The organism is Stenotrophomonas sp. 10L48 (genome assembly GCF_056395105.1).
This window is the reverse complement of sequence record NZ_JBFTIX010000007.1, coordinates 1-56820: the sequence shown is the minus strand read 5'-3', so window position 1 is coordinate 56820 and position 56820 is coordinate 1. Positions and strand designations below refer to the sequence as shown.

Here is a 56820-nt window from a genome sequence, read left to right as displayed (position 1 = left end):
TACATGGAGCGCAAGCAGCCGCTGATCATCATCGCCGGTGCCGACTACGGGCAGGGTTCTTCGCGCGACTGGGCCGCCAAGGGCGTGCGCCTGGCCGGCGTGGAGGCGATCGTTGCCGAAGGCTTCGAGCGCATCCACCGCACCAACCTGATCGGCATGGGCGTGCTGCCGCTGGAGTTCAAGCCGGGCACCACCCGTCTGACCCTGGGCATCGATGGCACCGAAACCTTCGACGTCATCGGTGAACGCACGCCGCGCGCCGAGTTGCGCGTGGTCATCCACCGCCGCGACGGCCAGGACGTGATCGTGCCGGTCACCTGCCGCCTGGACAGTGACGAGGAAGTGGCGATCTACGAGGCCGGCGGCGTCCTGCAGCGCTTCGCGCAGGACTTCCTGGAAGGCGCCAAGGTGGCGTGATGCCGGGCTGAATGCCTGCCCCCGGAGGTGGGGGCAGGCTTGTCCGACATCAGGGCAGGGCGCACACTGACTTGGCAAAAACTGCCAATGGAGAGTCTCATGGCCACCATGAACATTTCGCTGACCGATCCGCTCAAGCAGTTCGTGGACGAGGAAGTGCGCGAAGGCGGTTACTCCAGTACGTCGGATTACGTGCGCGACCTGATCCGGCAACGCCAGCGGAGCAAGGCCGAGGAGTTGCTCAAGAAGCTGATCGCCGAGGGGCTGGCATCCGGCCCTTCGGCGCCTCTCCCGCCCGATCACTTCGACAAGCTGCGTGAGCGTGCACGGAACCGCAAGTGAAACCCTCGCACTGGTCCCCTGCAGCGGTTCGAGATCTTGACCAGGCTGCAAGCTGGTATGGAGATCAAGGCGGAGAAGCATTGGAGATCGGCTTCGTCGATGCGGTGGAATCGGTGGTGAGACTGATCGAAACACACCCCGGTGCCGGCTCCACACTGCATGCGGATCTGCTGCCGACCCTTTCAGCGCCGTTGCGCTTTCATCCGGTTCGTCGCTTCGACGGCTATCTGGTCTATTACGTGGAGCTACCTGCGCACGTTTTCATCGTGCGTATCTGGAATGCCTCGCGGGGCATGGAGGCACTGTTCGAAGACGAGGAGCTCAACCCCGATATTGGTTCGTCGCATCCAGGATACTGATCCATGACCTTTCTCCCGCAACTCCGTATTCCCGCTACCTACATGCGCGGTGGTACCAGCAAGGGCGTGTTCTTCCGCCTGCAGGACCTGCCCGAGGCCGCACAGGTGCCGGGTGCCGCACGCGATGCGCTGCTGATGCGCGTGATCGGCTCGCCCGACCCGTATGGCAAGCAGACCGACGGCATGGGTGGGGCCACCTCCAGCACCAGCAAGTGCGTGATCATCTCCACCGCCTCGGTGCCGGATCACGACGTGGATTACCTGTATGGCCAGGTATCGATCGATACCGCATTCGTGGACTGGAGCGGCAACTGCGGCAACCTCAGCACCGCCGTTGGTCCGTTCGCGATCGCCAACGGCCTGATCGATCCGGCCCGCGTGCCGCGCGATGGCCTGTGCACCGTGCGCATCTGGCAGGCCAACATCGGCAAGACCATCATTGCCCATGTGCCGATGCGCGATGGGCAGGTGCAGGAGATCGGCGATTTCGAGCTGGATGGCGTGACCTTCCCGGCTGCCGAGATCCAGCTGGAATTCCTCGATCCGTCCGACGATGGTGACGCCGGTGCGATGTTCCCCACCGGCAACCTGGTCGATACGCTGGACRTGCCGGGCGTGGGTAGTTTCGAGGTGACGATGATCACCGCCGGCATCCCGACCATCTTCCTCAACGCCGCCGACCTCGGTTACACCGGCACCGAACTGCAGCCGGCGATCAATGAAGACAAAGCGGCGCTGGAGCGTTTCGAGAAGATCCGTGCCTACGGCGCACTGCGCATGGGCCTGATCCAGAAACTGGAAGACGCGGCGACCCGCCAGCACACGCCGAAAGTGGCCTTCGTCGCCCCTGCGCAGGACTACGTTTCGTCCAGCGGCAAGGCGATCCCGGCCGCGGACATCGATCTGCATGCCCGCGCGCTGTCGATGGGCAAGCTGCACCACGCGATGATGGGCACCGCTGCAGTAGCGATCGGTACCGCCGCGGCGATCCCCGGCACGCTGGTCAATCGTGCTGCTGGCGGCGGCGAGCGCGAGGCTGTGACCTTCGGGCATCCGTCGGGCACGTTGCGCGTGGGTGCGCAGGCCGCACTCGTTGACGGCCAGTGGACGGTGTCCAAGGCCATCATGAGCCGCAGCGCCCGCGTGCTGATGGAAGGCAAGGTGCGCGTGCCGGCCGGGTGATGGCCTGGTAGTCGCCAACCTTGGTTGGCATGGCGCCGGCTATGCGCGGGTGGCGCTGCACCTGCTCTGGTAGGTGCCAACCTTGGTCGGCATGGAAGCGGCATCGCGCGGGTAAGGCCCAGCGCCAACCAAGGTTGGCGACTACCGGGTTTGTCGCAGCGTGCAACCCCACGAGGAGACCGAACAATGTCCGACAGCCACACCCCATCCAACGCCCGTGCAGCCTGGGATGCGCTGCTGGTGGACATCGTCGACTACGTGCGTGACACGCGCATTGACTCGCCGCTGGCGTTCCAGACCGCGCATCACTGCCTGCTCGACACGTTGGGCTGCGGGTTGGAGGCGCTGTCCTTCCCCGCCTGCAGCAAGCTGCTGGGCCCGCTGGTGCCGGGTATCAGCGTGGCCAACGGCGCGCGCGTCCCCGGCACCAACTTCGTGCTCGATCCGGTGCAGGCGGCTTTCAACATCGGCGCGATGGTGCGCTGGCTGGATTTCAACGACACCTGGCTGGCCGCAGAGTGGGGCCACCCCTCGGACAACCTCGGTGGCATCCTCGCCGTGGCCGACTGGCTTGGCCGCAACGCGGCGGCGTTGCGACGCCCGCCGCCGACCGTGCACGACGTGCTGCTGGCGATGATCAAGGCGCACGAGATCCAGGGCGTGCTGGCGTTACGCAACTCTTTCAACCGGGTCGGCCTGGATCACGTGCTGCTGGTCAAGGTGGCCACCACCGCCGTCGTCGCACAGATGCTGGGTCTGGACCGCGAGCGCATGCTCAATGCGGTGTCGCTGGCCTGGGTGGATGGACAGGCGCTGCGCACCTACCGGCATGCGCCCAACACCGGTTCGCGCAAAAGCTGGGCGGCCGGTGATGCGACCAGCCGTGGCGTACGCCTGGCGCTGATGGCCGCCACCGGCGAGATGGGCTACCCCAGCGTGCTCAGTGCACCGACCTGGGGCTTCGAAGCGGTATCGATGCATGGCCAGGCGCTGACCCTCGGCCGCCCCTTCGGCAGCTACGTGATGGAGAACGTGCTGTTCAAGATCAGTTTCCCGGCCGAATTCCACGGGCAGACGGCGGTGGAGGCGGCGATCATCCTGCACCAGCAGCTGCGCGCGCAGGGGCGAACGGCCGAGGACATCGAACACATCGCGATCCGTACCCAGGAAGCCTGCATCCGCATCATCGACAAGCAGGGGCCGCTGCACAACCCGGCCGACCGCGATCACTGCGTGCAGTACATGGTGGCCATCGCGCTGCTGCATGGGCGGCTGGTGGCCGAGGATTACGAGGACGACATGGCGGCCGATCCGCGCATCGACACGCTGCGCGCGAAGATGACCTGCCATGAAGACCCGCAGCTCAGCGCCGACTACCTGGACCCGGACAAGCGCAGCATCGCCAACGGGCTGACGGTGCGCTTCAACGACGGCAGCGCGCTGCCGGAGGTGCTGGTGGAGTACCCGCTGGGCCACGCACGCCGGCGCGCAGAGGGTATCCCGCTGCTGATGGACAAGTTCCGTCGGCACCTGGCGCACCGCTTCCCCACCGCCCAGCAGCAGCGCATCCTGGCCGCCTCGCTGGACCCGGTGGCGCTGGCGGCGATGCCGGTGACCGACTACGTGGACCTGTACCTGCCGGGGTAGGGGGCACTTTGGTAGGTGCCAACCTTGGTTGGCACGGACCCAACGCCAACCGGGGGTAGCGGCTACCGCGCCGGGCATGGCCCGGCGCTACCGTTCCGATGCATTCCTGCCGAATCCGCGTCAACGCCTTGACGCGACGCGCCTATAATGGCCACCTCGATCAAGGAGTGACGACATGAGCGGTCCGGCACGGCGGATGCGGTGGGGATGGACGGCAGCATTGCTGGCAGGAGGGCTGTTGCTGGGTCTGGCCGGTTGCCGCAACGACAGCGGGCAGCTGCCAAAGGCCAGCGGCGAAGCCATCGCCACCAAGGCCGAGCAGGTGAAGGAGTTCACCCTGCTGCGTGCCTACCCGGACCAGAAGAGTGAAGGCCTGTCGCTGGCGCTGGAGTTCTCGCGCCCGCTGGTCGGCACCCAGGACTTCGACAAGCTGGTGCGCTTCGAAGAGAAGGTCGGCAACGATGACAGCAGCTGGACCCTGTCCGATGACGGCCTGACCCTGCGCTATCCCTTCGTCGAAGCCGGCAAGGAATTCAGCCTGGTGGTCTCGCCGGACCTGCTGGCCGCCGATGGCAGCCGCCTGGGCAAGGAACTGAAGCAGAAGGTCTTCAGCGGCGAGCTGAAGCCGGTGGCCGGTTTCGCCTCGCAGGGCAGCGTGCTGCCGGCCAAGGACAGCCGCGGCCTGCCGGTGGTGTCGGTGAACGTGCCGGAGGTCGATGTCGAGTTCCTGCGCGTGCGCGAAAAGGATCTGCCGACCTTCTTCAGCCAGTACCAGCGCGGTGGTCGCCGCGGCAGCTGGGAACTGAGCAGCGACTACGAGCGCAGCCCGATCAACAAGCTGGCCGAACCGGTCTACGTCAACCGCTTCATCCTGGGCGGCAAGCAGAACGAGCGGGTGCTGACCTACCTGCCGACCCAGGACATCAAGGAACTGCAGGAGCCGGGGCTGTATTTCGCCCTGCTCAAGCGCACCGGTGACTACGAGGGCGAGTTCGATACCGCGTTCTTCTCGGTCAGCGACATCGGCCTGCACACCCGCGCGTACAAGGACAAGCTGTTCGTCCATACCGCCGCGCTGAAGGACGGTGCATCGCTGAAGGGCATCGACCTGCGCGTGCTCGATGCCAAGGGCGAAGTGGTGCTGAAGGGCAGTACCGACAGCAACGGCAATGCGCTGTTGAACTACACCCTGGATGCCACCCACGTGCTGGTGGCCAGCAGCGGCAAGGACACCAGTTTCCTGCCCTTCAACCAGCCGGCGCTGGACCTGAGCGAGTTCGCCGTGGCCGGCCGTGACAACGCCTGGTTCGATGTCTATGCCTGGTCGGGCCGCGACCTGTACCGCCCGGGTGAGACGGTGCGCCTGTCGGCGCTGCTGCGCGACAACGACGGCAAGCCGATCAAGAGCCAGCCGGTGTTCCTGCGCCTGAAGCAGCCCGATGGCAAGACCTTCCGCGAAACCCGCGTGCAGCCGGGCGAACAGGGCTACATCAACTTCGAGCAGACCATTCCCGCCGAGGCGCCGACCGGGCGCTGGCAGGTGGAGTTCCGCACCGACCCGGCCAGCAAGGAAGCGATCCAGGGCATGACCCTGCGCATCGAAGAGTTCCTGCCCGAGCGCATGAAGCTGGACCTGGACAGCGCGCAGAAGACGCTGAAGCCGGGGGAAGACCTGCGCCTGCAGGCCAACGGCGCCTATCTGTACGGTGCCCCGGCCGACGGCAACCGCTTCACCGCGCGCATGGCGGTGGCCGCCGAGCAGAAGCCGGTGGAGGGCCTGCCGGGCTACTTCTTCGGCGACCCGACCCTGCAGCTGCCGCGCGAAGCCAAGGATGTCATCGACACCACGCTGCCGGCCAATGGCCAGCTGCGCGAAGACGTGTCGTTGCCGGAAGAGGCGACCAAGGCGAAGGCGCCGATCGCGGTGGTGCTGTCCGGCAGCCTGTATGAAACCGGTGGCCGCACGGTCACCCGCACCCTGAAGCGGGTGGTATGGCCGGCCGCCGCACTGGTCGGCGTGCGCCCGTTGTTCAATCCGGACGACGGCGCTGATTCCAACGGCAACGCGCGGTTTGAACTGATGCGCGTGGATGCGGCCGGCAAGCCGCAGCCGGCCAAGGGCCTGAAGATCACCCTGGTGCGCGAGCTGCGCGACTACCACTGGACCTTCAACGACAACCGCTGGGACTACGATTTCACCCGCCGCTTCGAAAACAAGGAAACCCGTACCGTCGATGCCGGCGGCAGCGCGGTGGCCTTCGACTTCCCGGTGGAGTGGGGCGAGTACCGGGTGGACGTGTTCGATCCGTCCACCGGCCTGACCAGCCGTTATCCGTTCCGCGCCGGCTGGAGCTGGGGCGATGACAACCGTGGCCTCGATGCCCGCCCGGACAAGGTCAAGCTGGGCCTGGACAAGACCGGCTACAAGGCCGGCGATACCCTGGAAGTGACGGTGACCCCCCCGCACGCCGGCAAGGGCGTGCTGATGGTCGAGACCGACCGCATGCTGTACGTGCAGGATATCGACGCCAAGCCCGGTGCCACCTACAAGATCCCGGTCACCGCAGACTGGGAGCGCCACGACGTCTACATCACCGCGCTGGTGTTCCGCGGTGGCAGTGCGCCGAGCAAGATCACCCCGGCCCGCGCGGTGGGCGTGGTGCACGTGCCGATGGACCGCAAGGGCCGCACCGTGGCCGTCGGCCTGGCCGCGCCCAAGCAGATGCGACCGGAGCAGGACCTGCCAGTGACGGTCAGCGCACCGCAGCTGGCCGGCAAGGTCGCGCACGTCACTGTGTCGGCCGTGGACGTGGGCATTCTCAACATCACCCGCTTCCCGGTGCCCGATGCCGGCGCGCACTTCTTCGCCCAGCGCCGCCTCGGCATCGATGCCTATGACATCTACAGCCGGGTGATCGAGAGCTTCGACGGCGGCAGCGGCAAGCTGAAGTTCGGCGGCGACATGGCGCTGCAGGCGTTGCCGCAGGCCAAGCGGCCGACCGCGCGCGTGCAGACCGTGGACCTGTTCTCCGGCCCGGTGCAGCTCGATGCCAAGGGCATTGCCCGCATCCGCCTGAAAGTGCCGGATTTCAATGGCACCCTGCGGGTGTCGGCGCTGGTCTACAGCGATGACCAGTACGGCAAGCGCGATGTGGAAACCGTGGTGCGCGCACCGATCCTGGCCGAGGCCAGCATGCCGCGCGTGCTCGCCCCGGGCGACCGCAGCACGGTGACGCTGGACGTGCAGAACTTCACCGGCAAGCCCGGTCAGTTCAACGTGCGCGTGGACAGCGAAGGCCCGCTCAGCCTGGGCGAAGGCACGCGCAGCGTGCAGCTCAATGCCGATGCCAAGACCACGTTGAGCTTCCCGTTGTCGGCGCGCGAGGGCCACAGCGTGGCCAAGGTGCGCGTGCGTGTGGATGGCAACGGCTTCAAGGCCGACCGCCGCTACGATCTGCCGGTACGCGCGGCGTGGCCGCAGGTACTGCGCTCGCAGGTGCGGACGCTCGATCCGCTGGCGGCGGTGAGCCTGGATGGCAGCCTGATGGACGGGCTGATGTCCGAATCGGTCAATGCCCGCCTGCTGGTCAGCCCGCTGCCGCCGATCCCGTTCGCCAGCGCGCTGCAGGGCGCGCTGAACTACCCGTACGGCTGTGCCGAACAGACCACCAGCAAGGGCTACGCCGCGCTGATCCTGGACCAGGCCACGTCGTCCATGCTCGGCGCTGACGGGCTGGACGCGAAGACCCGTCGCGAGCGCATGGAAGGTGCGTTCGGTCGCCTGGCGTCGATGCAGGTGGCCAACGGCAACTTCTCGATGTGGGGTGACGACGGCTACGTGAACCCGTGGCTGACCCCGTACATCGCCGAGTTCCTGCTCGATGCCAAGGACGGTGGCTTCGCGGTGCCGGACAACGTGCTGCAGAAGGCGCTGAACCGCCTGAGCGAAGACCTGCTGTCCGGTGGCAACCAGTTCTACGGCCAGGAAAAACGCGAAAGCCTGAAGTTCGCCAACCAGGCGTACTCGGGTTACGTGCTGGCCCGCGTCAACCGCGCGCCGCTGGGTACCCTGCGCACGCTGTACGACAACGAACGCAGCAAGGCCGTGGGTGGTCTGTCGCTGGTGCACCTGGGCGTGGCGCTGTCGCTGCAGGGCGATACCAAGCGCGGCCAGGCGGCCCTTGCGGCGGGCTTTGCCAAGTCCAGCAGCGAGCGCCCGTCGTACTTCGGCGACTACGGCAGCGCCGTTCGTGATGATGCGCTGATGATCGCGCTGACCCACGAAAACAAGCTGGCCAAGCCGGCATGGGATGCACGCGCGGTTGATCTTGGCCGTGGCCTGGATGCGCGCCGCAACAGTGGCTGGATGTGGCTGAGCACGCAGGAACAGGTGGCCATCGCCCGTCTCGGCAAGGCGCTGGCCGCCAACCAGAAGGCGCTGGTGGCCGGTGAGCTGGTGATCGGTGGCAACAGCGAGGCCATCGGCGAGCGCAAGCTGTTTGGCCGCAACTTCGATGCAGCGCAGCTGGCCGCGGGCGTGCGCTTCACCCCGCAGGGACAGCCGCCGATGTTCGCCAGCATCGATGTGGCCGGCATTCCGCGCAGTGCGCCGGCGCCGGACAACAGCGTGATCGGCGTGGAGCGAAGCTACTTCGGCACCGATGGCAAGCCGTGGTCGCCGCGTCCGCTGAAGGAAGGTGAAGCGCTGATCGTGCGGGTCACCATCACCGCCGACAGCGAGATGCCCGATGCGCTGCTGACCGACCTGCTGCCGGCAGGCCTGGAGATCGAGAACCTCAACCTGGGCGATGCCAAGCAGTGGGCCGATGTGGTGGTCGATGGCATCACCATCAGCGACCGCAGCGAAGCGGCCGATACCAAGCACGAAGAGTTCCGCGATGACCGCTACGTGGCGGCGCTGAAGCTCTCGCGTGGCAGCAAGGCCAACGTGTTCTACCTGGTGCGTGCGGTCACTCCGGGTACCTACACGGTGCCGCCGTCGCTGGTGGAGGACATGTACCGGCCGCAGCTGCGTGGCGTCGGCCGCAGCAACCCGACCACGTTGACGGTGGTACAGCCGTGACCGTGCGGACGGGCCGCGACGGCGCGGCCCGTCCCACTGGATGCCGTGGATGAAGGTGGGATTGCTGAAATCGCGGCTGCCGCGCCTGCGGCAGCGGCTGCAACCGCTGTGGCCGTGGCTGCGCTGGGGCACGGCGGCGTTGCTGGCGCTGCTGCTGATACTGGATTTCGCCTTCCCGCCGCCGTTGCCCCGGCAACGCGACACCAGCACGCTGGTGGTCGCCGCTGACGGCAGCCCGATGCGGGCGTTCGCCGATGCCGAGGGCGTGTGGCGCTATCCGGCGTCGGTCGACAGCGTGTCGCCGCTGTACCTGCAGGCACTGCTGACCTACGAGGATCGCTGGTTCTGGCGGCACCCGGGCATCAATCCGCTGGCGATCCTGCGTGCCGGTGGGCAGCTGCTGCGGGGTGGCCGAATCGTCTCCGGAGGCTCGACCCTGACCATGCAGGTGGCGCGCATTCTCGATCCGCATACGCGCACGCCCTGGGGCAAGCTGAAGCAGATGCTGCGTGCGGTGCAGCTTGAGGTGCACCTGTCCAAGCGCGAGATCCTCGCGTTGTATCTGGAGCGCGCGCCCTACGGTGGCACCATCGAAGGCGTGGAGGCGGCCAGCTGGGCCTACCTGGGTAAGCCGGCCGCGCAACTTTCGCATGCCGAGGCCGCGTTGCTGGCGGTGCTGCCACAGGCACCCAGCCGTTTGCGCCCGGATCGTCATCCCGAAGCCGCGCAGAAGGCTCGCGACAAGGTGCTGGCGCGCATGGCCGAGCTCGGCGCATGGACGCCGGAGGAAGTGGAAGATGCGCGCATCGAGAACGTGGTCGCACGCTCGCTGCGTCCACCGCTGCATGCGGCACTGCTGGCCCAGCGCCTGCACTCGGCGCATCCGGGGCAGGCGCGGATCCAGAGCAGCATCGACATCGGCCTGCAGCGCACCCTTGAAGAGCGCGTGGCCAGCTATTTCTCCACGCTGCCCGAGCGCACGTCAGCCGCACTGCTGGTGGTCGACAACCAGACCCTGCAGGCGCGTGCGTATGTCGGCACGCTGTCTTTCGGTGATCGGCAACGGCTGGGCCACGTGGACATGGTGCAGGCCTGGCGCTCGCCGGGCTCCACGCTGAAGCCGTTCCTGTATGCGATGGCACTCGATGATGGCCTGATCCATTCCGAGAGCCTGCTGGTGGATGCGCCGCAGAGCTTCGGCAGCTATCGGCCGGGCAACTTCGACATGGCCTTCAACGGCCCGGTCAGTGCTGCCAGTGCGCTGCGCCTGTCGCTGAACGTGCCGTCGGTCGATCTGCTGCAACGGGTAGGTGCGGCACGCTTCGCCGCGCGCCTGTCGCACGCCGGCATCCAGTTGCGCTTCCCGCCGGGCAGTTCGCCCAATCTGTCGCTGATCCTCGGCGGCACCGGCGCGCGGCTGGAAGACCTGGTCGGTGCGTTCGCTGCGCTCAACCGCAACGGCATTGCCGGCCGCGTGCGCTACACCGATGACGAACCGATGATCGAGCGGCGGCTGGCTTCGCCCGGTGCCAGCTGGATCGTGCGCGAGATGCTGGAATCGAATCCGCGCCCGGGATACGGCGTTGGCACGTTCGACGTTGGCGGGCGGCCGCGCGTGGCCTGGAAGACCGGAACCAGCTATGGCTACCGCGATGCGTGGGCGATCGGCAGTACCCGCCACTACACCGTGGGCGTGTGGGTGGGGCGCCCCGATGGCACGCCGTTGCCGGGGCAGTACGGCGCGGTCACCGCCTTGCCGTTGATGTTCGAGGTGGTCGACAGCCTGCCGCGCCAACGCGGCGATGCGGCGGCCGCGCCGATGCCGGCCAGCGTGACCCAGGCAGACATCTGCTGGCCAACCGGGGAACTGGCCGAAGGGTTGCCAGCGGCACTCTGCCAGCGACGCCTGTCGGCCTATCTGCTGGACGGTGCGGCACCGCCGACGTTCCCCGAACGCGAGGCACGGCGATGGCAGCCTGGCCGCCAACGCTACCTGGCTGACGCGCGCACCGGACTGCGCGTATCGGCTGATTGCAGCGCGCCGCATGAGGAAGTCGCGCGGGAAATCGCGCGATGGCCGGCGCTGTTGTCACCCTGGCTGCCCAAGGCCACCCGCGATGCCTCACAGCTTCCCGCGCTGTCGCCGGACTGTCGCGATGATGGCCGCGAGGCCAGTGTGGCCCTGCATATCGATGGCCTCAACGAAGGCGCGACGCTGGCGCGTGCACCCAATGCCGAACACGGCGTACGCCTGCAGATGCGCGCATTGGGTAGCGAACAGGCCGTGGACTGGCTGCTGGATGGTCGATGGATCGCGCAGACGCGCGGTGCGCAGCTGATGCAGCGCGAGTTCGCCGATCCGGGGGCGCATACGTTGACCGCGCTGGCTGCTGACGGCGCTTGGACGCAGGTACGGTTCAACGTGCTGCGGTAGCGCCGGGCCATGCCGGGCGGATGTCACGTGATCGGGCACCAACCCGCCGGGCATGGCCCGGCGCTACCGGTCCGCCAAGACCCGGTAGGTGCCAACCTTGGTTGGCACACGCAGACGCTGCCCACCAAGGTGGGCGACTACCAGGGCGTTCGCCGGGCATGGCCCGGCGCTACCGGTCCACCATGACCCGGTAGTCCACCAGGACCCGGTAGGTGCCAACCTTGGTTGGCACGCGCAGACGCCGCCCACCAAGGTGGGCAACTACCAGGGCGTTCGCTGGCATGGCCCGGCGCTACCGATCCATCATGACCCGGTAGGTGCCAACCTTGGTTGGCACGCGCGGAATCCGCCCACCAAGGTGGGCGACTACCAAGGCGTTCGCCCGGGCATGGCCTGGCGCTACTCCCCGATCCAGCCATCCAGCAGGTCGGCGAACTCATCGGCGTGCTCCTCCTCCTGCGCCAGGATCTCCTCCAGGATGCGCTTGGTGGTGGTATCGCTGTCGCCGATGAAGTTGATCATCTCGCGGTAGCTGTCGATGGCGATGCGCTCGGCCACCAGATTCTCGCGGACCATGTCGCGCAGGTCGCTGCCTTCCTTGTATTCGGCGTGCGAGCGTGCGGTCAGCGTGTCCGGATTGAGGTCAGGCGCGCCGCCGAGCTGGACGATGCGCTCGGCCAGCTTGCCGGCGTGCGCCTGCTCCTGTTGTGCGTGCTCGAGGAACTCGCCCTTGACCGCATCGGCCAGCATGCCCTTGGCCATGAAGTAGTGCCGGTAGTAGCGCAGCACGCATACATATTCGGTGGCCAGCGCGTCGTTGAGCAGCTTGATCACCACCTTGCGGTCGGCGCTGTAGCTGTCGGTGATCGCTCCGTCCTCGATGTTCTTCCGTGCCCGCTCGCGCAGGGTCTGGCGATCGCTGATGCCAGCGACCTTGGCGGAAGGGGAGGTGTTGCTGGCTTTGGCTGGCTTGTTGGACATGGCTGGCCGGTTTCCTCTGCAGTCAGGGTTTCAGGTGGGCAGGTGATCCAGTACGTAGTCGGCTGACGACACCTCGAACTGGCCGGGCTCCTCGATCCAAGCCGCGCGCACCGTGCCGTCCACCACGTACAGGGCAAAGCGACGCGAACGCGTGCCCATGCCGGATGAACTTGCATCCAGCTCCAGGCCAAGTGCACGGGTCAGTTCGGCATTGCCGTCGGACAACATCAGCAGACCGTCGGGTACGTGCTGGTCGGTGGCCCAGGCTTTCATCACGAACGGGTCGTTGACCGCCACGCAGTAGACATCGATGCCGCGATGGCGGAACGCCTCGAACTTTTCCACGTACCCGGGCAGGTGGCGGGCCGAGCAGGTGGGGGTGAACGCACCGGGCACGGCGAACAGCACCACCTTGCGCCCGTCGAACAGGGCGTGGGTATCGAGGGTCTCGATGCCTTCGCGGATGCGCTTGAGAGTGACTTCCGGAATACGGTCGCCGACATGGATGGTCATGGGAACTCCTTGCTGGGTGAGGGTAGGGGCCAGGAGGGGACGGACGCGTCAAGACATTGGAAAACCCATGTATACACCCCATCTCCGTCGTCCGCGGCGGGCTGTCAGCCACAGCATGGGGCCGGGCGATGGCAGGCGCATTGCGCTGGATCAGTCGGCCTCACCGTTGCCGCACGACCGGCGGCGTAGCATCGCCGGCGCGTAGAATGAACCCGGGGCGGCGCCCACCGGCGCGGCCGAAGCGAATCGAGGTAGCTGGATGGAATTCAAGGATTATTACGCCACCCTGGGGGTGGAACCGAGCGCGGGCGAGGCGGAAATCAAGACCGCCTATCGCCGGCTGGCACGCAAGTACCACCCGGACGTCAGCAAGGAGGCCGGGGCCGAGGACAAGTTCAAGGCCATCAACGAGGCCTACGAGGCGTTGCGCGATCCCGAGAAGCGCAACGCCTATGACCAGTTGCGTGCGCAGGGCTATCGTCCGGGCGAGGAATTCAACGTGCCGCCGAACTACGGCGGTGGCGGTTTCAATTTCGAGGAAGTGTTCGGCGGCGGTGGCCCCAACGGTGGTTTCAGCGACTTCTTCGAGAGCCTGTTCGCGCGCCAGCGCGGCGGCCAGGGTGCAGGCCCGGGCCCGGGCCCGGGCCCGGGCTTCAGCAGCCATGGCCATGCGCCCAACCGCGATACCCGGGCCAAGCTGTCGGTACCGCTGGAGGCGGCCTACAGCGGCGACAGCCTGCGCATCACCGTCAACGGCAAGCAGCTGGACGTGCGCGTGCCCAAGGGCATCCGTCCCGGGCAGGTGATCCGCCTGGCCGGGCAGGGCAATCACGGCGGCAACCTGCTGCTGGAAGTGGAGTACGCCGCGCATCCGCAGTTCGAGGTCGACGGCCGCAACATCCTGTACACGCTGCCGGTCACCCCGTGGCAGGCCGCGTTGGGCACCAGCATCAGCGTGCCGACCCTGGGCGGCGCGGTGGAACTGAAGATTCCGGCCGATTCCGACGCCGGTCGCAAGCTGCGGCTGCGTGGGCGCGGCCTGCCGGGCAGCCCGGAGGGCGACCAGATCGTCGAGCTGGAGATTGTCGCCCCGGCGGCGACGGACGACGCGCAGAAGAAGGCCTATCGGAATCTGGCCAAGGCGTTTGGCGAAACGATCTGAAATTCGCTTCGGTGGGTGCGGACCTCGGTCCGCACGCCTTGCGGTAGTGCCGGCCGCTGGCCGGCAGAGGCGTGCCAACCAAGGTTGGCATCTACCAGAGCAGAGGCGTGCCAACCAAGGTTGGCATCTACCGGAGCGGTGGGTCAGCCTTGACCGGCGAACACCCGCTCCAGCACTTCGGACAGTTCGTCTTCCGAGAACGGCTTGGTGATGTAGGCCTTGGCGCCCTGGCGCATGCCCCACATGCGGTCGGTGTCCTGGTCCTTGGTGGTCACCAGGATCACCGGAATATGCCGGGTCGCCTCATCGCGGGCGAGCGTGCGGGTCGCCTGGAAGCCATTGAGGTTGGGCATCACCACGTCCATCAGCACCAGGTCGGGCAGCTCGGCCTTGGCGGTCTCCACTCCGGCCGCACCATCGGTGGCGGTCAGGATCTGGTGCCCGAGCTTCTCGACGATGCGCTGTATCCCCAACAGCTGCGACGGTGAGTCGTCGACGATCAGAATGCGTGCCATGTTGTTCCCCATGTGATGCCGGAAGTGTAGTGCCGGCATCCTGTTGGCGGGAGGGCGACAGCTGCCGTCCGTCGCCTGCCTGCGACGTTCAGTCGATCCGCACCACCGTGCGGCCAAGCGAGCCGCCCGCCAGCATGCGATCGAACACCGCAGGCAGACCGTCCAGACCGACTTCGGCGGTGCAGATGCGGTCCAGGTGCTGCGGTTTCCACGCGTCACCCAAGCGTGCCCACACTTCTTCGCGCAGCGCGCGCGGGGCATTGGCCGACGAAACGCCGAGCAGCGAGACACCGCGCAGGATGAAGGGCATTACGGTCATGTCCAGCGTCGGGCTGGCGGCCAGTCCCGCACTGACCACGCTGCCGTAAGGCACGGTCTGGGCCAGCAGACTGGCCAGCATCGGCCCGCCGGCGTTGTCCAGGCCACCGCCGAAACGTGCCGACTGCAGCGGACCGGTGTCGGCAAGGGCATCACGCGGCAGCACCTCGGCAGCACCGATACCGCGCAGGAAGTCGCTCTGTTCCGGTTTGCCGCTGATCGCGTGCACGGCATAGCCGGCGCGGCTGAAGATGTCCACGGCCAGAGCACCGACCCCACCGCTGGCGCCGGTAACCGCCAGTGGCCCAAGCTCGGGCGTCTGCCGGTTGTCCTGCAGGCGCAGCAGCGCCAGCGCGGCGGTGAAGCCGGCGGTGCCCAGCACCATCGCCTCGCGTGGGCTCAAGCCCGCCGGCTGGGCGATGACCGCGCTCGATTCCAGTCGCACATACTGGCTGTAGCCGCCATCACGGGTTTCGCTGAGGCCACAGCCGGTGGCCAGTACCGCATCGCCCTCGCGCCAGGCCGGATCGGTGGAGGCGACCACCGTGCCGGCCACGTCGATCCCGCCCACCAGCGGGAAGCGGCGCAGGATGCGGCCTTTGCCGGTGCCGGCCAGGGCATCCTTGTAGTTGACCGAGGACCAGTGGGCGCGGATCAGCACCTGGCCGGGGTTGAGGTCGTCCAGACGCAGCGGGACCAGGCCGCTGCGGTAGCCGGCGTCGTCTTTTTCGATGCGGAAGGCGGTGAACGGGGTGGTGGGGGCCATCGGCGTTGCCTGACTTCGAGGAAAACGCCACCTTACCCGCTCCGGCCCCTTTCAATCCTGCCGGTCCGCCCCATCTTGTATGATCGGTAGTGGTTAACGGCTGGCGTTGCGGGAAGGGCCCGCGTCGCAGCCCACATCTTGATGGAGCGTGCATGGCCTGGAATACACCCGGCGGCAACAAGGGCGGACAAGGCCCCGAGGACAATCGACGCGGGCCGTTCGGGTCGCGCGGCGGTGGCAATGGTGGCGGCTGGGGCGGATTGCCCGGACCGCTGAAGGATCTGTTCGACGGCGGCATCCTGCGTTGGGTGGTGGCGGCAGTGGTCCTGCTGGTGCTGTTCTCCAGCTTCCAGCTGATCGGCGAACAGCAGCGTGGCGTGGTGCTGCGCTTCGGCCAGTTCTCGCGCGTCCTGACCCCTGGCCCGAACTTCAAGTTGCCCTGGCCGATCGAATCGGTCACCAAGGTCAACGCCACCGAGATCAAGACCTTCTCGATCCAGGTGCCGGTGCTGACCCGCGATGAGAACATCGTCAATGTCTCGTTGAACGTCCAGTACCGCATCGATGACCCGCAGCAGTACCTGTTCGGCACCGTTGATGCCAACCAGGTGCTGGAACAGTCGGCGCAGAGCGCGGTGCGCGAGGAAGTCGGTCGCGCCGACCTCAACGCCGTATTGAACAACCGTGGCCCGCTGGCCGTGGCCGCCGAAGAGCGCCTGCAGACATTGCTGCGTGCTTTCAAGACCGGTCTGACCGTGACCGGCCTGACCCTGCAGGACGCCCGTCCGCCGGAGGAGGTCAAGCCGGCCTTCGACGAGGTCAACGGTGCCCAGCAGGTCAAGGAGCGCCTGATCAACGAAGCCCAGGCCTATGCGGCCAAGGTCGTGCCTGAAGCGCGCGGCCAGGCCTCGCGTGCCCGTACCACCGCCGAGGGCTACAAGCAGGCCGTGGTGTCCAAGGCCGAGGGTGATGGTCAGCGCTTCAGCCTGCTGCAGGCCCAGTACAAGGACGCACCGGAAGTCACCCGCAAGCGCCTGTGGCTGGAAACGGTGCAGCAGGTGCTGAGCGAGAACCGCAAGGTCATTGGTGGCGATGGCCGCCAGCTGATCTACGTGCCGATGACCGGTGATACCCGTGCCAGCACCTCGGCACCGGCGCCGGTTCCGAACCCCGATGTGGTGATGCCGTCGCTGCCGGGTACCACCGCAGTGGAAGCTTCCCGTGATCCGGGCCGGCCGGTGGGCCGCCCGACCGGGCGTTCGAGCGGCCGTGAGGAGGGCAGCCGATGAGAAATTCAATCTGGATCGCCGTTGTCGTAGCGGTGCTGCTGGGCCTGCTCGGCTCGGTGTACGTGGTCCGTGAGGACCAGACCGCCATGGTCCTGAACCTGGGCAAGGTGGTGCGTTCGGACATCAAGCCGGGCCTGCACTTCAAGCTGCCGGTGGTGGAAACGGTGCGGGTGTTCGACCGCCGCTTCCAGGTGCTGGACACCGCGCCGGCCCGTTACTTCACGGCCGAGCAGAAGGACGTCAGCGTCGACTTCTTCGCCATCGGTTACATCTCCAACGTGGGCGATTACTTCCGTGCCACCGGTGGCGATCCGCGTATCGCCAACGCCCGCCTGGCACCGATCATCACCGACTCGCTGCGTAACCAGATCAACTCGCGCACCCTGCAGCAGCTGGTGTCCGGCGACCGCAGCGAGCTGATCGCCGAGCAGCTGAAGGGCATCAACGAAGCCGTTGCCGGGCTGGGCATGCAGATGATCGACCTGCGCATCAAGCAGGTGGACCTGCCCACCGACAGCCAGGTGATCAATGACGTGTACGAGCGCATGCGCGCCCAGCGCAAGCAGGAAGCCGCCAAGCTGCGCGCCGAGGGCGAGGAGCAGTCGCTGACCATCCGCGCCCAGGCCGACCGTGACAGCACCGTGCTGATCGCAGAAGCCGAACGCGATGCCCAGCGCCTGCGTGGTGAAGGCGATGCCGAGGCCGCACGCATCTACGGCAAGGCCGGTTCGGCTGACCCGTCGTTCTACGCGTTCTACCGCAGCCTCGAGGCCTACCGTGGCTCGATGACCGACGGCAACGGCGTGATCGTGCTGGACAAGAACGACCCGTTCCTGCAGTACCTCAAGAACGATCGCTGAGTCCGCACGGCAGTACCTCACGGGGCCCGGCCATACGCCGGGCCTCGTGCTTTTCCGGAGTTCCCCCATGAAAGATCTGTTCGCCGCCGTCTGTCTGGTCGCGGTGCTGGAAGGCCTGTTGCTGTTCGTGGCCCCCGTGGCCTGGAAGCGCATGGCCGAACGCCTGCTGGACCTGCCCAGCCCGGCCCTGCGCAGCTTCGGTGGCCTGGTCCTGCTGGCCGGGTTGAGCCTGCTGTGGTGGGTACGGCATTAGAAGGGTAGTGCCGGACGCTGGCCGGCAACCTGGGACTGCCGGCCAGCGGCCGGCACTACCGGGGCGGGGTGGCTGACCGGCTGGTGAAGCCGTCCGTCGGAAAGGTGGCACCGGACCCCGGAAACCCGGATAATGCACAAAAGCCGGACGGGCCTCCCCGTTCGGCTTTTTCCGTGTCTGGGCCTTCCATCGCCGGCCGCTCCCCGTTTGGAGCCGCCACCCAAGCGCTGGCCAGCCCCGCTGCGGTTTACCCGTCCGCGGCCCCGATGGCCGCAACAAATAGAGGAACCCGTCATGGGTCAGTCTGTCGTAGTGCTTGGTGCCCAGTGGGGCGATGAAGGCAAGGGCAAGATCGTCGATCTGCTCACTGAGGAAATCGGCGCCGTCGTGCGCTTCCAGGGCGGCCACAATGCCGGCCACACCCTGGTCATCAACGGCAAGAAGACCGTCCTGCACCTGATCCCGTCGGGCATCCTGCGTGACGATGCGCTGTGCCTGATCGGCAACGGCGTGGTGATCTCGCCGGCCGCGCTGCAGAAGGAAATCGCCGAGCTGGAAACCTCCGGAGTGGAAGTGCGTTCGCGCCTGAAGATCTCCCCGGCCGCGCCGCTGATCATGCCGTACCACATCGCCCTGGACCAGGCGCGCGAACGCGCTGCCGGCGGCAAGGCGATCGGCACCACCGGTCGTGGCATCGGCCCGGCCTACGAAGACAAGGTGGCGCGTCGCGGCATCCGCATCGCCGACCTGCATTATCCGAAGCAGCTGGAAGAACTCCTGCGCACCGCGCTGGATTACCACAACTTCGTGCTGACCAAGTACCTGAACACCGACGCGGTCGATTTCCAGAAGACCTTCGACGAGGCGCTGGCCTTCGGCGAGTACGTGCAGCCGATGAAGTCGGACGTTGCCGGCATCCTGCATGACCTGCGCAAGCAGGGTAAGCGCGTGCTGTTCGAAGGTGCGCAGGGCGCGCTGCTGGACATCGACCACGGTACCTACCCGTACGTCACCAGCTCCAACACCACCGTCGGTGGTGCGCTGGCCGGTGCCGGCGTCGGCGCCGATGCGATCGACTACGTGCTGGGCATTGCCAAGGCCTACGCGACCCGCGTTGGCGGCGGCCCGTTCCCGACCGAGCTGGACGATGAAATCGGTCAGGGCATCCGCGACCGCGGCGCCGAATACGGTGCCTCGACCGGCCGCCCGCGTCGCTGTGGCTGGATGGACATCGTCGCGCTGAAGCGCGCCGTGGCCATCAACGGCATCAGCGGCCTGTGCATCACCAAGCTGGACGTGCTGGACGGCATGGAAAAGCTGAAGGTCTGCATCGCCTATGAATACAACGGCAAGCGTACCGAGTACGCGCCGCTGGACGCGCAGGGCTGGGAAGAGTGCACCCCGGTGTACCTGGAGTTCCCGGGCTGGACCGAAAACACCCACGGCATCACCAACTGGGACGACCTGCCGCCGGCCGCACGCGCCTACCTGCGTTCGCTGGAAGAGCTGGCCGGCTGCCCGATCAGCATCGTCTCCACCGGCCCGGACCGCGACCACACCATGGTCCTGCAGGATCCGTTCGCCTGAGCGATGCGGCGATGCCAGACGCTGCCTGGCAACGCTGCCGCACCGGTAGCGCCGGGCCATGCCCGGCGTCGCTGAAAGAAGAAGCCCCGCGAAAGCGGGGCTTTTTCGTTAGTGTGTACGCAATGCAAGCAGGGAAGCGGATCGATGACCGGCGATGTCAGCGCGAAAGGGACGCGGGTGCTGCGGATCACCCTGTGGGTGTTCTGGGGCCTGTGGGCAGTCGCCTGTGTGGTGTTGGCGGTGGGTGCCGTGGCCAACCACCTGGCGTCACGCACGCAGACCCTGCCGCTGGTGCTGAGCCCCGGTGCGAGCGCGGAGATCACGGTCTACCGCTTCATTGATGATCGCCTGCGGTTGCGGCTGCGTTACCCGCCCAACGCCGCCGACCCGGCCCTCGACTCCGACGTGCTGATGCGTGTCGACACCCCCAACGAGCATGCGGACTTCCGTGCGGGCGTGCGTTCTGGCCCAGCCGGGACGGATGTTGTGCGCAGGCTGGAAACCGTTGAAACGGCTGTTTTTACCGCCGCGTACTTCGGCTATGGCCGCGGTGATGCATTGCCCCGTGGCCGCTCCTGGCTGCGGGTGACCGTGCTGGAAGTGGAGCCGGCGCTGGCCGGCAGGCCAGCAACGATCGAAGTGCAGCCGCCGTTGGATCTTCTGAAACTGACCGACCTGGACTACCTCTGGTTGTGGCCGTTCTTCTTCTGGAAACTGGCAGCGCTGTTGCTGCTGGTTCCAGGCATCGCACTGGTGATCTTCACCATCGCGCTGCGCAGGCAGCGTCCACGCGCTGCCTAGCCGCCACGACCAGACCGTGCGGGTTGCGACTTAATCCCCTCCGTCCCCTTTTTTCAGCAATGGATAGGGATTGATCGACTCGCCCTTCCACCATTGCTTCTCCGGGCCCAGCACGTGCACTTCGAAATGCAGGTGCGGGGCTTCGGGGTTGGCGTTGCCGGTGCTGCCGACGTAGCCGATCACGTCGCCGCGCTTGATGGTCTGCTTTTCGGCCAGGCCGTCGGCGTAGCGCTGCAGGTGCGCGTAGTAGTAGCACCAGCGGCCGCTGGGTTCGAACTGATAGATGGTCAGGCCGCCACGCTCGCTGTCGAACAGCTTCTCGACATGGCCATCGGCCACCGCCAGTACCGGTGTGCCGGCAGCAGCCATGATGTCGATCGCATCGTGCACGCGGCCTTCGCTGCGTGCGTCGGTGAAGGTGTCCTGCAGTTGCGAGGGCGTGATGCCCTGTACCGGCAGCAGCAGGCCGGAGGGTGTGTCGCCCGTTGCTGCTGGGGCGGGCGCAGCGATTGCCGTTGTCGCCTGCTCCACGGGTACGGCACGGGCGCTGTCGGCTGCAGCGGAGGTCTGCGCCACTTCAAGGGGGCGGGCACCCGTGTCATCGGACGGCTCGCCATCACGCTGCAACCACCATCCGGCTGCCACGCCCATCACCAGCCCCAGTACGATCAGTTGCGCTAGTCGCATCGGCTCACTCCTGCATGACGACCGGTACCGACGTATCCACGGCTGCAGCCACGCGCAGCACATCCCAGTTGGTCATGCGCACGCAGCCGTGCGATTCGGTCTTGCCGACATGGCCGGGCACCGGCGTACCGTGCAGGCCGTAATGGGGTTTGGACAGGTCGATCCAGACCCGGCCGACCGGATTGTTCGGGCCGGGCGGAATCGTGGCCTTGCGATCGCCCTTCCTGGCATCCCAGAACAGCTTCGGGTTGTAGTGGAATGGCGGGTCCGGGTAGACGCCGAGGATCTTCCACTCACCGATCGGCAGCGGGTCGTGCTCGCTGCCCGACGATACCGGTACCTGCGCGATCACCTTGCCCTGCGCGTCCAGCAGTTGCAGGGTGGAGTCGGATTTGTCGACCACCAGTTTGGCGGCCTTGGGCAATGCAGCGGGCGCAATGTTGGGCACCTGGATCCGGCTGCCGGCCTTGCTCAGATCCACACCGGGATTGAGCGCCTTCAGCAGCTCCGGTGCGGCATGGAAGCGCTCGCCCAGCGATTCCTCCACGCTGCTGAAGCCCAGTGCCTTCAGCTTGGCCTGGTCGGCGGGCTTTTTGGGAACCGCAACGAACGGACCGGCCACGTCCTCTGCGGTCAGCGTGTAGCTGGCAAGGGGGCCGACCGAGTCGGCCTGCAGGGCCCTCCAGGTGGCGTCGTCCAGTTCGCCGCTGACCGTCAGTCCGTGCGCTGCCTGGAAGCCGGACACCGCGCGGCGTTGATTGCTGCCCACTTCGCCATCGATTTCGCCCGGAGAGAAATTGGCGCGGTCCAGAAGTACCTGAGCGTGCAGGGGCGAGTGCGCCGCCGTGTCAGGGCCGGCCTTTTCGGCGATGGGTGCTGGCAGGCCGGCGGGCGGGGGCGTCTGCGCAAAGGCGGGCGACATCAGCAGCGACAGGGCGAGCAGGGCGGGGCGGCATACGGGCATGGGCATCTCCAGGCAGATCACGCCTCCACCCTGCCCGTAGACGCTGCGCAGCCGCCGTGAAAGAAAACTGATGCCAGCATGAGCAGTGGGGCCGCGCCGCCGGGCCATCCTCCCGCGGCAGAAGCGGGAGGCCGGGTCTCACCAAGGTGAACGGCTTCCGACGCAGTAGAGCGGGAGGCGATCAAGATTCCCGGCTGGCGGGCCGATATGGGCGCATCCCCCCCGTTTTGGATTCACCCCATGAACTACTTGAGGAACGTCAGGGTCGCCTGGCGTCTTGGGCTTGGCTTTGGCCTGTTGTTGCTGCTGGTTGCCGCCGTGGTCGCTACCGGTGCCACCGCCACCATGGTGCAGAAGCGCGCGATGGAGCAGGTGGTCGAGGTCGGCGTAGCCAAGGTGCGGCTGCTGTCGGAGATGCTTGATGCCAACAACCAGATGATGGTCGTGCGACGCGAGATGCTGATCCGCCAGGGCGAAGACCGTGCCAACGACGAGCAGCGCATCGCCGCTCTGGTCAAGCGCTACGAGGCCAGTTGGACGGCCTACCAGGCCCTGCCCGGCGATGCCGAAGGCAAGGTGATCGGCGAGACCATCGCCGCCAAGCGCGCGCTCGCCCGTCCGCTCAACAAGCAGACCAGCGAACTGATGGAACAGGGCGATTTCCCCGGCGCCGTGGCGCTGACCCTGGGCCCGGTGCAGGAAGCGGCCAATGGCTGGAACAAGGCGCTGGCCGATGGCGTGGCCTATGAAGAAAAGGAAAGCCGCGAGGCCGCTGCCGAGGCGATCCGCCTGGGCGAGCGCAGCCTGCTGCAGCTGCTGGTGCTGGGTGGCGTGGCGCTGCTGGCAGGCATCGCCGCATCGGTACTGATCGGTCGCAGCATGACCGGCCCGCTGGCGCGTGCAGTGCAGCTGGCCGAGCGCCTGTCCAAGGGTGAACTGGACCAGGAATTCCGCCTGGGTGGCCGTGACGAGCTGACCCAGCTCGGCGAGGCCATGGCCAGCGTGCGCCAGAGCGTTCAGGCCGCCATCGGCGCGCAGCTGCAGATGGCCGAGCAGCATGAAGCCGGCGCGATCCGTTACCGGATGGACGCCAGTGCGTTCCCCGGCGACTTCGGCCGCATGGTGCAGGCCACCAACCACCTGGTCGAATCACACGTGCAGGTGCAGCTGCTGATGGCCGAGGTGATGCAGCGCTATGCCATCGGCGACCTCAGCCGCGATCTGCCCGAGTACCCGGGTGAGAAGGGCACGCTGACCCGTACCCTGGCGGCGGTGAAGCAGAGCCTGATGGCGATCAACGCGCAGATCGATGAACTGGCCCGTGCCGCGCGCGCTGGCGATTTCAGCGTGCGTGGCGACGCCGCGGCATTCCAGTACCAGTTCCAGGCGATGGTGAACCACCTCAACGGCATGATGGCCAGTTCGCAGGCCAGCATCGCCGATGTCTCCGACGTGCTGCGCGCCATCTCGCATGGCAACCTCACCGCGCGCATGGAGGGCGAGTACGAGGGCGTGTTCGCGCGCATGCGTGACGATGCCAATGCCACCACCACGCAGCTGACCGGAATCGTGCGTGGCATCCAGGTGGCCGCCGACAGCATCAACAACGCGGCACAGGAACTGGCGGCCGGCAACAACGATCTGTCGCGCCGTACCGAGCAACAGGCCGCGAATCTGGAAGAGGCTGCCGCCTCGATGGAAGAGCTGACCTCGACCGTGCGCCAGAACGCCGAACTGGCACGCCAGGCTGACAGCGAAGCGCATGCGGCCGGCGTTGCCGTGCGCGAGACCGAGCAGGCCATGGCGCAGATGGCCACGGTGATGGGCGAGATCGACCAGTCTTCGGCGCGCATTTCGGAAATCTCCACGGTGATCGATGGCATCGCCTTCCAGACCAACATCCTGGCGCTGAACGCTGCAGTGGAAGCGGCGCGTGCCGGCGAACAGGGACGCGGCTTTGCGGTGGTGGCCAGCGAAGTGCGTACGCTGGCACAGCGTGCCGGTGTCGCTGCCAAGGAGATCAAGGAGTTGATCGAGGACGCCGCTGCCAAGGTGCAGAGTGGTCTGGCCGTGACCGTGGAATCGGAAGCCGCCATTGCCCGCGTGGCCCAGGCGAGCTCGCGTACCACCCAGCTGATGAGCGACATCGCCGCCGCCAGCAAGGAACAGGCGGCCGGCATCGAGCAGGTCAACCAGGTGGTGGTGCAGATGGACCAGGTGACCCAGCAGAACGCTGCGCTGGTGGAAGAGGCGACCGCTGCCAGCCGCGCGCTGGAAGAGCAGGCGCATGCGCTGACCACGTCGGTGTCGGTGTTCCAGCTGGAGCAGGGGGCACGCATGCCCAGCCTGCCTGCACGCGCGGCGTAAGCCAGCGACAGCGCGATGTTGGGTGGCGCCCTGCATGCGATGACCCGCATGCAGGGCGTCGATGCACGCAACGGTTGAGTTCCGCTAGCGCCCGCGTGCCGAGCGTTCGATCAACCAACCGGCCGCGTACAGCAACAGCAGGGTTGGCGGAACCAGCACCGCATACGCGGTCGACCAGGGCTTGCCGTACAACAGGCTGCCTGCGCCGATGGCATCAAGCGCGGCAGACTGCAGGGTGATGGGGAGTGCCATCAGGATGTAGGTACCCTTCGGGTCGGCGTCTGTCTGCGCGCCGTGGACCAGCCACGCGGTCAACAGCAGGTAGACCACGCACAGCGCAAGGCCTGTCCAGCTCAGAAGTCGTCGCATCTTCATCTGCAGGCCTCCTGTCAACGGACGTCGAAGCGGGCCTGCAGGGGCAGGCTTACATTCCGCAACAGATCCCTGACCACCACCTGCGCGGTCCACGTGCCCTTCGGGTCACCTGCCTCGGCGACGAACTTCAGCTGCACACTGGTCATGTACAGCAGGGTTGGCGGGCCGGGCAGGGCGGCAGTGAAGCAGGGAACATCGCGTTCGTCGACACTGGTACTGCCGTCCGGGCGAAGCATGCGCAGATCGCAGTGCACCTTGGGTACGCGGTTCTCATCCAGTTGCGGGTTGGACAGGAATGTCAGCAGGAACAATTCTCCGCCCAGGTGGACTTCGCTGGCCTCGGTAAAGCTGGGAGTGCTCTCCGGTGGAGTTTCCCACTTGCCCCGCCAGTCGGCGTCGGAGGTGACCAGCAGGGATGCCGCAAAGCCATCGCTGGATTTCATGGCATCGGTCTGCGGCACCGCCTTGCCGTCGCCATTTATCCAGCCATCGCTGGCAAAGGTGGTCAGTGGCAGCATCAGGGCCATCATGGCCAGTGCGTAGGTCCCTCGCATCAACGCTCTCCTTGGTAGCCGCATCCTGCGGCGGAGCCGGCAGTATCGCGCAACCTTGGCCGGCACAGCAGAGGGAGAGCCAGGAAGAGGTTCCTTCGCCTGCCGATCCGGGCGATGCTTGCCAGCAAAGGAGCTGGCATGGGAACGGGACGTGAGGAAAAAACAGGGCTGTGATGCCGCGTCGGCCGCGCCGCTGCACGTACTGATGCTGCCGGGCTTGGATGGCACCGGCAGCATGTCGACCCCGTTGCTGTCCGCACTGCAGGCTCATGGGCTGACGACGCAGGCGATCGCGCTGCCTGCGCAGGGCGGGCAGGATTACGCCACGCTTGCCAGATGGCTGTGGCCGCAGCTGCCCCGCCACCCCTTCATCCTGCTTGCCGAGTCCTTCTCGGGGCCGTTGGCAGTCGAGCTGGCCGCGCGCCAGCCCGCAGCGCTGCGCGGACTGGTGCTGGCCGCGACCTTTGCGCGCCGGCCCGTGCCATTGCCGGCAGCCGGCGCGGCACTGCTGTCACCGGCCTGGCCGGTGCCTCCCGTGGCGATGCTGGCGCGCCTGCTGCTGGGGCGGTGGCGCACCGGCGAGCACATGTCGATGCTGCGCGCTGCGTTGGCTCAGGTTCCAGCGACCACGTTGCGGCAGCGCGCCGCAGCGACCCTGCGGGTGGACGTACGCGCATTGCTGCCGCAGATCGGGGTGCCGGCGCTGTGCCTGCAGGCGGGTCATGACCGGCTGCTGTGGCCACCGAGCGTAGCCGAGCTGCAGACCCTGCTGCCGGACGCGCGGCACGTGGCCCTGGACGGGCCGCATCTGCTGCTGCAGGCCTGTGCCGAACCGGCCGCCGCGGTGGTGGCCGGTTGGGTGAGGGCGCTGCCCGCTACCGGCTAACTGCCGGCGCGGGTGCGTGCGGCCTTCTTCGCCGCGGTCTTGCGTACCGCCTTTTTTGCTGCACGGGTCTTCGCGGCCTTCTTCGCTGCGGTGCTGCGTGAGGCGCTCTTCTGCGTTGCCTTCCCGGCGGCTGCCTTCTTTGCAGGGACCTTCGCAGGGGCCTTCTTCACCGCCTTCTTTGCAGCAGTCTTCCTGGTGACGGCCTTCTTCGCAGGCGTCTTCTTCGCAGCGGTCTTCTTCGCCACCTTCTTTGCAGTCGCCTTGCTTGCGGAAGCCTTCTTCGCCGTTGTCTTTCTGGCCACCTTCTTCGTTGCCTGGCGCGCGCTGCCGCTGCGCTTTCCACCACCATCCTGCTTGTTCACGGTGGCCCAGGCGATGCGCTCGGCGGTGCCTTCACTGGCACCGCGTTCGCGCTCACTCTCTTCGATATGCTCGGCCTGGCGCTTCTGCTTGTCGGTATAGGCGGATTTGTCACCACGGGGCATGGGGATTCTCCTGTCGGATGGTCAGGCCAGCAGGCGCAGCTTCGGCTCGCGTGCCCACTGGCGGGTGGCGGCAGCGGCGAGGAAGGCCTTGCTGTCTTCGGCCTCCACGGTGCCGGCATCGTTGCCGACGCGCGCTGCCTTCAACAGGGCCTGTGCGCCTTCGTCACTGGCGATGGCTTTCAGGTGCGCCCAGGCATCGCTGACAAAGCCCACGGCTGCCGCTTCCTTGGCCAAGGCCTTGCCGGCGTCGGCACTCAGCACGACCGCCACTGCGTCGAACACCACCGACGGGGTACCGGCCAGCTGTCCATCGGCGGCCTGCGTTTTGCCGTCGCTGAGCGTGGCACCGCCAATTTTCGGCGCGACCAGCTTGACGCTGGCGCCGGCCTTTTCGGCGGACTTGCGCAGATTGGCGATCACCCGTGCATCGGAGCCCTCGTCGAACAGGATGCCGATGCAGCGCCCCTGCAGCAGGGGCTTGTTGCGGCCGATCACGCGGACCTCGGGTGCGGCGGGCAGGTCCTGTGCAGGGGTTGCCGTCGGTGCCGGGGCGGGCAGCGTGCCCAGTGCCAGCCCGTCGGCCACGCGCTTGGCCAGGCCTTCGTCGATGTTGCGCAGATGGCTGACGGTGCGCACGCGCACCTTCTCCGTTTCCACCTTCGACAGCTCGAACACCAGCGCCGAGGCCAGGTGCGCCTGTTCCGGTTTTTCCAGGCTGCGGAAGAACATCCGCGCCTGGCTGTAGTGGTCGGCAAAGCTCTCCGCGCGGGTGCGGCCCTTGCGCCCATCATCGGCGCTGGCGTGGCTGCGGAAACCGGCGGGCGTCTCGCGCGGGCTGTCTTCCTGCAGCGAACTGGGGTCGTAGGCCACGCGCCCCTTCGGCACCTGCATCTGCATGTGGCCATCGCGCTGATGGTTGGCGAACGGGCACTTCGGTGCGTTGATCGGAATCTGGTTGAAGTTCGGTCCGCCCAGGCGGATCAGCTGGGTATCCAGATAGGAGAACAGCCGCCCCTGCAGCAGCGGGTCATTGCTGAAATCGATGCCCGGCGGCACGTTGGCCGGGCAGAAGGCGACCTGCTCGGTCTCGGCGAAGAAATTGTCCGGCCAGCGGTCCAGCACCATGCGTCCGATCACCTGCAGCGGCACCAGCGACTCGGGGATGATCTTGGTCGGGTCCAGGTGGTCGAACGGGAAGCCATCGGCCTGTTCTTCGGTGAACAGCTGCACGGCCAGCTCCCACTCGGGGAAGTCGCCGCGCTGGATCGCCTCGAACAGGTCGCGGCGGTGGAAATCGTTGTCGGCGGCCTGCAGCTTCAGCGCCTCGTCCCAGACGGTGGACTGCAGCCCGAGCTTCGGCCGCCAGTGGAACTTGACGAAGGTGGAGTTCCCTTCCTCATCCAGCAGGCGGAAGCTGTGGATGCCGAAGCCTTCGATGGTGCGCAGCGAGCGCGGAATCGTGCGGTCGCTCATCGCCCACATGATCATGTGCATCGATTCGGGCATCAGCGAGACGAAATCCCAGAACGTGTCGTGTGCGCTGGCTGCCTGCGGGAAGGCGCGGTCCGGTTCCATCTTCACCGCATGGATCAGGTCGGGGAACTTGATCGCGTCCTGGATGAAGAACACCGGAATGTTGTTGCCGACCAGGTCCCAGTTGCCTTCCCTGGTGTAGAACTTCACCGCGAAGCCGCGCACGTCGCGCGGGGTGTCGACCGAGCCGGCGCCGCCGGCAACCGTGGAGAAGCGGGTGAACACCGGCGTCTTCACCCCGACCTCGGTGAGGATCTTCGCCCGGGTCACCTTGCCCAGCGAGCGGGTCAGTTCGAAGAAGCCGTGGGCGGCCGAACCGCGTGCATGGACGATGCGCTCGGGAATACGCTCGTGGTCGAAGTGGGTGATCTTCTCGCGCAGCAGGAAGTCTTCCAGCAGGGTGGGTCCACGCGGTCCCTGGCGCAGGGAGTTCTGGTTGTCTGCAACCGGAATGCCCTGGTTGCTGGTCAGTACCGGATGGGCGCCTCCTGCGAGCGGATGCAGTTCATCGCCCTGGCCGCGGCTGTCAGGGTCGGCGGAGGTGGTGGCGGGAGCGCGCTTGCCGGTCGGCTTGCTGGCGGCCATGGAGGATCTCCTGGAGCGGGTAGGGGGGCAGACTCCAGACAGTGGCGCCGCCGGCGTTAATGCACGGTCCCGTGGGAGTGAACGCGCAGACAAATCGGCGGCTCGGGTATGCTTGCCGCATGCGAGTCGAACCCGCCGACATCGAAGCCCTGTTCGACGCCATTCCGGACGTGCTGTTCTTCATGAAGGATCGCCAGGGCCGCTACACCTACGTCAACCAGACCATGCTGCGACGGCTGGGCCTGCGTGCGCGCAAGGACGTGATCGGACGCACCGCGGCCGAGATCTACCCCACCGGCCTGAGTGCGGACTATGTCGACCAGGACGCACGCGTGCTGTCCGGCGAGGTGATCGAGAACCTGATGGAGCTGCACCTGTTCGCCAACCGCGAACCGGGCTGGTGCCTGACCTGCAAACGCCCGCTGCTGGTGGACGGGCAGGTCGAGGGGCTGATCGGCATTTCCCGCGACCTCGGCCAGAAGGACAGCCTGGGGACCCAGTACGAGCAGCTCCGTCTGGCCTTGGCCCACCTCAATACGCACTACGCCGAGAACGTGCGGATGCAGACGCTGCTGGACATCACCGGGTTCTCGTTGTCCAAGCTGGAGCGCAGCTTCCGCAAGGTGTTCCAGATGACGCCGCAGCAGGTGCTGACCCGGCTGCGGATCCAGATGGCCATGCACCTGCTGCATGGCAACGAGAGCATTGCCTGCATCGGCCAGGCCTGCGGTTTCAGCGACCAGAGCGCGTTCACCCGCAAGTTCAAGGCTGAAACCGGTTTCTCCCCGCGCGCCTACCGCGCCCGTATCGGCGGCAATGTCGGCGAGCCGGTACCGGCCTGAGTTTCCTGCTGCGCTGTGCCTATCCCCGCGGCGGCTGGACACGGTAAGGTGTCGCCCTTGTAGCCGCCGCCAGCCCTGCCGATGCCCGCCACCCCCGATACGACCGCTTCGCCCTCCCGCCTCGGCCATTCGCTCAAGCCACGCCAGCTGATCATGATGGGGCTGGGCAGCGCCATCGGCGCCGGCCTGTTCCTCGGCTCCGGCGTGGGCGTGCAGGCGGCCGGCCCGGCGGTGCTGGTGTCCTACCTGGTGGCCGGTGCGCTGGTGATCATCGTGATGAACGCGCTGGGCGAAATGGCCGCGGCCAAGCCGACCAGCGGTGCGTTCTCGGTGTATGCGGCCGATGCCATGGGCGCCACCGCCGGTGCCACCGTGGGCTGGCTGTGGTGGGTGCAGCTGGTCATCGTGATCGCCGCCGAGGCAGTGGGTGCGGCCGGATTGCTGGCCACGGTCTGGCCGGTGGTGCCGGTACCGATGGCGGCATTGGCCTTCATGCTGTTCTTCACCGCGATCAACCTGCTCGGGGTGAAGAACTTCGGCGAGTTCGAATTCTGGTTCGCCATCCTCAAGGTGGCGGCGATCCTGGCCTTCATCGCCGTGGGCGTGGCGCTGCTGATGGGCTGGCTGCCGCAGGTGGCCTCGCCGGGCCTGAGCAACTTCACCGAGCATGGTGGCTTCGCACCGAAGGGCCTGGCCGGCATCGGCGCGGCGCTGTTGGTGGTGGTGTTCGCCTTCGGTGGCACCGAAATCGTGGCCGTCGCTGCGGCGGAGACCGAAGACCCCGAGCGCAGCATCGCCCGTGCCATCCGCACCGTGGCCTGGCGCATCCTGGTGTTCTACATCGGTTCGCTGAGCGTGATCATCGCCGTGGTGCCGTGGACCAGCGAAGCGCTGAAGTCGCCGTTCGCCGCGGTTCTCGATGTCGCCAATATCCCGGGCGCGGCCACCGCCATCACCCTGATCGCGGTGATCGCCCTGCTGTCAGCGCTCAATGCCAACCTCTACGGCGCCTCGCGCATGATGTATTCGCTGGCGCAACGCCGCGAAGCACCGGCCGTGCTGGGCTGGACCGATCCGCGCCAGGTGCCGGTGATCGCGGTGCTGGCCAGCGTCCTGTTCGGCTTTGCTGCCACCATCATGGAACTGCTGTTCCCGGACAAGGTGTTGCCGGTGCTGCTGAACATCGTCGGTTCCACCTGCCTGCTGGTGTGGACGTTGTCGCTGGTCTCGCAGCTGGTGCTGCGCCGTCGCGCCGACCGTCTGGGCACGCGCCTGCCGTTCCGCATGGCAGGCTTCCCGTGGCTGACCGTCTGTGCGCTGGCGATCCTGGCGCTGATCTTCGGCCTGCTGCTGAGTGAAGCGCATACGCGCCTGCAGTTCCTGTCGATGGTGGCGCTGACGGCGACCATCGCGGCCAGCAGCGCCATCGCCCGGCGCATGCGCGAGGCGTGATGGGGCCGCCGGGCATGGCCCGGCGCTACCGATACGCCGCGCCCACATTCCGCGTGCCATCCTGATCGCGTGGGCCATCACCGGCCCGACGAACGGGAGCACCGCATGCTGCGCAGCCGTCCCTTCCTGATGTTCACCGGCCAGGCCGAAGCGGCGCTGGCCCTGTACGCCGAAGCCTTCGCCGAATTCCGCCTGCTGGCCCTGCAGCGCCACCCGGACGGGGCGGGCGCGGGCGTGCCCGGGCAGGTCCGCCAGGCCATTTTCCTGCTCGGCGGCACCCACTACCTGTGCTTTGACAGCCTGGATGTGCACGACTTCACCTTCACGCCCTCGATGTCGCTGTTCGTCGAGTGTTCCGGCGCCGAATCATTCGAGCGTGCCGCGCGCGTGCTGGGTGACGGCGGGCACTGGCTGATGCCGGTGGGCGAGCAGGATTTCAGCAGCCGCTACGGCTGGGTGCAGGACCGCTTCGGCGTGTCGTGGCAGTTGAGCCTGGGGCAGATGCCCGACCCGTGACGCGTTCTGCCGCTGCGCTCGCCGGGCATGGCCCGGCGCTACCGGAAAACAAGAACGGCCCGCTTGCGCGGGCCGTTCTCATTTCCGATGCCGCGATGGCTTACGCCTCGACTTCATCATCCTTGTAGGCATCGACCGGGATGCAGGCACACATCACGTTCTTGTCGCCGTACACGTTGTCGACGCGGGCGACCGGCGGCCAGTACTTCTGCAGCTTCAGGCTCGGCAGCGGGAAGGCGGCCAGCTCGCGCGGGTAGGCGTGGGTCCACTCGCTGGCGGTCACGGCCGTGGCCGTGTGCGGGGCGTTCTTCAGCGGGTTGTCCTCGCGGTCCAGGCGGCCGTCTTCGATCGCGGTGATCTCTTCGCGGATCTGGATCATCGCGTCGATGAAGCGGTCCAGCTCGTGCAGCGATTCGCTTTCGGTCGGTTCGACCATCAGCGTGCCGGCCACCGGGAAGCTCAGGGTCGGGGCATGGAAGCCGAAGTCGATCAGGCGCTTGGCCACGTCTTCGGCACCGATGCCGCTGGTCTTCTCCAGCGGACGAACGTCCAGGATGCACTCGTGCGCGACCAGGCCGTTGCGACCGGTGTACAGGGTCTTGAAGTGCGGGGCCAGGCGCTTGGCGATGTAGTTGGCGTTGAGCTGGGCGACCTGGGTGGCCTTGCGCAGGCCCTCGGTGCCCATCATCGCGATGTACATCCAGCTGATCGGCAGGATCGAGGCGCTGCCGAAGCTGGCGGCGCTGACCATGCCGACCGGACCGTTGTCACCCAGCTTGCCCGGCAGGAACGGGGCAAGGTGCGACTTGACCGCACACGGGCCAACGCCCGGGCCGCCGCCGCCGTGCGGGATGCAGAAGGTCTTGTGCAGGTTCAGGTGCGAAACGTCCGAACCCCACTTGCCCGGCTTGGCCACGCCGACCAGGGCGTTCATGTTGGCACCGTCGGTGTACACCTGGCCGCCATGCTTGTGGATGATCTCGCAGATCTCCACCACCTCTTCCTCGAACACGCCGTGCGTGGACGGGTAGGTCATCATGATCGCGGCCAGGCGGTCGCTGTACTTCTCGGCGTTGAGACGGATGTCTTCGACGTCGACGTTGCCGTTGGCATCGGTCTTGGTGACCACGACCTTCATGCCGCACATCTGCGCCGAGGCCGGGTTGGTGCCATGCGCCGAATCCGGGATCAGGCAGATGTCACGGTGATCTTCGCCACGCGAGCGGTGGTAGGCGCGGATCGCCAGCAGGCCGGCGTACTCGCCCTGCGCACCGGAGTTCGGCTGCAGGCTGACGGCGTCGTAGCCGGTGCACTCGACCAGCATCGCTTCCAGCGAATCGATCAGTTCCTTGTAGCCCAGCGCCTGCTCGGCCGGCACCAGCGGGTGGATCTGCGAGAACTCCGGCCAGGTCACCGGGATCATTTCGGCGGTGGCGTTGAGCTTCATGGTGCACGAGCCCAGCGGGATCATCGTGCGGTCCATCGCCAGGTCCTTGTCGGCCAGCGAACGCAGGTAGCGCAGCAGTTCGTGCTCGCTGTGGTGGGTGTTGAACACCGGGTGGGTCAGGAACGCGGACTGGCGCAGCAGGCCGGCCGGCAGCGCATCGGCGGTGCTGGCATCGAGCGCGTCCACATCAACGGTGGCACCGAACAGCGCGCCTACGGCGACGATGTCGGCGCGGGTGGCGGTCTCGTCCAGGCTGATGCCGACCGAACTGCTGTCGATCGCACGCAGGTTGTAGCCGGCGGCACGGGCCTTGGCATGGATCGCGTCGGCGTCGACACCGGTGACGTGCAGCGTGTCGAAGAAGTCGGCACCGACCTGCACACCGGCAGTGCGCAGCGCGCTGGCCAGGATGGCGGCCAGGCGATGGGTGCGGCGGGCGATGCGGGTCAGGCCTTCCGGACCGTGGTAGACGGCATACATCGAGGCCATCACCGCCAGCAGCACCTGTGCGGTGCAGATGTTGGAGGTGGCCTTCTCGCGGCGGATGTGCTGTTCGCGGGTCTGCAGGGTCAGGCGGTAGGCCGGGTTGCCCTGTGCGTCGATCGAGACGCCGATCAGGCGGCCCGGCATCGAACGCTTGTAGGCGTCACGGCAGGCCATGAACGCAGCATGCGGGCCACCGAAGCCGAACGGCACGCCGAAACGCTGGCTGTTGCCGACCACGATGTCCGCACCCCATTCGCCCGGGGCGGCCAGCAGGGTCAGTGCCAGCAGGTCGGTGGCCACGGCCACCAGGCCGCCGCGCGCGTGCACGGCATCGACCAGCGCCTTGTAGTCGCCCACCTGGCCGAAGGTGTCCGGGTACTGCAGCAGCAGGCCGAAGGCTTCCGCTTCCAGCGCTTCGGCCGGGGTGCCCACGCGCAGCACGATGCCCATGGGCTCGGCGCGGGTGCGCAGCAGTTCCAGCGTCTGCGGGTGCACGGCGTCGTGCACGAAGAAGGTGTCCGACTTCGACTTGGCCGAGCGCTTGGCCAGGGTCATCGCTTCAGCGGCGGCCGTGGCTTCGTCCAGCAGCGAGGCGTTGGCGATTTCCATGCCGGTCAGGTCGGCGCACAGGGTCTGGAAGTTGATCAGCGCTTCCATGCGGCCCTGCGAGATTTCCGCCTGGTACGGGGTGTAGGCGGTGTACCAGGCCGGGTTTTCCAGGATGTTGCGCAGGATCACGTTCGGCGTGTGGGTACCGTAGTAGCCCTGGCCGATGAAGCTGCGCAGCACGGTGTTCTTGTCGGCGATCGCGCGGATCTTCGCCAGCGCCTGCACTTCGGTGATCGACTCCGGCAGCGCCAGCGGTGCCGGCGACTTGATCTTGGCCGGCACGATGGCATCGGTCATCGCATCCAGCGAGGCGTGGCCGATGACGCCGAGCATCTGCGCGATCTCGGCATCGTTGGGGCCGATGTGGCGCTCGACGAACGCCGAATGGTGCTCGAGCTCACGCAGGGAAGGGGTGTTCTGGGACATGGCGAAGGATCCGTCAGGAAAGGGCACACGCACGGGCACAAGCCGCCGGTCGGCGGTCTGCGGGCGCCCCTCTGTCCTTTTGCCTGAGAGTTTAAAAGCGCGGAAAACCGCAGCTTCGTGCCCCTTCGGCGCCGGATCGAACCGGTCTCTCCAGAGTTCTGTTACGGGTGGTATCGGGCCTGAGCGATTACGGGCGTTGCGCCTTCGGCAGCGGTGACCTGCTTCTCCCACCGTGTTGCCCGCCGATTATAGCTCGTTGCCGGCGCCTGACGGTGGCCCGGGCTGGCCTCACGGGGCTGAATGGCCGATGGCCCGGGCGTGCGTTCTGTGCATCCGTGCATGGCATCGCGCGCATTCCCCACCTATGATGGTGGGATTCTCGTATTCATCTGGCGCCGTCCCTGCTGCAGGGGATCGGCGCCCGCCGTGCGTGTCATGCATGGCCCTGCCGGACGCTTGCCCGATGACCGCCGCCGTTGCTCCTTCCACCCGCCGCATGGCCCTGTTGCTCGCTGGCCTGGCCATGTTCGGTCCGTTCTCGATCGACACCATCTTTCCCGCGTTTCCGCAGCTGGCCCAGCGCCTGGCGGTGGACGAGGTGGCGGTGCAGCAGACCATCAGCGTCTACCTGCTGTTCTACGGCCTGATGAGCCTGGCCCATGGCCCGCTGTCCGATGCGTGGGGACGCAAGCGGGTGATCCTCGGCGGCCTGGTGATCTTCGTCGGCGCCTCGGTGGGCTGTGCGTTGTCTACCGACCTGACCACGCTGCTGGCGTTCCGCGCACTGCAGGGCCTGTCCGCCGGCGTGGGCATGATCGTCGGCCGCGCGGTGATCCGCGATCTGTACCACGGCCACGACGCGCAGCGGCTGATGAGCCAGGTGTCGATGCTGTTCGGTATCGCCCCGGCCATCGCGCCGATCATCGGTGGCTGGATCCTGCTCAGCGGTGCCGGCTGGCCGCTGATCTTCTGGTTCCTGGTGGTATTCGCGCTGGTGCTGCTGGCGGCCACCGCGCGCTTCCTGCCGGAAACCCATCCGGTGGAGGCGCGGATCGCCCTGTCGCCACGCACGTTGCTGCGCGATTACGTGCGCATCGGCTTCAACCCGCGGTTCCTGCGCCTGGCCCTGGCCGGCAGCATCGGGTTCGGCGGCATCTTCCTGTACATCTCCTCGGCGCCGGCCATCGTGATGCAGCACCTGCATCTGGGTGAAGGTGGCTTTGCGTGGTTGTTCATTCCCACCATCGGCGGCATGACCACCGGTTCGTTCCTGTCCGGGCGCATGGCCGGGCACAGCACACCGACCCGGCAGGTCGCGCTCGGTTTCACCCTGTGTGCGGTCTCTGCCGTGTTGAACATCGGCTACGTCACCCTGGCGCCGCAGTTCGCGCTGCCGTGGGCGGTGATGCCGATCTTCCTTGGCGGCATGGGCATGGCGCTGATCTTCCCGATCCTGGCGCTGGCGGTGCTGGACATGTATCCGCTGCAGCGCGGCCTGGCGTCGTCGCTGCAGGCGTTCGTGCAGCTGATGATCAGCACCGTGGTGGCCGGCGTGGTATCGCCGCTGCTGCACAACAACCCGCTGCACCTGGCACTGGGACAGGCGGGCTTCTTCGCGGCCGGCTTCGTGTTCTGGTACTGGGAGCACCAGCGCGAGCGCGCATCAGAGGCAGCCAGCACGGCGCATTGAGCGTCGTGCAGGGGTAGGGCGCGTCATCACGCGCGGATCCGTTGCGGCGCTGCGGGCAGGGATTAGGCTGGGGTTTCCAGCGAGCCGGTTCGTGGGTGCACGACAGCCAGCCATTCCGATGTCGTCGCATGAGGTACCCGCATGGCTGCGCAGCAGACCTACCGCCTGTTCGAGGTGGCGCTGAAGGAGCGCCGCGTTCTTTCTCCTTCTTTGGACCGCATGGTGTTCACCGGCGCCGACGTGGCGCACATGAAGACCGAAGGCCCGGACCAGCGTATCAAGGTGTTTTTCCCCTTGCCCGGCCAGGACGCGCCGGACGTGCCCAGCGGCGAAGACTGGTATGCCCGTTACCGGGCACTGCCTGATGACGCGCGGCCGCCGATGCGCACCTTTACCCTCCGCCAGCTGCGTGCCGGCGAGTGCGAGGTCGACGTCGACTTCGTGCTGCATGGCCAGACCGGACCGGCCTCGCGCTGGGCCACGCATGCACGGCCGGGCGACCGCGTGGTGCTGCTGGCCCCCGATGCCGACTGTGCGGACAGCAGCGAGGGCTGGGAATGGAAGCCGCCAGCCGGGGTAGGCCAGGTGCTGCTGGTGGCCGATGAGACCGCATTGCCGGCGGTGGCCGGCATCCTCGAGGAACTGGCCGGGCTGGCCGATCCGCCGCGCACGCTGGCCCTGCTGGAGATCGCCCAGGCCGGTGATGCGGTGCCGCTGAAGGCACCGGCCACGGCCGAACTGGTGTGGTTGCCACGCGGGCAGCAGGCCCATGGGCAGCGGTTGCTGCAGGCAGTACAGGCGCGGCTGGCGGCGGCCGCGACCGTCGCCGGGGCTGCCGAGCTGGACGACATCGACGTTGATGCGCAGATCCTGTGGGAGCAGGCTGACGCCAGCGCGGACGGCGCGCTGTATGCCTGGGTAGCGGGCGAGGCCGGCGCGGTGATGGCGATCCGCCGGTATCTGCTGAAGGACTGCGGCCTGGATCGCCGCGCGATCACCTTCATGGGGTACTGGCGGCAGGGGCGGGTACTGGACTGAGCCGCTACCGCACGGGCGTGAACCGGCATGCAGGGGGTGTGGGTTATCCTTGCGCCCCCGCAATGCAAGCCCCACTGATGTCGACCTCTTCCAAATCCCGCCGCGACCAGCGCCGTCGCCAGGAACAGCAGGCTGCCAACAAGGCCGCCGCCACCGCCTCGCCCGTCGAGCCGCACGCCGAGCTGCGCGACACGCAGCGCACGCTGCTGGCCGGCATCGTCCGTCGCGATGGCGAATGGGTGCTGGGCATGGATGGCCGCATCGCCGGCCAAAGCGAGAGTGCGGCCCAGGTACTGGCGCTGATCATGCAGGCCGGTGAACTGCACGAACGGCAGGGCACGCCGGTGCGCCTGATCTATTCGGATGCGCTGCGCGATGCGGCGCAGGCCGAAGCCAACGAGAAGGGGCAGACCTTCGAGGAATTCAAGGCCGCGCTGGCCGCGCAGCTGGCGGCGAAGAAGAGCAACTGATCGTCATCGCGGTAGCGCCGGGCCATGCCCGGCGGCTTTTCATTACGCCGCTGCGCTCGCCGGGCATGGCCCGGCGCTACCGAAACGGAAAAGGGCGGATCCTCGCGGATCCGCCCTTTTTTCATTTCGCCGCCGGTGCCGCGTTGGCCTGCCAGCCGCACATCTGGCCTTCGTTCTGCTGCTTCAACCAGGCATTGACCGGGCTGAAGTACTCGATCATCGGGCCGGCATCGAGCTTGTCCGAGCCGGTCAGTTCCTTCAGCGTGGCCTGCCACGGCTGGCTGGCACCCTTGCTCAGCATCGCCCAGTACTTCTGGCCGGCTTCCTTGTTGCCGTAGAAGGTGCACTCGTGCAGCGGGCCCTTGAAGCCGGCGGCATCGCACAGGCCCTTGTAGAACTGGAACTGCAGGATGCGCGCCAGGAAGTAGCGGGTATACGGGGTGTTGCCCGGCACGTGGTACTTGGCACCCGGGTCGAAGAATTCCTCGCCACGGGCGCTGGCCGGGGCCACGCCCTGGTACTTGGCCTTCAGGTCCCACCATGCCTTGTTGTAGTTGTCCGGGGTGATCGAACCATCGAACACGCCCCAGCGCCAGCGGTCGATCATCAGGCCGAACGGCAGGAACGACACACCCGACAGCGCCATGCGCATCTGGTTGTTGATGACCGCTTCGCGGCTCTCGGTCGGCGCGTCGACCAGCCCGATCGAGCTGAGGTACTTCGGCGTCATCGCCAGCACGATGGTGTCGCCGATCGCTTCATGGAAGCCATCGTTGGCGCCGCCCTGGAACAGCGGCGGCAGCGGGTTGTAGGCCAGGTCGTAATAGATGTGGCCCAGCTCGTGGTAGATGGTGGTGAAGTTCTCTTCGTTGGGCTTGATGCACATCTTGGTGCGCACATCGCCTTCCATGTTCATGTCCCACGCACTGGCGTGGCAGACCACGTCGCGGTCATCGGGCTTGATGAACTGGGTCTTGTCCCAGTACGACTGCGGCAACGACGGCATGCCCAGCGATACGTAGAAATCCTGTGCACGCTCGGTCATCTGCTTGGCGGTGCGCAGTTCGGCCTCGCGTTGCGCCTTGTACTGCGCGGCTACGTTCGCATCCTTGCCGGCCTTGGCCAGCGCCGCGCTCAGGTTGGTCTGGTACTGCTTTTCCAGCGCTGCAGTGATGTCCAGGCTGCCGGCGCCCGGGTACGGTTCCAGCTGGTCCCACAGGTTGGACCAGTCCTGCTGCCACATGTTGCCCATCAGGTGCGCGGCGATCAGGCCGTTGCCCACCTCGGCCTTGTCCTTGCCATAGGTCTTGTCCAGCTTGCCGCGCGCGTAGCAGTGCAGCTGCTCGTACATCGGCTTGACCTGTTCCCACAGGCGATCGGTTTCCGGGCCGATCTGCTCCGGCGGCATGTCATAGCCACTGCGCCACATCTGCCCGGCATCGGTGAAGCCCATGCCCTTGGCACCTTCATTCACCAGGCCGACGAACTTCTGGTAATCACCGCGCATGCTCTTGGTGGTGCTGTGCCAGCCCTGCCAGGCATCGAGCTGCTGGTCATAGTCGCGGCTGCGCGCCAGCACCTGCTCCAGTTCGCCCAGCTGGCGGCAGGAGTTGGGATCGTTGGCGTCGGTGCAGTACTTGCCTGCGCCGTAGCTGCCTTCCATGCGGGTGGCGATCTGGGTCAGTTCGGCCAGCTTGGCCGGGTCGCGCGGCGCCGGCATCGACGACATCAGCTTCAGCAGGTGGATCGCGCGCTTGCTGTCTTCGCTCATCGGCTTGCCGTCGAACTTGCCGGCCTGCTCGATCCAGCTGTTGAGCTGGGTCAGCGAACGCTCGTTGGCCTTGGCCGCGATGCGCTCTGAATCGCTGTTGATGTAGGTGGAGGACAGCCACTGCGCCGAGGTCATCTCCGGGTAGGCCGCCTTGAATTCGGCATTGATGCGGGCCACGAACTGGTCAGCGGTTTCGCCGGCCGGTGCACTGCTGCTGGCGGTCTCGGTGCCTGGGGCGGCTTCCTTCTTGCAGGCGGCCAGGGCCAGCGTGGCGGCGGCGATTGCCGAGGCCAGCAGGAGATGACGGTGTTTCACGGGCGATCCTTGGGTGGTGAACGACCGCCGAAGGCTAGTGGGCAGGCGTTGCCACCGCAAGTGGCGGAAGTCGGCCGGGCGGCGCCCAGGGACCGCGACATCGCATGCGCGCTGTCGCTCCCACGCTTCGCTGCGCGAAACGTGGGCCCCACTTACCAGCTCCCAGACCCCCGCCGCTTCGCGGCCGCCCCCTGACTCAGGGGGCTCTGCCCCAGACGCAATTCGGTGATGGCAGTAGATCCACGCCATGCGTGGATGAGATCTGTCAGAAATCGAGACTCAAATTCGGATCCGACCCCGTGCCGACCAACGGTCGGCACCCACCAACAGCAGCGGMAAWCTGTCGAAGGCGGGGTGGGTCCGGTTGCGGGGGCGTGAGCGCCATGGGCCCGAGGTATGCCTCGGGCGGGTTGGGCAGGACGCCCAACCCCGGTCTTGCCGTGTGCGCAGGACAGCGCACACGAGCAAGGCGCGACCGAGCCTCCATGGACGGATTTACGGCGTCCCCCGCAACCGGACCCACCCCGCCTACCCACAGGAACCCCGCTGTTGCTGTTGCTTCGGCCGTTGCCGTTGCCTCTGCGGGTGCAGGGCGCAGCCCTGCCGACAAACCCTAACTCTCGCAGCCGGCGAACAGGTCGCGATCCCGCTCGTACAGCGAGGTTTTCACCTGCATCAGCCCCAGCACCGACGGGAACAGGTTGTCGTGGTCGGTGTAGCTGGCCGAGCGCTTGCGCACGCACTGCAGGTCCAGTCCACGGCTGCTGGCGAAGCCCGGCGAGAACCACATCGTCATCGGCACCCGGGTCTGCTCGGCCGGTGCGATCGCGTACGGCACACCGTGCAGGTACAGGCCCTTTTCGCCCAGCGATTCACCGTGGTCGGACAGGTAGATCATCGCCGTGTCGTAGTCCTGCAGGCCCTGCAGCGTGCCGATGGTCTTGCTCAGGAAGTGATCGGTGTACAGCACGGCGTTGTCGTAACTGTTGGTGATCTCTTCGCGCGAGCAGCGACCAATGTCCTGGGTGTCACAGGTCGGGGTGAAGCGACGGAAGGCGGCCGGGTAGCGCTCGAAATAGGCCGGGCCATGGTTGCCCAGCTGGTGCAGCACCACCACTCGATCACCCGGGCGCGCACGCACCTGCGTCGCCAGGTCCTGCAGCAGGATCTCGTCCATGCAACGGCCATCGGCACACAGCCCCGGCGTGGTCGCGTCCGACAGCGACTGGAAGTCCAGGCCCTCGCATACGCCCTTGCAGCCGGACTGGTTGTCGCGCCACAGCGGCGCGATGCCCGCGCGGTTCAGTACATGCAGCAGCGACTGGTGCGCACGGATCTTCTTCTCGTCATACTCGTGGCGTCCCCATGGCGAGAACAGGCAGGGCAGCGAAACCTCGGTGCTGGTGCCGCAGGAGTGCATGTCCGGGAAATTGACCACCGCCGCCTGGGCCAGCTCCGGCGTGGTGTTGCGGCCACCATTCAAGCCCCAGTTCTGCGCGCGTACCGTTTCGCCCATCACGATCACCAGCAGGCGTGGCTTGCTCGTTGCTGCGCGCGGGGTCGCCTTGGCATCGGTACCAATCGGCAGCTTCGGCGCGCGTTGCACCGGGTTGTCGCCGCGCAGCGCACGCGGCAGCCCCAGCAGCACATTGGCCGGCGTTGCCAGGTAGCGCACTTCGCGCTGGTTGCGCATCAAGGCCGACACATCCTGGAAGGACACCAGCGCGCCACCGAGTGCGGTGACCGCAGCGACCAGCAGGAAGCCGATGCGCCACAGCAGGCTGCGGCCCCAGCTGCGGCGGCGCAGGTCAACACGCCACAGCACCACCATCGGCAACACAGCCAGCAGCAGGACCGGCCACAGCAGCGACACCGTCATCAGTTCGCGGCTTTCCTTGGGGTCGGTAGCCAGCACGTTGCGCAGCATGTCCGCATCCAGATAGATGTGGTAACGGCTCATGTAGTGCGCGGCAAACGCGGTGACCAGCAGCAGCACGCTGATCACCACCTTGGCATTCCAGCGCCACACCAGGATGCCCAGCAGCACACCGTGTGCACCCAGCAGCAGCAACAACAGCGAAAGCGCATAGCGCAGGCTGCCCGGATGGCTGGCCATGGCGCTGTGCCAGAACAGGCCATTGCCGGCCACAGCGAAGAACAGGCTGGTCAGCACGATCAGTGCTTCGGTGGACAGCTGTGGCCGCCATGCGCGGATGCTGGCCAGTGTCGGCAGCCGCAAGGAACGTTGGACCGATGCGTTCATGCAACCGCCTCCTGGCGGGTCGAGCGATCCAACTGGCGGCGGACCACCAGATACAGGCCCAGCGACAGCAGCCAACAGATCAAGGCGGTGGCAACGTCATGCGAAAGGAAGTGGGCGCCGCGCAGCTGTTGGCCGATGCCGAACACCAGGCCGCTGCCGAGGCCGATCCACAGCCCGGCCCAACGCCAGGCGGGGCGCCACAGCAGCGCGAAGAAGTACAGGCACATCCATGCGTATCCCGCGCTTGCGTGGCCGGCGGGGAAGCAGGCGCGGGCGGCCATGCCGGTCGGGCGGCTGCTGAGAAGACCGACGAACGGATCGTGTCCGCCATAGCGCAGCAGATCCCACGGGCAGTCCATCGGCACCAGCGACTTCAGCAGCGAGATCAGCCCGGTGCCGAGTGCCACGGCCACCACCACATACAGCAGCGCCCAACGCAGCGTGCGATCGCGGCCGCGGCGCCAGTGGTGGAAGCACAGCAGCATCGCCACCAGTGCCGCAGCGGTGCTCAGCCACTTGCCGGCCTTGTGCACCACCGAACGCGTCAGCCATGCATCCTGCAGCGCCCAGCGGCCGCCTTCCAGCCGGAACAGATGGTCGGCCAGCCACTGGTCGCCACCCAGGCCCATCAGCACGGTGAACACCGCAACGCCGATGACAGAAGGCAGCCAAAGATGGGTAACGGCAAAACGCGACGCCAGCAGCGAGGGCGCAAAGGAGACTGCCGGGACAAGAGGGCGAGCGGGCATGCAGGGAAGGGGCCGTTACGGGAATCCGCGGCCATGCTCGTCACTGGCATGTCGGAGAAGGGTCGTACACGCGTTTGCGCCGGGTTAATCGGTGCCCGGCGCGCATCATCGTTCAGTCTTCTTCGTCGTTGGCGCCTGCACGCTCGGCATGGCAGGCCGCATCCCAGGCGGTGCCCGGAAGCAACTGCCAACGATTGCGATTGGCAACACCGATCTCGATGACCTGGGCCGGATCGACACAGGGGCTCATGGCCTTGTCCAGTACCAGCAGCCAGCGCTTGTCCGGCGCCTCGGCCAACCATGGACCGGCGTCGTGCCACTGCTCTGCCCACGGCCGCTTGAAGCCGAACTCGCGCACCGGCCGGTCGGCCTGCAGCAGGTTCTGTTCGCGCCAGGCCACCAGCGCCAGTTCCGCATCGGGGCCGATCCGTGTGCCCACCCGGCGCATCACCGCCGACGCCGAGGCGTAGGGGTCCAGCGCCGGTATCAGCACCAGTCCGTACAGCATCCACAGCAGGCCGTGGGTGAGCAGTACCAGCGTGGCCGCGCGTCGTATCCGCAGCCACACCGCCAGCGTCGCCACGGCGATGGCGAAGGTCAGCAGGCCATCTCCGAACACGGGCAGCAGGGTGTCGGGCATCGCCCGCCGTGCCAGCTGCGCCTGCGCCCAGGGGCTGTCGGTCAGCATCATCACGCCAAGCGCGCCGGTGGCCAGCATCAGCAGCAGGCTGTAGCCGAACAGATAGCGACGCACGCACAGGCGACGCAGCAGGCCGGGCAACAGCGGCGCCACCGCCAGTGCCATCGCCGGCAGCATCGGCAGCACGTACACCTCGCGCTTGCCCGGGCTGGCAGTGAAGAACAGCAGGACCAGCGCGGCCCAGCCCAGCAGCAGCCACTGGCGCTGGTCGCCGCGACGCAGCCGGCGCCACCACGGTTTGACCATCAGCGGCAGCAGCAGCGCACCCGGCAGCCACAGCGTGGCGATCACCTGCAGGTAGTACCAGACCGGCTGGCGATGGTGCCAGGCGTTGGCATAGCGGGTGCCGGTCTGCTTGAACAACAGTTCGTGGGCGTACGACTGCAGTGATGCACTGGGTTCATGCAGCAGCGCCCAGCCCAGCGGTGCCAGCCACACCGCCGTGCCCAGCAGGAAGGCCGGAATCAGCCACAGCAGGCTGGCGGGGTGGGGGCCGTCCACCGGCCGGCCGCGACGGCGCTGGTACAGCCGCCAGCCCAGCCAGGGCAGCACCATCAGCAAGGGCAGGAAGCCCACCCCCTTGGTCACCGTGCCGACGCCGGCGGCGAAGCCGGCCAGCCACAGGGCCGGCAGGTTGCGGCGCTCGCAGAGGTGGCGCAGCAGGCCCCACAGGGCCAGCGTGGTCATGCCCACCAGCACCATGTCGATCTGCGCGCGCTTGGCCATCAGGCCGAACTGCAGGGTGCAGAACAGTGCGCCAAGCGCGTACAACGAATGCCGTGGCGACCATAGCCGGCGTGCCAGGTCGGACACCAGCCACAGGCTGAGCAGCGCGGCCAGCAGCGACGGCAGCAGGAACGACCACTGCCAGCTGCCGACCACCTGGTGGGCGGCGGCCTGCAGCCACATGAACACCGGCGGCTTCTCGGCGTACAGCTCGCTGCCCCGGTGTGGCAGCAGCCACTCGCCGCTCTCCACCATGGCACGTGCGGCCAGCACGAAGCGTGGTTCGTCCGGTGGCTGCGGCTGGCGCATGCCAAGCCCGGCCGCCAGCGCCATCACGATCAACAACCACAGCAGCGGCAGGTGCCAACGGCGGGGCAGGGCAACGGGCACGGCAGGCTCCGGGAGCAAAACGGCCATTCTGATGAGGGGCACGTGGGAAAGCCGTCGGAGCGGCCGGCATGGCGACCGCATTCCGACATCCGCAGCGCTACCATGGCATGAACTTCCGTGGATGTTTCGTGCATGCGCCTGTTGGTGATCGAGGACAACCGCCAGTTGGTGGCCAACCTGTTCGACTATTTCGAGTCGCGCGGGCATGTGCTCGACGTGGCCCCGGATGGCATCACCGGCCTGCACCTTGCCGGCAGCCACCCGTATGACGCGGTGATCCTGGACTGGATGCTGCCGCGCATGGAAGGCCCGGAGGTGCTGCGGCGGCTGCGCTCCGAGCACGCCTCGGAAGTGCCGGTGATCATGCTGACCGCACGCGACGAACTGCCGGACAAGATCGCCGGCTTCCGGGCCGGCGCAGATGATTACCTGACCAAGCCATTCGCACTGCCGGAACTGGAAGTGCGCCTGGAGGCGCTGCTGCTGCGCGCGCAGGGTCGCAATCCGCGCAAGCGCCTGCAGGTGGGCGACCTGGTGCTGGACCTGGCCAGCCTGGAGGCGCAGCGCGCCGGCCAGGTGCTGCACCTGTACCCGGCCTGCCGCAAGCTGCTGGAAGTACTGATGCGCGCCAGCCCGGGTGCGGTCACCCGGCAGCAGCTGGAATTCGCCCTGTGGGGTGACGAACCACCGGACGGTGACCTGCTGCGCTCGCATGTGTACGAACTGCGCCGCAGCGTGGACGGCCCCTTTGCCGACAAGCTGATCCACACCCTGCCACGGGTGGGCTACCGGCTGGCGTCCACCGCAGGCGCGGACGCACGGAACGATGACGATGGCGCGTAAGCCCGGGCCGCTGTATCGGCGGGTGGTGTGGTGGCTGCTGGGCTACCTGGCGCTGATTTCGCTGGCGGTGTTCAGTGTGGGCAACTACGTGCACGAACACGCCGAGCACGCGGCGTGGCGCGCGCTGCTCAATTCCGAACTGGACAGCATCGTCGAGCACACCGAGCACGAGCCGCACTATCGCTGGCAGGACTCGGACACGCTGAGCCTGTTCCGCTTCAATGAAGCCAACATGCCCGCCAGCCTGCGCACCCTGCATCCGGGGTTGCATGACGGGGTGATGATCGGCGAGCGCGAGACGGCGGTGATGGTGCGCGATACCGGCTCGATGGGGCGGGTTGCGCTGGCCCTGGACATCTCCGATTTCCACGATCTTGAACAATTCGCAACGCGCTGGGTGATGCTGGCCGGCATCATCATGATCTTCGTCACCGTGTTGATGGCCTCCTTCGGCATGGAGCGCATGGTGCGCCCCTTGAGCCTGCTGGCCCAGCACATCGGTGCACTGCGGCCCGGCGTGCAGGGCCAGCGCATTGACGTCGATCCGCGCGGCAGTTCCGAGCTGCACACCATCGCCGATGCGCTGAACGATTACCTTGATCGCAACGAGCAGTTCGTCGAGCGCGAGCGGGTGTTCATCAGTACCGCAAGCCATGAACTGCGCACGCCGATCGCAGTGATGACCGGTGCCGCCGAACTGGCGCTGGAGCAGCCCGGCCTGCCTGAGCGCGCACGACAGCAGATGCAGCGTGTGCTGCGTACCGCGCAGGGCGTTGAGCAGCTGATCGAGCTGTTGCTGGTGCTGGCGCGTGATCCCGCTCGCCTGGCTGCCCGTGCCGAGCGCATCGCGCTGGACCAGCTGCTGCCGGAGATCGTCGACGACCATCGCCACCTGCTGGGCGACAAGGACCTGAGCATCGGCATCCAGGCCGCGCCGGTCGACATCGTCGCGCCGCTGGCGGTGGTGCAGGCAGCGATCGGCAACCTGCTGCGCAATGCCATCGAGAACAGCGGCCGCGGTCATATCGAGCTGCGCCTGACCTCGGCAGCGGTGTTGACCCTGCAGGACCCCGGCCATGGCATGAGCCCGGAGGAGATCGCAGCGATCCACGCGCGGATGGCCCGCGGTGAGCGCGGCGACCGCGGCGGCATCGGCCTGGAACTGATCGCGCGGCTGTGCGAGCACCTGGGCTGGACCCTGCAGCTGCAGCCCTGCCAGCCGCGCGGCACCCTGGCCTCGCTCGACTTTGGTACATCGCGGCCAGGCTGACCTGTCCGTCGACCAAGGTCGACGCCTACCAGGCAATGGCCGCGTGCGTTCCGGTAGGTGCCAACCTTGCTTGGCACGCTGGCCGCGTCACCGCCCCGTTGGCCGCGCCACGTGCTGGTCGATCAGGATCACGTTGCCATCGGGATCGGTCAGCTGCAGATAGGCCGGACCTTCGCCATCGGGATCGGCACGCGCCGTGAGCGCGATGCCCTTGGCGTCCAGCTCGGCCTGCACCTCACGCACGTCCTGGAAGGACGCCAGTTCCTGCTTGTGCTGGTCCCAGCCGGGATTGAAGGTGAGCAGGTTGCCCTCGAACATGCCCTGGAACAGGCCGACCACGATGCCGTTGTTGCGCAGTACCAACCAGTTCTGCGCCGCATCACCACCGGTCACCGAGAACCCCAGCGCTTCGTAGAACGCACGTGAGGTGGCCAGGTCCTTCACCGCCAGGCTGACTGAAAAAGCGCCGAGTTGCATGGGGCAGGCTCCAGTAGGGAATGCAGCGATTCTCGGCAGGCCGACGCGCTGCCGCAAGCAGCGCAGCATGACCCTGCGTGAAGACTATGTTAATTTCGACCCGCGCCGCTTATGCGGCGCTTTTCTTTTCCGCTCTTTCGATCGACAGAGGATCCCATGCCGACCGAACCCGCTACTGCCCTGATCAGCAACGACATCGTTGGCCTTGGTCTGATCGCCGCCACCCTTGCCCTGATCTTCTGGGCCGCCAGTGGCCCGACGCCCCTGCTGAAGAAGATCTTCGCCTGGGTGCCTGCACTGCTGCTGTGCTATTTCATCCCCGCCATCTACAACACCGCCGGTGTCATCGATGGCCACAACACCTCGCTGTACAACCCGGTCGCCCGCGATGTGCTGTTGCCGGCGGCGCTGGTCCTGCTGACCCTGTCGATCGACCTGAAGGGCATCGCCAAGCTGGGGCCGAAGCTGCTGCTGGTGTTCTGCGCCGGCACCGCCGGCATCATGCTCGGCGCCATCGTCTCCTTCCAGGTGATGAAGCTGATCCATCCGGAAACCGTGGCTGGCGACACCTGGGCCGGGATGGCCGCGTTGGCCGGCAGCTGGATCGGCGGTGGCGCCAACATGGTCGCCATGCGCGAAGTGTTCGGCACCGATGCCACCACCTTCGGCCAGTTCGCGGTGGTCGACGTGGCCTGCGCCAGCCTGTGGATGGCGATCCTGTTGTTCATGGCCAACCGCGCCCAGCAGATCGATGCCCGCAACGGTGCCGACACCCGCGCCATCGATGAGATGAAGGCGCGCATCAGCGCCTACGAGGCACAGAACGCGCGCATCCCCAGCATGACCGACCTGATGGTGATCGTCGGCGTGGCACTGGGCGGCGTCGGCCTGGCCCATGCCATCGCCGCACCGCTGTCGGGCTGGTTCAAGGCCAATGTCAGCTGGGCCAGCCAGTTCAGCCTCGACAGCCAGTTTGTGTGGGTGATCCTGCTGTCCACCGCGATGGGCCTGACGCTCAGCTTCACCCGTGCACGCCGGCTGGAAGCGGCAGGCGCCTCGCGCCTGGGTACCGTGTTCCTGTATTTCCTGATCGCCTGCATCGGCATGCAGATGAACCTGTTGTCGCTGCTGGATCGTCCGTGGCTGTTCCTGCTGGGGGCCATCTGGATGGCCACCCACGTGCTTGTGCTGTGGATCGTGGCCAAGCTGGTGCGTGCGCCGCTGTTCTTCTTCGCGATCGGTTCGCAGGGCAACATCGGCGCCGCCGCCTCGGCACCAGTGGTGGCGGCAGCATTCCATCCGACGCTGGCGCCGGTGGGCGTGCTGCTCGGTACGGTCGGATATGCCACCGGTACCGGCCTGGCGTATGTGACCGGGTTGATCCTGAAGTGGATGGCCAACGGCTGAGCCCTCTCGCGGCCAGCGACGGAAATCAGGAACGGGTAGAGCCGAGCCCACGCTCGGCTGTTTTTCGCGGGACGCTGCCGGAACTGTGCGGCACATACCGGAACGTATGGCGCGTGCGCCGTAGCGTGGGAAGCTCCTGCCGGCGTTGCCGGCGACGTTCGATGGGGCCGTCGATGATGAAGCAATGGAGGTTTCGGGTTTCCGCACTGGTGCTGTTGCTGGCCAGCACGGGGGCCTTCGCGCAGGGGCCGGTGAGGGCCGGCGGCGCCGATGTGCAGATGCTGACCGATGCCGGTGCGCGCGAGGTGGCGGCACTGATCGCCCAGCCAGGGTTCGCCGATGCAGTGCGCAGCTCGCTGCATGCGGCGCCGGAGCAGGGCGTGCCGGTGCAATTGTTGATGGGCCGTTTCGATCCGCAGGCGCATACGCTGGCCAGTGCATCGCTGGCTGCTGGCGATCGCCAGCTGCGCCAGCGCAAGGGGCTCCCGGCACAGGGGCAGGGGCTGCTGCAGTTGCGTGCGTACGTGCCCGAGGGGCACTCGCTGGCGGCCATCAATGCGCATCCGCTGTGGGTGGCCAGTCTGCCGCGTGGCAATGATCGCGACTGGACCACGATCACCGCATACGACGCGCAGGGCCGCGCGCATGTACTGGATGCGAAACGGGCCCCGGACTTTCCGGTGCTGATCGTCGACGTCGACACGCGGCGCGCCGTGCAGGAGGGCATGGCCCTGGTCAATGCGGGGCTGAAGGCTCGCGGCCTGCAATCGCCCGAACGCATCCAGCTGTCGGCTGACGGAACGCAGGCGTCGCTGGATATCACCCGCCTGGACCGCATCCGCCTGGCGGACGACCAGGAGCCCTGGGCGCTGGGGGCAGCCGAGGTGTTCGCTGTTGTTTCCGGTCTGCAGGTGGGCGCCACCGCACCGGAGATGGTCACCGTCGACATGCCGTACCTGGACTACGACGGTACCGACTACACCCCGCAGCAACCGCTGATCATCTGGGGCAACTATCGCTTCAACGCCGCCAACGTGCAGCTGTTCGAAGATGACGGCGATACCAACTACCAGGAGCTGCTGGTGGCGCTGAGCAACGGCGTCAAAGCCGCACTGGGCGCCTTCGCTCCTGAGTATGCCGTCATCGCCGACATCGCAGGCGCGATCCTCAAGGCCATGCCCACGTCGTGGTTTGCCAATGACATCGACTATATCGACAGCTATTACTTGTTGCAGCGCGGCCAGGCCTACCAGGACCGGATGGGAGCGGCCAACAACGCCAAGGTCACCCTGACCCCGATCACCCTCACGGAGTAGTTACGCCGGGCGGCGCCCGCAACCGCCGGCATCCACGAACAGAAAGGGGCCTGATCCGTTCTCCAGGGAAAGTGTGGGCTTGCAGGACCGTTGGCGCCATGGATGGCGCCATCGAGCCCCCATGGACGGGTTTACGGCGTGTCCTGCAAGCCCACACCGCCCCGCCAAACCCACAGAACCCCAGAGCCGACGCTCCAGCAGTTGCGGTTGCAGTTGATGTTGCCGTTGCCTCTGCGGGCGCCGGGCTGCAAGCCCGGCACCCACCGGGAACCTCAACAGCAGCGACCACCGTTGCGCCCGCCATACCGCGCTTCCTGCCGCTCGCGGAAGAACGTCTTGTAGTCCATCGGCTCGCGGTCCGGATGCTTCTCCCGCACATGCCGCACATAGTTGTCGTAGTCGGGAATGCCGCAGCACAGCCGTGCCGTCTGCACCAGGCGTCGCCAGATCCGGCGATGCGCCTGGTACTGCCCCACCGGAACCAGTTGTGTACTCATTACAGGTCCACCATTTCATGCGGCTTCAGCGCCACGTACGGGGTCTCGCGGTCGCTGCGCTGCGGATTGCGGCGCGCCGCCACGATCGTCTTGATCGAATACACCAGCACCGACGCCACCACCAGCAGGAACAGCGCGGTCAAGCCGGTGTTGACGTAGGCGTTGACCACGATCTGCTGCATCTGTGCGACCGACTTCGCCGGTGCGGTGATGGTGCCGCTGGCCAACGCGTCCTGGAACTTGTGTGCCTGTGCCAGGAAACCCTGCGCCGGGTTGCTGTCGAAGATCTTGATGAAACCGGCATAGGTGGTGCAGATCAGCAGCCACACCGCCGGCACCGCGGTGACCCACGCGTAGCGGTCACGCTTCATCTTGAACAGCACCACCGTACCCAGCATCAGCGCGATGCCCGCCAGCATCTGGTTGGAGATGCCGAACAACGGCCACAACGTCTGGATGCCGCCGAACGGATCGACCACGCCGGTGTACAGCAGGTAGCCCCACAGCGCCACGCAGCCGGCAGTGCCGATGATGTTGGCGGTCCACGACTCGGTCTTCTTCAGCGCCGGCACGAAATTGCCGAGCAGGTCCTGCAGCATGAAACGACCGGCACGTGTGCCCGCATCCACCGCGGTGAGGATGAACAGTGCTTCGAACAGGATGGCGAAGTGGTACCAGAACGCCATCATCGCGTCGCTGCTGCTGGGGATCGCCTCATGCAGGATCTGCGCGATGCCCACCGCCAGGGTGGGTGCACCACCGGCACGATGCAGGATGGTCGGCTCACCGATCGCTGCCGCCGTGGCGGTCAGCTGTTCGGGGGTGATGGTGAAGCCCCAGGTATTGGTGATGTAGTGTGCGGCCGATGCGGCATCGGCACCGATCACCGCCGCTGGGCTGTTCATCGCGAAGTAGATGCCCGGATCGATGATCGAGGCCGCCACCAGCGCCATCACTGCCACGAACGATTCCATCAGCATGCCGCCGTAGCCGATGTAGCGCATGTGCGCTTCATTGGCCAGCAGCTTGGGCGTAGTGCCCGAGGAGATCAGTGCATGGAAACCCGACACCGCGCCGCAGGCGATGGTGATGAACAGGAACGGGAACATGCCGCCTTTCCACACCGGGCCGTCGCCGCTGGCCGCGAACTGGGTCAGCGCCGGCATCTTCAGTTCCGGCATCACCACCAGGATGCCGATGGCCAGCGCGATGATCGTGCCGATCTTCAGGAAGGTCGACAGGTAGTCGCGCGGTGCCAGCAGCAGCCAGACCGGCAGCACCGAGGCGACGAAACCGTAGCCGATCAGCATCCAGGTAATCTGGGTGCCGGTGAAGGTGAACGCCGGGCCCCAGGTCGGGTCTGCCGCCACCTTGCCACCGAACCAGATCGCGGCGAGCAGCAGCACCAGGCCCACCACCGAGATCTCACCGATCTTGCCCGGCCGGATGTAGCGCATGTAGACGCCCATCAGGATCGCGATGGGCATCGTCGCGATCACCGTGAACATGCCCCACGGGCTTTCCGCCAGTGCCTTGACCACCACCATCGCCAGCACGGCCAGGATGATGATCATGATCAGGAAGGCACCGAACAACGCGATGGTGCCGGGCACCTGGCCCATTTCCTCGCGCACCAGGTCACCCAGTGAACGGCCGTTGCGGCGGCTGGACAGGAACAGAACCATGAAGTCCTGCACCGCACCGGCCAGCACCACGCCGACCACCAGCCACAGCAGGCCGGGCAGGTAGCCCATCTGCGCGGCCAGCACCGGGCCGACCAGTGGGCCGGCACCGGCAATGGCGGCGAAGTGGTGGCCGAACAGCACGTGCTTGTTGGTCGGTACGTAGTCCAGGCCATCGTTGTTGATCACCGCCGGGGTGGCCCGGGTCGGATCGAGCTGCATCACCTTGTCGGCGATGAACAGGCTGTAGAAGCGGTAGGCAACCAGGTACAGCGATACCGCCGCGACCACGATCCACAACGCGTTGATGTGCTCACCGCGCCGCAGCGCCACCGTGCCCAGGCAGAACGCGCCGAGCAGGGCGAGGGCCGCCCAGCCTATTTTGGAAAAACCTTTCATGAGGTGCTCTCTCCCGGAAAGACAGGCAAAGAGTCCCGCGTGCCCCTGGCAGGGTCAATGTGCACGGGACCATTCGGCGGTAGTACTTTGGTCGTACATGGGTGTGGCAGGTGGCGATGTTCCTTCGCAGCCGACAACGCAGGCGGTGCCGGCGTGCGGACATGACGTGCGGCGAACACCAGGGATGGAACAATCGGTTGCGACGGCATCCATTGGCGTTGCGCGCTGCAGCGTCCATTTTTAGCGGCATCCATCCAACAGGAGTCACCATGAGCCTTCCCGAGCCGGTCCGCGTCCTGCGTACCATCCGTGGCATGCCCACCTCCGACGGTGCCGGTGTTCGCCTGACCCGGGTCATCGGCGGCCCCTCGCTGCCCGACCTCGATCCGTTCCTGCTGCTCGACGAATTCGGTACCGATCGCGCCGAGGACTACATCGCCGGTTTCCCCGAGCATCCGCATCGTGGTTTCGAGACCGTCACCTACATGCTCGATGGCCGCATGCGGCATCGCGACAATCACGGCAACGAGGGCCTGCTGACCCCCGGCAGCGTGCAGTGGATGACGGCCGGCCGTGGCCTGGTGCATTCGGAGATGCCCGAGCAGGAAAGCGGGCAGATGCGCGGCTTCCAGCTGTGGGTGAACCTGCCGGCGCGCGACAAGATGACCGCGCCGAAGTACCAGGAATTCGCTCCCGAAAAGATCCCGGTGGTGCAGCCGGCCGAAGGCGTGCAGGTCAAGGTGATCGCTGGCACGGTCGAGGGCACGGCGGGGCCGATCGCGCAGCCAGCCACCGATCCGCTGTATCTGGACATTGCACTGGAGGCCGATCGTGCCTGGACCTACTCCCTGCCCGAAGGCCACAACGCGTTCGTCTATGTGTTCGAAGGCGGGTTGACGGTGGGCGAGCAGGATGCGGCGCGCGACGTGGCGCGGCAGGAACTGGCGGTGCTGGGCGGCGGCGAGCAGCTGCATCTGTCGGCAGGCAGCGACGGTGCGCGGTTGATCCTGGTGGCGGGTCGTCCGTTGCGCGAGCCGGTGATGCGGCATGGCCCGTTCGTGATGAACACCCGCGAGGAATTGATGCAGGCCTTCGTCGATTTCCAGGAAGGCAGGTTCTGAGGTCGCGCTGCGGGCCATGCCCACAGCGCATCGGTAGCGCCGGGTCATGCCCACAGCACATTGGTAGCGCCGGGCCATGCCCGGCGGATGTCCAGAAGAGCCGACACGGCCGAAAGCCGCCGGGCATGGCCCGGCGCTACCGATGGATCGGGTGGAAGTGCGGGAATGCTGCCAGGCAGTCATCCCCGCAGCGCCTCAGCGGCCGTCGGCCACGGCAGAGGGCGTCAGGTTCATGCCCTGCGCAAGCTGCTGCAGCGTGCCCAGTTCCTGGGAACTGTCGGGATACAGCGCGATCTGCGCGTAGCGGCCCTTGTCCAGCTTGACCACGCTGATGCGGCGCTCGGCATAGCCCGGCGGCTGCTGGCCGCCCAGATCCGGCTGGTACCAGTACATCGATTCACCGGCAAAGCTGCCTTTTTCCTGGCGCAGCGAGCGGGTCAGCGGAATGCCCGGATCGCGCTGGCTGAGCATCAGGCTCAGTACTTCGCGCCCGTCACTGGTGGCCGCGCGGCAGACCAGGAAGCCGGACTGTGCCTGCTGCTGCCATTGCAGGCCGCTGCTGGCGGGCAACGAAGGACAGTCGACCGGGGCCTGCGCGCAGGCAGACGCCGCAACGAACAACAGGCTCGACAGAACAACAGGCGCGAACTTCATGCATCCCCCAAGGTGGCGTGTCGTTGGCACCGCCGGTGACACCGGCGGTCGAGGCATCCCATCCCCGGATGCCGTCCTGCCCGGCGAAAGCACGGGCGGATGACCAGACCTTAACGGAACGTGAGCGATCGCACAAATCGCGGTTACATCCGTAACCATTGCGGCCGAGGGTCGGCCGCAATGGCACGGTCATGGCTCAGCGGTCGTTGCCGATCCACTTGTAGATGATGCCGCCGATCGCACCGCCCAGCAGCGGGGCGACCCAGAACAGCCATAGCTGGCCGGTTGCGCCACTGCCGGCGAAGAAGGCCACCGCCGTGGAGCGGGCCGGGTTCACCGACGTATTGGTCACCGGAATGCTGATCAGGTGGATCAGGGTCAGGGCCAGGCCGATGGCCAGCGGCGCGAAGCCCGCCGGCGCCTTGCCATGGGTCGCGCCCATGATCACGATCAGGAACACCGCCGTGAGCACCACTTCGCACAGGAACGCGGCCGCCACGCTGTAGCCGCCGGGTGACAGCGCGCCATAGCCGTTGCTGGCGAACGCGCCGGCCTGGCTGCCATCGATGGCGAAGCCGCTGGCACCGGAGGCGATCTGCAGCAGGATGAAGCCGGCCAGCAGGCCGCCGGCCACCTGCGCGATGATGTAGGGCACCAGATCCCGGGTCGGGAAGCGCCCACCGGCCCACAGGCCCACGCTGACCGCTGGATTGAAGTGCGCACCGGAGATATGTCCGAACGCGTAGGCGCCGGTCACCACGGTCAGGCCGAAGGCCAGGGCCACGCCGAGGAAACCGATACCCAGCGGATTGCCGTCGCCACCGAACTTGGCGGCCAGCACCGCACTGCCACAGCCACCCAGAACCAGCCAGAACGTGCCGAGGAACTCGGCGGACAAGCGTTTACCCATGCTCATGTGTTGCACTCCTTTGACGGTCTAAAGTGTGATTTATGTCACATTTCAGTGATCAGCGGGTGACTGTAGCGTCAACGCCGGGTGCAGGGATACACCTTCGGATGTGTGCAACACGCGATGCTCAGTACTGGGGCAGGGGAATGAATTCCTTGTCGTCGCCGGGAATGGTGCCGAAACGTCCGGCTTCCCAGTCGTGCTTGGCCTGCTCGATACGTTCCTTCGAACTGGACACGAAGTTCCACCACAGATGGCGCGGGCCATCCAGCGGTTCGCCGCCGAACAGCATCGCCTTCACCGGCGTCTTCGCCCGCAGGCGGCCGCGCGCACCGGCTTCGGGAATCACCAGGTGCTGGGGGGGAATGTCCACACTATCCAGCTGCGCTTGGCCCTCGAGGATGTACAGCGCACGTTCGCGGTGGCCATCATCGATGTCGATCTCCGCATCCGGGTCCAGGTCGATCGCCACGTTGAGCGTGTCGGCGAACACCTTGACCGGCGACTCCTCGCCATAGGCGCGTCCGGCAATGACGCGCAGCCAGGCGCCGTTGCGGCGCTGCTCGGGCAGCGTGGCGGCGGCATGGTGGTAGAAGGCCGGTTCGATTTCCTCATGCGACTTCGGCAACGCAACCCAGGTCTGCATGCCGTGGATCGGGTTGTCATGGTCGCGGTCCGGTTGCGGCGTGCGCTCGGAATGGGCGATGCCGCGGCCGGCGGTCATCCAGTTGACGTCACCGGGACGGATCACCTGGTCCGAGCCCAGCGTATCGCGGTGGCCGATGGCACCGGACCAGAGGTAGGTGACGGTGGCCAGGCCGATATGCGGGTGCGGGCGCACGTCGATGGCGGTACCGGGGTGCATGAGTGCCGGGCCCATCTGGTCGACGAACACGAACGAACCGATGCTGCGGGCCTGCAGGGTGGGCACGGCGCGGCGCACTTCCAGGCCGCCGATGTCGTGCACGCGCGGGGCGATGATGGTGGTCATGCGGGCGTTCTCGCTGGCAGGGATCAAGGCGGTCAGCATCGCATGTGGTGGTGGCGGTGACATTCCCCGTCCGGGTAACAGGTTGTTCCAGCCAACGGCGCAGCCCCTCGTGGCTGTGGGTTGGTCGCTGAAGGCAAAAGCAGAAGCCGCGCTTGGCCGGGCGGGTGGGTGGCGCAGGACACGCCGTAAACCCGTCCATGGGGGCTCGATGGCGCCATCCATGGCGCCAACGGTCCTGCAAGCCCACACCGCCCCACCCCTGACCGTTACCCGGTGACGGTCGGTGACCTTCGGGAGCTGGTAGGTGTCGACCTTGGTCGACACGCTTGGTCCACGCCATGCGTGGATGCGAGCGAAGCGACCGGCGTTTGAGTTTGATTTTGATTTTCTTTTTTCTTCTCCGTGGCTGGACAGCACC

The 56820-nt window shown here is 66.8% G+C and carries 47 protein-coding genes and 1 riboswitch (1 of these 48 only partly in view); of the genes, 26 read left to right on the top strand and 21 right to left on the bottom strand.

What is annotated here, in order from left to right:
• The 7 genes from acnD to pbpC form a co-directional block, all read left to right on the top strand.
• A protein-coding gene (gene acnD, locus AC1DCU_RS13310; RefSeq protein WP_033831767.1) for a Fe/S-dependent 2-methylisocitrate dehydratase AcnD crosses the window boundary here: on the top strand, positions 1-417 show its 3' end. Its footprint begins 2202 nt before the window's first position; 417 of the gene's 2619 nt are visible here — the last part of the coding sequence; the start codon falls outside the window, past its left edge; its stop codon occupies positions 415-417.
• Positions 418-516: 99 nt separating this feature from the next.
• On the top strand, positions 517-759 hold the full coding sequence (locus AC1DCU_RS13305) for a type II toxin-antitoxin system ParD family antitoxin (RefSeq protein WP_032976603.1): 243 nt from the start codon (positions 517-519) through the stop codon (positions 757-759).
• Positions 756-1118 carry a type II toxin-antitoxin system RelE/ParE family toxin gene (locus tag AC1DCU_RS13300; RefSeq protein WP_032976604.1) on the top strand — a complete coding sequence of 121 codons (363 nt, stop codon included), beginning with the start codon at positions 756-758 and terminating at the stop codon, positions 1116-1118. Before AC1DCU_RS13305 ends, AC1DCU_RS13300 begins: the two co-directional genes overlap by 4 nt.
• Before the next feature lie 3 nt (positions 1119-1121).
• Complete coding sequence (prpF, locus tag AC1DCU_RS13295) at positions 1122-2300, top strand: 2-methylaconitate cis-trans isomerase PrpF (RefSeq protein WP_478014190.1); 1179 nt, start codon at positions 1122-1124, stop codon at positions 2298-2300.
• A gap of 186 nt (positions 2301-2486) precedes the next feature.
• On the top strand, positions 2487-3947 hold the full coding sequence (locus tag AC1DCU_RS13290) for a bifunctional 2-methylcitrate dehydratase/aconitate hydratase (protein WP_032976606.1): 1461 nt from the start codon (positions 2487-2489) through the stop codon (positions 3945-3947).
• A 175-nt stretch (positions 3948-4122) separates the two neighbouring features.
• Entirely contained in the window at positions 4123-9030 is a 4908-nt protein-coding gene (locus AC1DCU_RS13285; protein WP_442251746.1) for an alpha-2-macroglobulin family protein, read from the top strand.
• A gap of 49 nt (positions 9031-9079) precedes the next feature.
• On the top strand, positions 9080-11464 hold the full coding sequence (gene pbpC, locus AC1DCU_RS13280) for a penicillin-binding protein 1C (RefSeq protein ID WP_442251747.1): 2385 nt from the start codon (positions 9080-9082) through the stop codon (positions 11462-11464).
• Positions 11465-11863: 399 nt separating this feature from the next.
• Here the strand turns inward: pbpC and AC1DCU_RS13275 are convergent, their stop codons facing one another.
• Both AC1DCU_RS13275 and AC1DCU_RS13270 read right to left on the bottom strand, forming a co-directional pair.
• Positions 11864-12445 (bottom strand): ferritin-like domain-containing protein, encoded by a 582-nt coding sequence (locus AC1DCU_RS13275; protein ID WP_282280069.1) that lies wholly within the window; start codon positions 12443-12445, stop codon positions 11864-11866.
• A gap of 30 nt (positions 12446-12475) precedes the next feature.
• A complete protein-coding gene (locus AC1DCU_RS13270; RefSeq protein ID WP_025877032.1) occupies positions 12476-12958 on the bottom strand; it encodes a peroxiredoxin in 483 nt (160 codons plus the stop codon).
• 259 nt (positions 12959-13217) lie between these two features.
• On the opposite strand from AC1DCU_RS13270, the gene AC1DCU_RS13265 reads away from it, so the two are divergent.
• Entirely contained in the window at positions 13218-14120 is a 903-nt protein-coding gene (locus AC1DCU_RS13265) for a DnaJ C-terminal domain-containing protein (RefSeq protein WP_442251901.1), read from the top strand.
• A gap of 143 nt (positions 14121-14263) precedes the next feature.
• On the opposite strand, the gene pilH is transcribed toward AC1DCU_RS13265, so the two are convergent.
• Together pilH and AC1DCU_RS13255 are read right to left on the bottom strand one after the other, a co-directional pair.
• A complete protein-coding gene (gene pilH / locus AC1DCU_RS13260; protein WP_005410644.1) occupies positions 14264-14635 on the bottom strand; it encodes a twitching motility response regulator PilH in 372 nt (123 codons plus the stop codon).
• Between the two features lie 88 nt (positions 14636-14723).
• Positions 14724-15719, bottom strand: a complete 996-nt coding sequence (locus AC1DCU_RS13255; RefSeq protein ID WP_032976611.1) for a YhdH/YhfP family quinone oxidoreductase — start codon at positions 15717-15719, stop codon at positions 14724-14726.
• A gap of 152 nt (positions 15720-15871) precedes the next feature.
• On the opposite strand from AC1DCU_RS13255, the gene hflK reads away from it, so the two are divergent.
• The 5 genes from hflK (at position 15872) to AC1DCU_RS13230 (ending at position 20509) form a co-directional block, all read left to right on the top strand.
• Positions 15872-17008 carry an FtsH protease activity modulator HflK gene (hflK, locus tag AC1DCU_RS13250; RefSeq protein WP_025877038.1) on the top strand — a complete coding sequence of 379 codons (1137 nt, stop codon included), beginning with the start codon at positions 15872-15874 and terminating at the stop codon, positions 17006-17008.
• On the top strand, positions 17005-17868 hold the full coding sequence (hflC, locus tag AC1DCU_RS13245; RefSeq protein WP_025877040.1) for a protease modulator HflC: 864 nt from the start codon (positions 17005-17007) through the stop codon (positions 17866-17868). Before hflK ends, hflC begins: the two co-directional genes overlap by 4 nt.
• Before the next feature lie 67 nt (positions 17869-17935).
• Positions 17936-18121 carry a DUF2065 domain-containing protein gene (locus AC1DCU_RS13240; RefSeq protein WP_025877042.1) on the top strand — a complete coding sequence of 62 codons (186 nt, stop codon included), beginning with the start codon at positions 17936-17938 and terminating at the stop codon, positions 18119-18121.
• Between the two features lie 294 nt (positions 18122-18415).
• Positions 18416-19708, top strand: a complete 1293-nt coding sequence (locus AC1DCU_RS13235; RefSeq protein ID WP_025877044.1) for an adenylosuccinate synthase — start codon at positions 18416-18418, stop codon at positions 19706-19708.
• A gap of 144 nt (positions 19709-19852) precedes the next feature.
• Positions 19853-20509 carry a hypothetical protein gene (locus tag AC1DCU_RS13230; RefSeq protein WP_442251902.1) on the top strand — a complete coding sequence of 219 codons (657 nt, stop codon included), beginning with the start codon at positions 19853-19855 and terminating at the stop codon, positions 20507-20509.
• Between the two features lie 30 nt (positions 20510-20539).
• Here AC1DCU_RS13230 and AC1DCU_RS13225 read toward each other — a convergent pair whose 3' ends face one another.
• A complete protein-coding gene (locus AC1DCU_RS13225; protein ID WP_442251903.1) occupies positions 20540-21196 on the bottom strand; it encodes a M23 family metallopeptidase in 657 nt (218 codons plus the stop codon).
• Positions 21197-21200: 4 nt separating this feature from the next.
• Positions 21201-22166 (bottom strand): L,D-transpeptidase family protein, encoded by a 966-nt coding sequence (locus AC1DCU_RS13220; protein ID WP_154264176.1) that lies wholly within the window; start codon positions 22164-22166, stop codon positions 21201-21203.
• A 234-nt stretch (positions 22167-22400) separates the two neighbouring features.
• Between AC1DCU_RS13220 and AC1DCU_RS13215 the strand changes: the two genes are divergently transcribed.
• On the top strand, positions 22401-24527 hold the full coding sequence (locus AC1DCU_RS13215) for a methyl-accepting chemotaxis protein (RefSeq protein WP_025877051.1): 2127 nt from the start codon (positions 22401-22403) through the stop codon (positions 24525-24527).
• 84 nt (positions 24528-24611) lie between these two features.
• On the opposite strand, the gene AC1DCU_RS13210 is transcribed toward AC1DCU_RS13215, so the two are convergent.
• Together AC1DCU_RS13210 and AC1DCU_RS13205 are read right to left on the bottom strand one after the other, a co-directional pair.
• Entirely contained in the window at positions 24612-24902 is a 291-nt protein-coding gene (locus tag AC1DCU_RS13210; protein WP_032951973.1) for a hypothetical protein, read from the bottom strand.
• Positions 24903-24916: 14 nt separating this feature from the next.
• On the bottom strand, positions 24917-25456 hold the full coding sequence (locus AC1DCU_RS13205) for a hypothetical protein (protein ID WP_105164494.1): 540 nt from the start codon (positions 25454-25456) through the stop codon (positions 24917-24919).
• Positions 25457-25607: 151 nt separating this feature from the next.
• Here AC1DCU_RS13205 and AC1DCU_RS13200 point away from each other — a divergent pair, with 151 nt between their 5' ends.
• A complete protein-coding gene (locus AC1DCU_RS13200) occupies positions 25608-26342 on the top strand; it encodes an alpha/beta fold hydrolase (protein WP_442251904.1) in 735 nt (244 codons plus the stop codon).
• Here the strand turns inward: AC1DCU_RS13200 and AC1DCU_RS13195 are convergent.
• Both AC1DCU_RS13195 and AC1DCU_RS13190 read right to left on the bottom strand, forming a co-directional pair.
• Positions 26339-26827, bottom strand: a complete 489-nt coding sequence (locus AC1DCU_RS13195; protein WP_442251905.1) for a hypothetical protein — start codon at positions 26825-26827, stop codon at positions 26339-26341. The two genes, AC1DCU_RS13200 and AC1DCU_RS13195, sit on opposite strands and share 4 nt — an antisense overlap.
• A 21-nt stretch (positions 26828-26848) precedes the next feature.
• On the bottom strand, positions 26849-28945 hold the full coding sequence (locus tag AC1DCU_RS13190) for a catalase (RefSeq protein WP_442251906.1): 2097 nt from the start codon (positions 28943-28945) through the stop codon (positions 26849-26851).
• A 119-nt stretch (positions 28946-29064) separates the two neighbouring features.
• Here AC1DCU_RS13190 and AC1DCU_RS13185 point away from each other — a divergent pair, with 119 nt between their 5' ends.
• From AC1DCU_RS13185 to AC1DCU_RS13175, 3 genes are all read left to right on the top strand, one after another.
• Positions 29065-29787 (top strand): AraC family transcriptional regulator, encoded by a 723-nt coding sequence (locus AC1DCU_RS13185; RefSeq protein ID WP_025877061.1) that lies wholly within the window; start codon positions 29065-29067, stop codon positions 29785-29787.
• A gap of 81 nt (positions 29788-29868) precedes the next feature.
• Positions 29869-31239 carry an amino acid permease gene (locus AC1DCU_RS13180; RefSeq protein WP_032951979.1) on the top strand — a complete coding sequence of 457 codons (1371 nt, stop codon included), beginning with the start codon at positions 29869-29871 and terminating at the stop codon, positions 31237-31239.
• A gap of 105 nt (positions 31240-31344) precedes the next feature.
• Positions 31345-31755 carry a VOC family protein gene (locus AC1DCU_RS13175; protein ID WP_025877065.1) on the top strand — a complete coding sequence of 137 codons (411 nt, stop codon included), beginning with the start codon at positions 31345-31347 and terminating at the stop codon, positions 31753-31755.
• A gap of 100 nt (positions 31756-31855) precedes the next feature.
• Here the strand turns inward: AC1DCU_RS13175 and gcvP are convergent, their stop codons facing one another.
• The gene (gene gcvP, locus AC1DCU_RS13170) at positions 31856-34723 is read right to left on the bottom strand and encodes an aminomethyl-transferring glycine dehydrogenase (protein WP_025877067.1); all 2868 of its coding nucleotides are present in this window, start codon (positions 34721-34723) and stop codon (positions 31856-31858) included.
• A 61-nt stretch (positions 34724-34784) separates the two neighbouring features.
• A riboswitch (glycine riboswitch) is annotated at positions 34785-34887 on the bottom strand.
• A 299-nt stretch (positions 34888-35186) separates the two neighbouring features.
• Here gcvP and AC1DCU_RS13165 point away from each other — a divergent pair.
• The 3 genes from AC1DCU_RS13165 to AC1DCU_RS13155 all read left to right on the top strand — a co-directional run bounded on the left by AC1DCU_RS13165 (position 35187) and on the right by AC1DCU_RS13155 (position 37921).
• Positions 35187-36413 (top strand): multidrug effflux MFS transporter, encoded by a 1227-nt coding sequence (locus AC1DCU_RS13165; protein ID WP_025877069.1) that lies wholly within the window; start codon positions 35187-35189, stop codon positions 36411-36413.
• A gap of 141 nt (positions 36414-36554) precedes the next feature.
• Entirely contained in the window at positions 36555-37451 is an 897-nt protein-coding gene (locus AC1DCU_RS13160) for a siderophore-interacting protein (RefSeq protein WP_032976621.1), read from the top strand.
• Positions 37452-37528: 77 nt separating this feature from the next.
• Positions 37529-37921 (top strand): hypothetical protein, encoded by a 393-nt coding sequence (locus AC1DCU_RS13155; protein WP_025877073.1) that lies wholly within the window; start codon positions 37529-37531, stop codon positions 37919-37921.
• 121 nt (positions 37922-38042) lie between these two features.
• On the opposite strand, the gene AC1DCU_RS13150 is transcribed toward AC1DCU_RS13155, so the two are convergent.
• The 4 genes from AC1DCU_RS13150 to AC1DCU_RS13135 all read right to left on the bottom strand — a co-directional run bounded on the left by AC1DCU_RS13150 (position 38043) and on the right by AC1DCU_RS13135 (position 44835).
• Entirely contained in the window at positions 38043-40007 is a 1965-nt protein-coding gene (locus tag AC1DCU_RS13150) for a M2 family metallopeptidase (RefSeq protein WP_025877075.1), read from the bottom strand.
• 613 nt (positions 40008-40620) lie between these two features.
• Entirely contained in the window at positions 40621-42270 is a 1650-nt protein-coding gene (locus AC1DCU_RS13145; protein WP_248149043.1) for a phosphoethanolamine transferase, read from the bottom strand.
• Entirely contained in the window at positions 42267-43019 is a 753-nt protein-coding gene (locus AC1DCU_RS13140) for a phosphatase PAP2 family protein (protein ID WP_032977237.1), read from the bottom strand. Before AC1DCU_RS13140 ends, AC1DCU_RS13145 begins: the two co-directional genes overlap by 4 nt.
• A gap of 112 nt (positions 43020-43131) precedes the next feature.
• The gene (locus AC1DCU_RS13135; protein ID WP_032977238.1) at positions 43132-44835 is read right to left on the bottom strand and encodes an ArnT family glycosyltransferase; all 1704 of its coding nucleotides are present in this window, start codon (positions 44833-44835) and stop codon (positions 43132-43134) included.
• A 132-nt stretch (positions 44836-44967) separates the two neighbouring features.
• Here AC1DCU_RS13135 and AC1DCU_RS13130 point away from each other — a divergent pair, with 132 nt between their 5' ends.
• Both AC1DCU_RS13130 and AC1DCU_RS13125 read left to right on the top strand, forming a co-directional pair.
• Positions 44968-45678, top strand: coding sequence for a response regulator transcription factor (locus AC1DCU_RS13130; RefSeq protein ID WP_025877081.1), 711 nt, complete (start codon positions 44968-44970; stop codon positions 45676-45678).
• On the top strand, positions 45668-46948 hold the full coding sequence (locus AC1DCU_RS13125) for a sensor histidine kinase (protein ID WP_032951976.1): 1281 nt from the start codon (positions 45668-45670) through the stop codon (positions 46946-46948). The genes AC1DCU_RS13130 and AC1DCU_RS13125 overlap by 11 nt, the downstream gene beginning before the upstream one ends.
• A gap of 87 nt (positions 46949-47035) precedes the next feature.
• Here AC1DCU_RS13125 and AC1DCU_RS13120 read toward each other — a convergent pair whose 3' ends face one another.
• Positions 47036-47425, bottom strand: coding sequence for a VOC family protein (locus AC1DCU_RS13120; protein ID WP_025877085.1), 390 nt, complete (start codon positions 47423-47425; stop codon positions 47036-47038).
• Between the two features lie 156 nt (positions 47426-47581).
• Here AC1DCU_RS13120 and AC1DCU_RS13115 point away from each other — a divergent pair, with 156 nt between their 5' ends.
• Entirely contained in the window at positions 47582-48832 is a 1251-nt protein-coding gene (locus AC1DCU_RS13115) for a DUF819 family protein (protein ID WP_025877087.1), read from the top strand.
• Between the two features lie 176 nt (positions 48833-49008).
• Positions 49009-50148 (top strand): DUF3103 family protein, encoded by a 1140-nt coding sequence (locus AC1DCU_RS13110; RefSeq protein WP_161763257.1) that lies wholly within the window; start codon positions 49009-49011, stop codon positions 50146-50148.
• 272 nt (positions 50149-50420) lie between these two features.
• Here AC1DCU_RS13110 and AC1DCU_RS13105 read toward each other — a convergent pair whose 3' ends face one another.
• Together AC1DCU_RS13105 and AC1DCU_RS13100 are read right to left on the bottom strand one after the other, a co-directional pair.
• Positions 50421-50645, bottom strand: a complete 225-nt coding sequence (locus AC1DCU_RS13105; protein ID WP_025877091.1) for a YbdD/YjiX family protein — start codon at positions 50643-50645, stop codon at positions 50421-50423.
• Positions 50645-52726 carry a carbon starvation CstA family protein gene (locus AC1DCU_RS13100; RefSeq protein WP_025877093.1) on the bottom strand — a complete coding sequence of 694 codons (2082 nt, stop codon included), beginning with the start codon at positions 52724-52726 and terminating at the stop codon, positions 50645-50647. The genes AC1DCU_RS13105 and AC1DCU_RS13100 overlap by 1 nt, the downstream gene beginning before the upstream one ends.
• A 269-nt stretch (positions 52727-52995) precedes the next feature.
• Here AC1DCU_RS13100 and AC1DCU_RS13095 point away from each other — a divergent pair, with 269 nt between their 5' ends.
• Positions 52996-53847, top strand: coding sequence for a pirin family protein (locus tag AC1DCU_RS13095; protein WP_032977239.1), 852 nt, complete (start codon positions 52996-52998; stop codon positions 53845-53847).
• 195 nt (positions 53848-54042) lie between these two features.
• Here AC1DCU_RS13095 and AC1DCU_RS13090 read toward each other — a convergent pair whose 3' ends face one another.
• The 3 genes from AC1DCU_RS13090 to AC1DCU_RS13080 all read right to left on the bottom strand — a co-directional run bounded on the left by AC1DCU_RS13090 (position 54043) and on the right by AC1DCU_RS13080 (position 56402).
• Positions 54043-54501, bottom strand: a complete 459-nt coding sequence (locus tag AC1DCU_RS13090) for a hypothetical protein (protein WP_025877096.1) — start codon at positions 54499-54501, stop codon at positions 54043-54045.
• A 196-nt stretch (positions 54502-54697) separates the two neighbouring features.
• A complete protein-coding gene (gene aqpZ, locus AC1DCU_RS13085) occupies positions 54698-55417 on the bottom strand; it encodes an aquaporin Z (protein WP_032951977.1) in 720 nt (239 codons plus the stop codon).
• A 121-nt stretch (positions 55418-55538) separates the two neighbouring features.
• Positions 55539-56402, bottom strand: a complete 864-nt coding sequence (locus tag AC1DCU_RS13080; protein ID WP_442252312.1) for a pirin family protein — start codon at positions 56400-56402, stop codon at positions 55539-55541.
• Between the last annotated feature and the right edge of the window lie 418 nt (positions 56403-56820).

What these genes read in the sequence shown, in the direction of transcription:
- AC1DCU_RS13105 (WP_025877091.1), bottom strand. Translation starts at nt 50,645, where the DNA reads ATGAGTACACAACTGGTTCCGGTGGGGCAGTACCAGGCGCATCGCCGG.
- aqpZ (WP_032951977.1), bottom strand. Translation starts at nt 55,417, where the DNA reads ATGAGCATGGGTAAACGCTTGTCCGCCGAGTTCCTCGGCACGTTCTGG.
- gcvP (WP_025877067.1), bottom strand. Translation starts at nt 34,723, where the DNA reads ATGTCCCAGAACACCCCTTCCCTGCGTGAGCTCGAGCACCATTCGGCG.
- AC1DCU_RS13125 (WP_032951976.1), top strand. Translation starts at nt 45,668, where the DNA reads ATGGCGCGTAAGCCCGGGCCGCTGTATCGGCGGGTGGTGTGGTGGCTG.
- AC1DCU_RS13285 (WP_442251746.1), top strand. Translation starts at nt 4,123, where the DNA reads ATGAGCGGTCCGGCACGGCGGATGCGGTGGGGATGGACGGCAGCATTG.
- AC1DCU_RS13165 (WP_025877069.1), top strand. Translation starts at nt 35,187, where the DNA reads ATGACCGCCGCCGTTGCTCCTTCCACCCGCCGCATGGCCCTGTTGCTC.
- hflC (WP_025877040.1), top strand. Translation starts at nt 17,005, where the DNA reads ATGAGAAATTCAATCTGGATCGCCGTTGTCGTAGCGGTGCTGCTGGGC.
- AC1DCU_RS13270 (WP_025877032.1), bottom strand. Translation starts at nt 12,958, where the DNA reads ATGACCATCCATGTCGGCGACCGTATTCCGGAAGTCACTCTCAAGCGC.
- AC1DCU_RS13225 (WP_442251903.1), bottom strand. Translation starts at nt 21,196, where the DNA reads ATGCGACTAGCGCAACTGATCGTACTGGGGCTGGTGATGGGCGTGGCA.
- AC1DCU_RS13145 (WP_248149043.1), bottom strand. Translation starts at nt 42,270, where the DNA reads ATGAACGCATCGGTCCAACGTTCCTTGCGGCTGCCGACACTGGCCAGC.
- pilH (WP_005410644.1), bottom strand. Translation starts at nt 14,635, where the DNA reads ATGGCACGCATTCTGATCGTCGACGACTCACCGTCGCAGCTGTTGGGG.
- AC1DCU_RS13080 (WP_442252312.1), bottom strand. Translation starts at nt 56,402, where the DNA reads ATGACCACCATCATCGCCCCGCGCGTGCACGACATCGGCGGCCTGGAA.
- AC1DCU_RS13185 (WP_025877061.1), top strand. Translation starts at nt 29,065, where the DNA reads ATGCGAGTCGAACCCGCCGACATCGAAGCCCTGTTCGACGCCATTCCG.
- AC1DCU_RS13290 (WP_032976606.1), top strand. Translation starts at nt 2,487, where the DNA reads ATGTCCGACAGCCACACCCCATCCAACGCCCGTGCAGCCTGGGATGCG.
- AC1DCU_RS13210 (WP_032951973.1), bottom strand. Translation starts at nt 24,902, where the DNA reads ATGAAGATGCGACGACTTCTGAGCTGGACAGGCCTTGCGCTGTGCGTG.
- AC1DCU_RS13195 (WP_442251905.1), bottom strand. Translation starts at nt 26,827, where the DNA reads ATGCCCCGTGGTGACAAATCCGCCTATACCGACAAGCAGAAGCGCCAG.
- AC1DCU_RS13115 (WP_025877087.1), top strand. Translation starts at nt 47,582, where the DNA reads ATGCCGACCGAACCCGCTACTGCCCTGATCAGCAACGACATCGTTGGC.
- AC1DCU_RS13255 (WP_032976611.1), bottom strand. Translation starts at nt 15,719, where the DNA reads ATGGCCCCCACCACCCCGTTCACCGCCTTCCGCATCGAAAAAGACGAC.
- AC1DCU_RS13190 (WP_442251906.1), bottom strand. Translation starts at nt 28,945, where the DNA reads ATGGCCGCCAGCAAGCCGACCGGCAAGCGCGCTCCCGCCACCACCTCC.
- hflK (WP_025877038.1), top strand. Translation starts at nt 15,872, where the DNA reads ATGGCCTGGAATACACCCGGCGGCAACAAGGGCGGACAAGGCCCCGAG.
- AC1DCU_RS13305 (WP_032976603.1), top strand. Translation starts at nt 517, where the DNA reads ATGGCCACCATGAACATTTCGCTGACCGATCCGCTCAAGCAGTTCGTG.
- AC1DCU_RS13155 (WP_025877073.1), top strand. Translation starts at nt 37,529, where the DNA reads ATGTCGACCTCTTCCAAATCCCGCCGCGACCAGCGCCGTCGCCAGGAA.
- AC1DCU_RS13130 (WP_025877081.1), top strand. Translation starts at nt 44,968, where the DNA reads ATGCGCCTGTTGGTGATCGAGGACAACCGCCAGTTGGTGGCCAACCTG.
- AC1DCU_RS13275 (WP_282280069.1), bottom strand. Translation starts at nt 12,445, where the DNA reads ATGTCCAACAAGCCAGCCAAAGCCAGCAACACCTCCCCTTCCGCCAAG.
- AC1DCU_RS13205 (WP_105164494.1), bottom strand. Translation starts at nt 25,456, where the DNA reads ATGCGAGGGACCTACGCACTGGCCATGATGGCCCTGATGCTGCCACTG.
- AC1DCU_RS13230 (WP_442251902.1), top strand. Translation starts at nt 19,853, where the DNA reads ATGACCGGCGATGTCAGCGCGAAAGGGACGCGGGTGCTGCGGATCACC.
- AC1DCU_RS13235 (WP_025877044.1), top strand. Translation starts at nt 18,416, where the DNA reads ATGGGTCAGTCTGTCGTAGTGCTTGGTGCCCAGTGGGGCGATGAAGGC.
- AC1DCU_RS13220 (WP_154264176.1), bottom strand. Translation starts at nt 22,166, where the DNA reads ATGCCCATGCCCGTATGCCGCCCCGCCCTGCTCGCCCTGTCGCTGCTG.
- AC1DCU_RS13265 (WP_442251901.1), top strand. Translation starts at nt 13,218, where the DNA reads ATGGAATTCAAGGATTATTACGCCACCCTGGGGGTGGAACCGAGCGCG.
- AC1DCU_RS13090 (WP_025877096.1), bottom strand. Translation starts at nt 54,501, where the DNA reads ATGAAGTTCGCGCCTGTTGTTCTGTCGAGCCTGTTGTTCGTTGCGGCG.
- AC1DCU_RS13140 (WP_032977237.1), bottom strand. Translation starts at nt 43,019, where the DNA reads ATGCCCGCTCGCCCTCTTGTCCCGGCAGTCTCCTTTGCGCCCTCGCTG.
- AC1DCU_RS13240 (WP_025877042.1), top strand. Translation starts at nt 17,936, where the DNA reads ATGAAAGATCTGTTCGCCGCCGTCTGTCTGGTCGCGGTGCTGGAAGGC.
- AC1DCU_RS13215 (WP_025877051.1), top strand. Translation starts at nt 22,401, where the DNA reads ATGAACTACTTGAGGAACGTCAGGGTCGCCTGGCGTCTTGGGCTTGGC.
- AC1DCU_RS13120 (WP_025877085.1), bottom strand. Translation starts at nt 47,425, where the DNA reads ATGCAACTCGGCGCTTTTTCAGTCAGCCTGGCGGTGAAGGACCTGGCC.
- AC1DCU_RS13095 (WP_032977239.1), top strand. Translation starts at nt 52,996, where the DNA reads ATGAGCCTTCCCGAGCCGGTCCGCGTCCTGCGTACCATCCGTGGCATG.
- AC1DCU_RS13175 (WP_025877065.1), top strand. Translation starts at nt 31,345, where the DNA reads ATGCTGCGCAGCCGTCCCTTCCTGATGTTCACCGGCCAGGCCGAAGCG.
- AC1DCU_RS13160 (WP_032976621.1), top strand. Translation starts at nt 36,555, where the DNA reads ATGGCTGCGCAGCAGACCTACCGCCTGTTCGAGGTGGCGCTGAAGGAG.
- AC1DCU_RS13110 (WP_161763257.1), top strand. Translation starts at nt 49,009, where the DNA reads ATGAAGCAATGGAGGTTTCGGGTTTCCGCACTGGTGCTGTTGCTGGCC.
- AC1DCU_RS13100 (WP_025877093.1), bottom strand. Translation starts at nt 52,726, where the DNA reads ATGAAAGGTTTTTCCAAAATAGGCTGGGCGGCCCTCGCCCTGCTCGGC.
- pbpC (WP_442251747.1), top strand. Translation starts at nt 9,080, where the DNA reads ATGAAGGTGGGATTGCTGAAATCGCGGCTGCCGCGCCTGCGGCAGCGG.
- AC1DCU_RS13180 (WP_032951979.1), top strand. Translation starts at nt 29,869, where the DNA reads ATGCCCGCCACCCCCGATACGACCGCTTCGCCCTCCCGCCTCGGCCAT.